A 57,671-nucleotide genomic window follows, 5' to 3' on the forward strand; every position below is an offset into this window, starting at 1 on the left:
GCGCGCGGAACCGATCTGGCGGACCTGTGCGCGTCGGCGGCCAAGGTTCGGGACGCGGGATTGTTAGCTGCCGGCCGCCCGAATACGGTGACGTACTCGCGCAAGGTGTTCATTCCGCTGACCCACCTGTGCCAGGACAAGTGCCACTACTGCACGTTTGTCACAGTCCCCGGCAAGTTGCGGGCCGAGGGACGCGGCATGTACCTCGAACCGGACGAGATCCTCGAGATTGCTCGTCAGGGCGCTGAATTGGGTTGCAAGGAAGCGCTGTTCACCTTGGGGGATCGGCCGGAGGCTCGCTGGCCGGAAGCGAAGCAGTGGCTCGACGAGCGAGGATACGACTCCACTCTGGACTACCTGCGCGCGATGTCGATTCGCGTACTCGAGGAAACCGGCCTACTTCCGCACCTCAACCCCGGTGTGATGAGCTGGCAGGAACTTTCGCGTCTCAAGCCGGTGGCGCCGTCGATGGGCATGATGCTCGAGACCACCGCTACCCGGCTGTTCACCGACAAGGGTGAATGCCATTACGGCAGCCCCGACAAGGACCCGGCAGTCCGGTTGCGGACTCTGACCGATGCCGGTCGTCTCAACGTGCCGTTCACCACCGGCATTCTGGTCGGCATCGGCGAGAACTTTGCCGAGCGGGCCGAGTCGATCATGGCGATCCGTAAGTCGCAGAAGGCTTTCGGCCATATTCAGGAAGTCATCATCCAGAACTTCCTGGCCAAGCCCGACACCGCGATGCGCGATTCCCCGGACGCGTCGCTCGACGAGTTCCTGGCCGCGATCGCCGTTGCGCGTCTGCTGCTCGGCCCGTCGATGCGGATTCAGAGCCCGCCGAATCTGGTCTCGAACAGCGAGTGCCTGGCACTTCTCGGCGCGGGCGTCGACGACTGGGGCGGGGTGTCGCCCCTGACTCCGGATCACGTCAACCCTGAGCGTCCGTGGCCGAACCTCGACACTCTGGCGGCGATCAGCGCGGAGGCCGGCTTCACCCTCACCGAACGCACCGCCGCTCAGCCCGCCTATGTTCTGGCCGGTGCCCCCTGGATCGACCCGCGCATTGCCGGTCACGTTCAGGCGCTTGCCGATCCGAAGACGGGACTGGCCAAGCTCGACACCAAGCCGGTGGGCCGGCCGTGGCAGGAACCGGACGAATCCTGGGAGTCGAGCGGACGCGTCGACCTCAACACCGAGATCGACACCGACGGCCGTAACACGGAGACTCGCAGCGACCTGGGCAGTGCCTTCGGTGACTGGGAAACCGTGCGTGAGCAGGTGCTGGAATTGAGCGCTCCGGTTCGCGTCGACACGGATCTTCTTGCGGCACTGCGCAGTGCCGAGCGTGATCCTGCCGGGTGTTCCGACGACGAATACCTCGCGCTGGCCACCGCGGAGGGGCCAGGCCTGGAAGCCGTTGTGGCACTGGCAGATGTGCTCCGCAAGGATGCCATCGGCGAAGACGTCACCTACGTCGTGAACCGGAACATCAACTTCACCAACATCTGCTACACCGGCTGCCGATTCTGCGCATTTGCGCAGCGCAAGGGCGACGCCGACGCTTTCACGCTCTCGGCCGAGGAAGTGGCGGATCGCGCGTGGGAGGCGCACGTCGCAGGGGCCACCGAAGTCTGCATGCAGGGTGGAATCGACCCGGAACTACCGGTGACGGGTTACGCGGATCTGGTGCGTGCGGTCAAGAAGCGCGTGCCGTCGATGCACGTCCACGCGTTTTCGCCGATGGAGATCGTCAACGGTGCCTCGCGCAGTGGTGAGAGCATTCGCGACTGGCTCACTGCCCTGCGCGAAGCCGGTCTCGACACAATCCCCGGCACAGCGGCAGAGATCCTCGACGACGAGGTGCGCTGGATCCTCACCAAGGGCAAACTGCCGACGGCGGAGTGGATCGAAGTGGTCACCACGGCGCACGAGGTGGGCCTGCGATCGAGTTCGACCATGATGTACGGGCACGTCGATCAGCCGCACCACTGGGTCGGGCACCTCAACGTGCTGCGTGGAATCCAGGACCGCACAGGCGGATTCACGGAGTTCGTGCTGCTGCCGTTCGTGCATCAGAGCGCCCCGCTGTATCTGGCAGGTGCGTCGCGGCCCGGCCCGACCATTCGCGACAACCGCGCGGCGCACGCGCTTGCCCGCATCATGCTGCACGGGCGGATCTCCAACATCCAGACCAGCTGGGTCAAGCTGGGCATCACCGGAACGCAGATGATGCTCAACGGCGGCGCAAACGACCTCGGCGGAACGCTGATGGAAGAGACGATCTCCCGGATGGCCGGGTCCGAGCACGGCAGCGAGAAGACCGTCGCAGAACTGCGGGCCATCGCCGAAGGCATCGGTCGACCGGCTCGTGAGCGCACCACCACGCACGCCCGTCGTGACGGGGTGGCTGTCTGATGGCGGACATCCTGGGTGATCGCCGAGTTGTCGAGGTACTCGATCGAGCGGTCTGGGGCATCAACCCCGTCCTCGACCTCGCGTACAGCGATCCGTTCGGCATCAAGCGTCGTAGTTTCGAACCCACGGATCCCGAGCGCAGCGCGGCCGAGGCAGTTCTCGACGCCGTTGCCTGGGTTCTGGACGTGATCAAGTTCCCCGGTACCGCGGCGTGGTCCGTCATGACGGATGAGCAGCGATCGAAGTGGTGGACCACCCGCCTGGGCGCCCTCAACACGGTCGCTGTGGCATTTCCCGGAATTTTCGGGGTTTTGCTCAACAGGTTCCCGATCCAGGACTTGCTGGCTTTTGCCAACCAGGCCGTTGTCCTCGTGGCTGTCGCCCGCGAGCACGGCGTGAGCGAACGTGATCAGCAGGTTGATCTGCTGGCGTCCGTTCTGTGCCGCCGAGAAGTCAGCACTCGCGATCTGCTGGACTCTGAGGACTTCACCGAAAAGGCTGTCACCAGCACAGATGAGACATGGCGACCGTTCGCTCTGATCGGAACGCTGTGGCAAACCGCACAAACTTTTCGGGCAATCGGCGACGAACTCCACAAGCGTCCCCTGCGCACCAAGCCGTACGAGATCGTGGGAAAAATTCCGGTGATCGGCGTGGTCGCGGACTATTTCGGTGAGCGCGGCGCTCTTGTGCGGGCCGCGTCCGCAGGTGAGAAGTGGATCGCGATTCGGTCGCGGAACGCCACCACAGTAGGCTGAAATGTGTTAAGTCGCTTGCGCGCAGCAGGCGCACCTCTGGAAGGCAGGGAGAGAAGGCAGTGACCTACACGATTGCTGAACCGTGTGTAGATGTGATGGACAAGGCATGTATCGAAGAATGCCCCGTCGACTGCATCTACGAGGGTGGGCGCATGCTCTACATCCACCCCGACGAATGTGTCGACTGCGGCGCGTGTGAACCTGTCTGCCCCGTCGAAGCGATCTTCTACGAGGACGACGTTCCGGAGCAGTGGAGCCCCTACATCAGTGCAAACGTCGATTTCTTCGACAACCTCGGTTCACCGGGTGGAGCCGCCAAGCTCGGCAAGGTCGACTACGACACGCCGTTCATCAAGGCGCTGCCTCCCATGGGTGAGGAATAGAGATCTTGTCTCGTACTCCGGTGGCCGCCGGGCTTCCCGATTTTCCCTGGGATTCCCTGGCGGATGTCACAGCCACGGCACACGCACATCCCGACGGCATCGTGAATCTGTCGGTGGGTACCCCGGTGGATCCGGTGGACCCGCTCATCCAGGAAGCTCTTGCATCGGTTGCGGAGATTCCGGGTTACCCGACCACTCACGGCACACTCTCCCTGCGTGAGGCGATCGCCGAGTCGCTCGATCGGCGATACAACATCCCGGATATCGATCCGGCGGCCGTGCTGCCCGCGATCGGTACCAAGGAAATGATTGCGTGGCTGCCGACCCTCCTGGGTCTCGGCAGCGATGATCTTGTGGTCATTCCGGAGTTGGCATATCCCACGTACGAGGTTGCCGCGAAGCTCGCAGGCACACGGATCTTGCGGGCCGACGGCTTGAACAAGCTCGGTCCCGAATCCGCGTCGCTGATCTTCGTGAACTCGCCGTCCAACCCCACCGGCAAGGTTCTCGGTCTCGAGCATCTGCAGAAGGTGGTGGCGTGGGCACGTGAGCGCGGGGCCATCGTCGTGTCCGACGAGTGCTACCTCGGGCTGACCTGGGAATCGGATGCGTTGTCCATCCTTGATCCCCGTGTGAACGACGGCGACCTGACGGGTTTGCTGGCGGTGCATTCACTGTCGAAGACGTCGAATCTCGCGAGCTACCGTGCCGGTTTTGTCACCGGAGATCCGGCATTGGTTGCGGAACTTCTCGAAGTCCGCAAGCACGCCGGAATGATTCTGCCGCTGCCCATCCAGGCCGCGATGGAAGCCGCTCTCGGCGACGATCTGCATGAGAACGTGCAGCGTGAGCGTTACCGTGAGCGTCGGACCATCCTGCTCGACGCGGTGCGCAGTGCGGGATTCACCGTCGACAATTCCGAGGCGGGCCTGTACTTGTGGGCTACGCGGGGCGAAGCGTGCCGGGACACTGTTGCCTGGTTCGCGGAGCGAGGCATCCTGGTTGCGCCGGGCGAGTTCTACGGCCCGACCGGCGGTCAGCACGTGCGTATCGCACTGACCGCCACGGACGAGCGGATTGCCGCTGCGACAAAGCGGCTGACGACAAGCCTTTAGTGGCCCTTAAAGGCTTCGGCTAGCCACCAGGATCCGCCGTCGCTGCTGATCTTGGCGTCGATGACAAGTGGGCCACTACGTGGCCCACTTACCCACGTGCGCACAGCGTCGAGGTCTCGGGCCGTGCGTACCGTGATGCCCTCGGCGCCGTAACCGCGGGCAATGGCCGCGAGATCGGTGTCCGGAAAGGTCACGGTGGTGCGGTCAGTGTCTGGGTCGGTGAAGTGATGGACTTCTGCCCCGTATGCACTGTCGTTGTAAATCACGATTACCAGGGGAAGTTTCAGGCGCACAACGGTTTCCAGCTCCGAAATGCCCATCAGGAAGCCGCCGTCGCCGAGGGCTGCGACGGGCAGACGATCCGGTTGCGCCAACGCGGTGCCGATAGCGGTGGCCAATCCCAATCCGATGGACTGGAAAGCCTGCGTGAAACAGAACCCGAAGTGATCGGGCACCGACAGGTAGGCGCTGGGGTAGCCCATGAAGTTCCCCGAATCCACGGACACCGTGCGCTCCGTGGGGAGGATGGTGTCGAGTTCGAGTGAGAGCAACCGGGGATCTATCGAGTGCTCGGTGCTGAGATCCTCGAACGGAACCTGACTCCACTTCGTTTCCGTCGCAATGGAATCCCGAACCGCATCGGTGCGGTAGCCGATCCGGACGGGCGTCTTGTCGAGTGCGTCCAAGGCGTCGGTGGCCGTGGCCGCGCTATCGCCGACGATGCCCAGGTGAATCGGCCGGTGAGCACCAAGCGCGGCGGAGTCGAGATCGATTTGAACAACCGTCGTATCTTTTCCGATCAGATGTCCCTGGCGCATGGTCCACATATTGAGCGCGCATCCCCACCCGACAACAAGGTCGGCACCGGCGATGAGTTCCGCGGATCGAGGGGACGAGAACCCGCCGGAGATGCCGAGGGAGAAGGGGTCCGAGTGGAAAACACCGTTCGCGACGGCAGACGTCGCAACCAGCGCGCCGGTATGGCGGGCAAGTTCCGCGATCTCGGGTCCCGCGGCGCGAGCACCGCGTCCGGCCACGAAAACGGGGCGGTCGGCGGCGGCAAGTAGTTCGAGGAACTTGTCGAGCGCTGTTCCATCCGGCCGAATATGTTGGAGTGCAGGCGCATTGGGTGGCGTAGTGGCATCGGTAGCGATGTGGCTTTGCACATCGAGCGGAAGATTCAGCACGACGGTGCGGCGCTCACCCCAGGCCGTGTTGAACGCCCGGACGGTATCCGCAACAGCAGAATCCGCGCTGTGTACCCGCTCGGCCACTGCGCCCACGCTGCGGGCGAGGCCGTCCTGGTCGATGGCGAAGTTGGATTGCACTGCCGCGCCCGCGGTATCGGCGGTCAGCACGATGAGTGGGGTGCGACTCTTGGCGGCTTCGGTGATGCCGGTCAGAGCATTGGTCAAACCACATCCCTGATGGGTGGTGACCACTGCGACCGTTCCTGACATGCGCGCGTAGGCATCAGCCATGGTGGCAGCGCCGCCCTCGTGCCGGGCGGCGACAAACGGAACTCCGTGCCGCCGTAGCGCGTTGGTGACGGTGAAGTTTCCGCTGCCGACCACGCCGAACGCATACCCGACGCCCAACTCGGCGAGGGTGCGTCCGACCACGTCGGCAACGGTAGTCGCGAGCGTCACGAGCGCTCGACCAATGCAAAGACCCGGGCCGGACTGCCGGTTCCACCGACAATCGGTAGGGGCGAGACCACGAGCACGGCGCCGAGTGTCGGCAGTTTGTCGACATTCAGCAACTGGGTGAGTCCGTATTTGTTGTTGCCCAACAGGTAGTAGTGCGCCGGAAACATCGGCTCGAAACCGCCTGCTGCGCCGGCATCGATTCCCACCGTCTCCACACCGAAACCGCTGATCGGACTCGATTCGGCCAGCCACTTCGCCGCCGCTGCCGAGATGCCCGGGGTGTGCGGACCGTCGGCGTCTGCGTTGGCAAAGAGCTCCGGGTCGCCCACCCGCGAACCCCATCCGGTGCGCAGGATCAGCCAGGCGCCCTCGGGCAACGGTCCGTTCTCTGATTCCCAGGCCTCGATGTGCTCGGGTTCGAGCACGAAGTCCGCGTTCTTCTCGACCTCGGCGGTGACGTCGATGACGGCGATGGGGCCGATCAACCGGTTCGGCGGGATCTGATCGACGCTCAGGCCGTCGCGGCCGCTCACCCAGTGCGTCGGCGCATCGAGGTGGGTTCCGGTGTGCTCGCCGGTGTGCAGATTGTTCCAGCTCCACATGGGGCCGGCGTCGTCGAAATTGCTGACGGGTTCGAGGCTGGCGGGGATGGTGTTGGCAAACGGCTCGGGCAGCGACAGGACCGGGGTGGCTGAACTCAAGGGTGCGGTGAGGTCGACGATCTCGATGGTCTGTGAACCGATTTTTGTGAGCAGGTCGTTCAGCGTGGTCATGAGCCATCCTTCGATTCGAGCGCTGCGGGTGTATTCGCACACTATCGAGGGCATTCCAGGGGAGATACTGAAGGTAGGCGTTTTTCGGTTACGGAGGCGACATGGACGGCGTTACCGCAGTTCCGATTCCGGCCAACGAGCCGGTTCATTCCTATGCGCCGGGCAGCCCCGAGCGGAAAAGGCTCCGATCGGCTTTGCGCAGTGTGTCCGACGAGCACCTCGAGATTCCGCACGTGATCGGTGGAGTGGAGGTGCGTGGCTCGGGTGCGTCGGTTGATGTTGTCGAACCGCACCGCCGCGCCCACGCCCTCGGAACGTTTCGCAACGGCACCAGTGAAGACGCTGCCCGGGCGATCGAGGCCGCGTCCGCAGCAGCGCCGGGATGGCGTGAGCTGTCCTTCGACGACCGAGCTGCCGTCCTTCTGAGAGCTGCCGACCTTCTGTCCGGGCCGTGGCGCGAGCGGATCGCCGCGGCAACGATGCTGGGGCAGTCGAAGTCGGTGCAGCAGGCCGAGATTGACGCTCCTTGCGAGTTGGTGGACTTCTGGCGATTCAACGTGCACTTTGCGCGTCAGATCCTGGAAGAGCAACCGCAGTCGTCGCCGGGCGTCTGGAATCGGATGGACTACCGACCGCTCGAAGGATTTGTCTACGCGATCACGCCTTTCAATTTCACGGCGATTGCCGGCAATCTTCCGACCGCCCCGGCATTGATGGGCAACACCGTTCTCTGGAAGCCGTCACCAACTCAAAGCGTGGCGGCGTATCTGACGCTGAAACTGCTCGAAGAAGCGGGCCTGCCTCCTGGCGTGATCAATCTGGTGACCGGCGACGGCCCGGATATTTCCGCCGTGGCTCTGCAGGATCGGCGTCTTGCGGGAATTCACTTCACAGGTTCGACCCGAACATTCAAGTCACTGTGGGCGCAGGTAGGTGCAAATATCGACAAATATGCAGGTTATCCGCGTCTGGTCGGCGAGACCGGCGGCAAGGACTTCGTTGTCGCGCACCCATCGGCGGATCCGGAGATCCTCACGACGGCGCTGATCCGAGGTGCCTACGAATATCAAGGTCAGAAGTGTTCGGCGGCCTCACGCGCCTACATCCCCCGAAGTCTGTGGACATCGATGCGGGACGGCTTTCTCGGGCAGGTCGACGCAATCAGCTACGGCGACGTCAACGATCTCGAGAACTTCGGCGGCGCCGTCATCGACCGTCGGGCGTTCGACAAGAGTGCGGCGGCAATCGAACGGGCGTGGGCCACCGCCGGTATCACGATCGCTGTCGGCGGCAAGTCCGACGACAGCGTCGGATACTTCGTCCGGCCGACGGTCCTGCTGGTGGACGATCCACGTGACCCGGCCATGACCGACGAGTATTTCGGTCCGATCCTGTCGATACACGTCTACGACGACGATTCCTTTGCCCAGATCCTGGAAGAGGTCGATGCTGCGACGCCATACGCGTTGACCGGATCGATTTTTGCCACCGACCGAGCGGCAGTAGCTCAGGCAACCGGTGCACTGCGTTTCACAGCCGGCAATTTCTACGTCAACGACAAGCCGAGCGGTGCGGTAGTGGGGCAACAACCTTTTGGTGGTGCTCGCGGATCCGGCACCAACGACAAGGCGGGTTCGCCCATCAACCTGTTGCGCTGGGTATCTGCACGTACGGTCAAGGAAACCTTTGTCGCTCCGACGGACTACCGATATCCGCACCAGGGGATCGAGACGTGAAACCGTCTGCTGTGCTCACCAATTCGCTACGCCCAGTCATCTTGGCGGCCGCTCGTTCTCCTCGATGCGAGCATGCGATCACCCGGGCGCCGCTCAGCAGTGCGGTGGTGAACCGGTTTGTTGCCGGCCGCGAGCGCAGCGACGCGATAGCGGTGGTGAGCCGATTACTCGACGACGGTCGGTACGTCTCCGTCGACTTCCTGGGCGAGAACGTCACCGACGCAGTGTCAGCGCGGGCAACCGTGCACGAATACCTGTCGCTGATCGAGGAATTGGGGAAGTTCGCCGATACGCTCGCTCCGGTACCGCGGGTCGAGGTGTCGGTGAAACTGTCGGCGCTCGGCGCAGAAAGGAATACCGATGTAGCCGCCGAGAACGCTCGAATCATCTGCGCGGCAGCGCAGTCCGCCGGACTGTGGGTGACCGTGGACGCGGAAGATCACACGACCACCGATGCGACGCTCGCGACCGTGCGATCGTTGCGCGTCGATTTCCCGTGGCTGGGCACCGTCCTGCAGGCCTACCTGCGGCGCACCGAATCGGATTGCCTGGCTTTCGCGGACGCGCGGATTCGCCTGTGCAAGGGTGCGTACAACGAGCCCGAGGCGGTGGCGTACATCCGGCGGGAGGATGTGACGGCGTCGTACCTGCGGTGTCTCGATATCCTGTGCCGGGGAACGGGATACCCGATGGTGGCGTCGCATGACCCGGTGGTGATCGCGGCGGCGGCGCGGATGTTTTGCGGGGTCGAGCGATTCGAGTACCAGATGTTGTTCGGTATCCGGGAGCCGGAGCAAGCACGGTTGGTTGCGGGCGGGCAGCATGTTCGGACGTACGTTCCGTACGGCTCCGCGTGGTACCCGTACTTCATGCGCAGACTCGCGGAACGACCGGCAAATCTTGCGTTCTTCCTGCGCTCGGTTGTGTCCCGACATTGATGCTGCGGCGCAGTGAGATCTCTGCGTTGTGAGATGCTGTCAAAATGCTGCTTCGATCACTGAATCCCCTTGCCATCGCCCGCGGCGACGACGTCGACGACGCGATCACCATCGGGGATACGGTTCTCTCGCGCAGCCATATTCTCGGCGCTGCCACGTCGGTGGCGGAGCGGGTTGCGCAGGCCGAGCGTGTTGCGGTGCTGGCGACTCCCACGGCAAAGACCATCCTGGCGGTAGTCGGAGCGCTCATCGCAGGCGTCACTGTCGTGCCTGTGCCGCCGGATTCGGGAACTGCCGAACGTGAACACATACTGAAGGACTCCGGCGCCCAGGCGTGGCTGGGGGAGACCGACGAATTGTGCGTCGGCCTGCCGGTGGTTCCGGTTCGCCTGCACGCCCGTTCGTGGCACAGCTACCCGGAACCGGCGCCGCAATCCACAGCATTAGTCCTCTACACGTCGGGAACGACCGGACCGCCTAAGGGCGTGTTGCTCAGTCGGCAGGCAATTGCCGCAGGTCTCGATGCCTTGGCGGAGGCCTGGCAGTGGACGCACCGAGACACCGTTGTGCATGGATTGCCACTGTTTCACGTCCACGGACTGATCCTGGGCGTGCTCGGACCACTACGGGTGGGCAGCCGTCTGGTCCACACCGTCAAACCGACACCGCAGGCGTACGCGGATGCCGGCGGCTCCCTCTACTTCGGGGTGCCGACGGTGTGGTCGCGAATTGCCGACGACGAAGCGTCGGCCCAGGCGTTGGCTTCGGCCCGGCTGCTCGTGTCCGGTAGTGCACCGCTGCCCGTGCCGGTATTCGAGAAGTTGCGCGCCCTCACCGGCCATGCGCCCATCGAGCGGTACGGAATGAGCGAAACCATGCTGACCCTCAGTACCCGCGCCGACGGCGAGCGTCGGCCGGGCTGGGTGGGTCTACCGGTGCGCGGGGTCGAGACCCGGTTGCGCGACGAGGCCGGTAACGACGTGCCTCACGACGGCGAGAGCATCGGCGGACTTCAGGTTCGTGGACCCATGCTGTTCGACGGCTATCTCAATCGCCCTGATGCCACTGCCGAATCGTGGACTGATGACGGTTTCTTCAAGACCGGTGACGTCGCAGTCATCGACGAGGGTGGATTCCACCGCATCGTGGGCCGTGAATCCATCGATCTGATCAAGACGGGCGGCTTCCGGGTGGGGGCCGGCGAGATCGAGACGGCCATCCTGGGGCATCCCGGCGTCGCCGAGGTCGCGGTGGTCGGCGTTCCCGATCCTGACCTCGGCCAGCGGATCGTGGCGTGGGTTGTTCAGCGGGCGTCCGCACCCGAGGTCACAGAATCGGACCTCGTGGATCTGGTGGGTGCGCAGTTGTCCGCGCACAAGCGTCCACGCGAAATTCGGTTTGTCGACACCCTGCCGCGGAACGCGATGGGCAAGGTGCAAAAGCGCTTGTTACTGCCCGAATAATCTTGTTTGGTTGGTTTTTCTGTGTTTTTCGCTACACTACCCGCCGGTAAGACTTGCTCCAGTTGCGTGCGCAACTGGCATCGGAGGGACAGGTTTCATGGCGGGCGGACGGCATTCGAGCGCTGACAGCGGGCGATCATTCGGTTTTTACGCAGTCGGCGGGATGGTTGCGCTGGCGCTCGTTGCCACCGGAATTGTCGTGTTCAAGTCCGTGCAACCCGATACCTGCGACAGCGTCGAAGACTTCACCCTGGCAGCAGACCCGTCCATCGCGCCGTCGATCTCCGAGGTGCTGGCCGGAACCACCCCGGAGCAGACGGACTGCATGCATGTCGTTGTCGAAGCGGCACTGCCAGGCGACGTGGTCGGGCGACTGGGTAAGGGCGCCGACGCACCGGATCTATGGATTCCGGACTCCACGTCGTGGATCAGCAAGGCAGCTCTCACCGCGGCCGGTCCGGTTGCCGCCGCCGGTGGTTCCATCGCGACGTCTCCGGTGGTGTTGGCATCCGGAGGTGAGGAGTTTGCCGACTGGCTCTCGGTGCTCAAAGTGCCCGATCTTGCCCTCGGCAATCCGCTGTCCACCGGAATCGCGTCCGCCCCGATCCAGGCTGCACTAGCTGAGAGCGGGAGCGGCGCGGATGCTGTTCGCACGGCCCTGGTGCCACACGCCCAGGCCGAAAGTGTGCGCGCCGAGGACCAACCCGTCGGCGCGAAGATGCTGACCGAACTTGTCAGTACCGGCAAGGTAGGCGTGTCGACAGAACAGCAGGTCACCCAGTTCGCGAACGCCGCCATCAGCGCGACGGTACCGTCCACCGGAACCGTCCTGATGGACTACCCGTTGGTGGTGAGCGCCTCGGCGCCCGATCGCCATTACGCCGCAGCGCAGAAGGCAAAAGTCCTCGCGACGCTTTTAGAGAGTCCCGAGGCGCAGGAAATACTGGCTCGCAACGGTTTTCGTGACCAGTCCGGCCAGGGGCAGGTAGATGGGGGCGTCGGAGCTGTCCAAGCTCTGCCGGTGCCGGACCAAGCCACACTCGACAAGACGCTCGGATCCTGGGCATTGTTGGCCAAGCCGATCCGCACTCTCGTCGCGATCGACGTGTCGTCGTCGATGGACTTCCCGGCCGCCGGTGGGAAGACCCGCATGGACCTCACGACAGCTGCCGCACTCACCGGCAACCAGGTGTTCCCGGACAGTGTCGCCGCCGGACTCTGGGCCTTCTCACAGGGCATGAACGGAACGCAGGACTACCAGGAACTGGTTCCGATTCGCCGCTACGACACCATGGTTGGCGGAATATCGCAGCGAGCCCTCATGGCCGAGCAGACCAAGAAGCTGACACAACTCAAGCGCGGCGCAACGGGCCTCTACGACACCACGCTCGCGGCGTTTCGGAAAGTTCAGGAATCGTACGACCCGCGTGCGGTCAACAGCGTGATCGTCCTGACCGACGGCGCCAACGAGGATCCCGACAGCATCACGCGCGAGCAATTGCTCGACGTGCTCGAACGGGAGCAGGACCCAGCGCGACCCGTGATCATCGTGACCATCGGTATCACCGACGACGCTGATGCGGCTGCGCTGGCAGACATTTCACGCGTGACCGGCGGGTCCACCTACATCGCCCGTGATCCGTCGGAGATCTCCGGCGTGTTTGTCAACGCACTGGCTCACCGCGGCGCTTAGCCGGTCAGCACGAGGGGATCACCGTCGGTAACGGCAATGGTGTGCTCGCTGTGCGCGGTACGTGATCCGTCGGCCGAGCGGATGGTCCATCCGTCGTCGTCGAAGATGATCTTGTCGGTTGTGAGAGCGAACCACGGTTCGATCGCGAGTGTCAGCCCGCGTCGCAGTTTCATGCCGCGACCTGCGCGTCCGATGTTGGGGATGTGCGGATCTTCGTGCATGGTGCGCCCAAGTCCGTGGCCACCGAATTCGGTGTTGACCGGGTAGCCGTAATCGGCTGCGACAGCGCCGATGGCAGCGGAGATGTCGCCGAGTCGATTCCCCGGCCGGGCGACTTCGATAGCAGCGGCGAGGGCCCGTTCGGTGGCTTCGATGAGGCGTTGGTCCTCGGCGCGGGGAACACCGACGATGAGACTGCGTGCCGAGTCGGCAACCCACCCGTCGATGGAGACCGCGATGTCCATGGTCAGCAGGTCGCCGTCCTGTAGTACGTAGTCGTGCGGAAGTCCGTGCAGCACTGCATCGTTGACGGACAGGCAGATGACATTGCGGAAGGGTCCACGTCCGAAGGACGGTGAGTAGTCCCAGTAGCAGGACACGGCGCCGCGTTCTTTGATCAGGTGGCGGGCGCGGTGCTCGAGGTCGAGGAGATTGACTCCGGGCTTGGCGCGAGCAGCGAGATCGGTGAGCAGTTCCGCGATGAACGCGCCGGTGACGCGCATCGCTTCGATCTCGTTGGTTGTTTTCAGTTCCACCACAGGAATTTCCTTTCGGGCCGGTATTAAAATACCACCATACGGTACTCTGATCGCATGGTGCGACTTCCGTTAACTCCGGCCCAGCTTGCTGTCGGTCAGCAGTTGGGTGCCTATCTGCGTCAAGCCCGGGGTGGTCGCACGCTTGTCGATGTGGCGGAGGCCGCCGCGATTTCGCCGGAAACATTGCGCAAGATCGAGACCGGGCGCATGCCGACGCCGGCGTTTGTCACGATTGCCGCACTCGCCGATGTGCTTTCAGTGCCACTCGATGAGCTTGCCCGGATCTGCCTCGCCCGCGTAACCGCTTAGGCGGCTTCGGGGCTGGCCCACGGTATCGGAAGTGGCGGAGCGACCGACGAATACCGGTGGCCGGTAGGTGTTGTCGTGGTGAATGAGTGCCCGGTACCGGGTGCGTGATCGTCGGTTTCGGCGTACCAGTCCAAGCCCTGTTTGGCGTAATTGCATGCCGCGCACAGTCCTGCACCGTTGACTGCGCTGGTGGCGCCGCCTCTCTGATGGTCGCGAATGTGGTCGCGATGACGAACGGGTGCATCACACCACGGTGTGCGGCAGCTTCGATCACGGAGGTCGATCAACTGCGCCAGTCCCTTCGGGAAGATTCTGGACTTGGATTCCATAGCTGTCAGCTCTCCCGTGGAGGGGCGGGCATACAGTCTCCGGATGTGTGCGACGATATGAGAGTCTTTGCCGGACTGCGCAATCCACTCCCGCGCAATGCCGGCAGGAATGGGTCCGTAACCGTTGACGTGCGCGGGGTCCGTGGCATCGCCGAAGAGTGTTTGGTCGGAAATTACAAGATTCACGGTGACGGGTGTGGGTGTGGCGCGGCCGATTCCGGTGACTCGCTCGACGAGGAGATCAGCCATGATCTGAGCACGAGTGCGATCGTCACCATGGGAGAGGATGGAATCTGCGTCCCGCATGAGTGTGGCATGAACGGCAACCCCTTCCGCGACAGGGAGCAGAACACTGAGGTAGCACATGGTGTCGGGCGCCGGCCGTGACGTCACCCGTCGGTCACTTACGGCTTTGCGGGCGCGCCGGACCACACTTTCGGCATCTACCTCGGCGGTGCGTGCGCGGATTCTGGCGGTCAATTGTTGGTCCCCGCAGCCGGCCACGTTATCTGCATCGCAGCAGAACTCGCGATCGAGTGCGGCGCGATCTTGGACTGTGAGGCAGGCGGTTTCGCGCATGAGGATAGTGGCCCGCTGTTCATTGATGGCGCCGTAGATCAGGAGCCTGAGTGTGTAGGGCATCTCGTCGTTCAATGCGCGGGCGAGGCTCAGGTGTTGAGTGCCCGACCAGACTGATTCGCGTCGAGCGAGAGCAACTTGGGCGTTGATTCCGCGACCCTGATGTGCAGCCGGAACGCCGCGTTCACTGCGGTCTTTGCGAGTGGAAGCATCCAGATCGGCAGCTAGCAATGCTTGTGCGCCTGCACAACTGGCCTTCAGTTCCTCGAGTGCGCGCAGCAAGTCTATTCGTGCTGCATTGTCGACGGAACGGTCCATATCGATGAGTAGTGAACGGAACTGTGTGATCGTGTGGTCGGAAACTGCGGTCGTCATCATTGCCCCCCGGTAATGTCGAACGTGCATTCGATATTACCGTCGAATATCCACCTGCGCAATAGTTTTGACTTGCCGATGTGAATGGATCAGAGTGGGAGAGTGGTCGTGGGACAGGGGGGCGAGTGAATTTGTGGGATATGGCTGCCGATGGAGTGATGCCGCTGCCGTCGGGGCGGCTGGTTAGAGGTCGGGGATTACGCAATCCTTTGCCGGACGGACCGCTGCCCGAATTCGGGTTGTACGCGCAGGCACGTCAACCGTCTGCATTTGCATGGGAAAGCAGATGGATACGCTGGCCAGACTTCTGGCTGCCAAGCGATCGCCCAGAGTTTCGGCGCGCGCTGGAGGAACTGTTGCTGCGATCCGAGACCGAACGGGTGGAGATTGCGTGTGGGGGTGGGTTCGGGCGTACGGGAACAGCGTTGGCCGCTCTGGCGGTGCTCGACGGAGTTGCCGCCGATGAGGCGGTCGCCTACGTGCGCGAACACTATTCGCGACGGGCAGTGGAAACTCCGTGGCAGCGGCGGTTCGTGTCTACGTTCGCGTAGCTGGAGGCACTAGCTGGTCGCTGCGAGAGCCTTGCTCTTGCGCCACCGCGAGTTTGCGTATCCGAGCGCGGCGATCACCGCAAAAAGGACTGCTGTCGAGATCAACTGATCCCGGGCGTCTTCGTCGAACAGCATGAGGACAACAAACGCTCCGAGCATCGCCAGGGTGGCGTAACTCAGGTACGGGAATAGCCACATGCGGATGGTCAGTTTGCCTTCGGCTTCGAGTCGCTTACGCAGGCGAAGGTGGGAGACAACGATGAAGATCCAGATGACGAGCAACGCGGCACCGACTGCATTGAGCAGGATGCCGAGGAGGTCGTCTGGCAGAAGCCAGTTGAGCATGACGGAAACGAAGCCGAAGAACACGGACAGCAATACCGCGTTGGTCGGAACTCCCGTGCTCGAGAGTTTGGCCATGAATGCGGGGCCGTCACCACGTCGGGACAGCGAGAAGGCCATGCGTGAGGTGCCGTAGATGTTGGCGTTGAAGGCCGACAGCAAGGCGACAACCACAACAAGTTCCATGAACCCGGCAACACCGGGGATGTTGGCCAGATTGAGGACGGAGACAAAGGGACTTGTCTCGAGATCGGGATCGTTCCACGGCAAGACCAACACCATGATCGAGATAGCGCCGATGTAGAAGACGCTGATACGCCAGACGACGCTGCGGACGGCGAGCGCGATGGAGCGTTCCGGATTCTCAGATTCCGCCGCGGCGATGGTGACGATTTCGATACCGCCGAACGCGAAGGCAACAACAAGAAGGCCGGCAGCGACGCCCGAGAATCCGTTGGGCATGAACCCGCCCTGGCCGAAGAGATTCGAGGTTCCCACCGGGTCCGTATCGGGAAGCAGGCCGAACACCAGCAATACGCCGATGATCAGGAAGCCGATGATGACGGTGACTTTGATTGCCGCGAACCAGAATTCGAACTCGCCGAAGTTGCTGACCTTGGCCAGGTTCACGATGGCAAAGAACACCACGAAGACCAGCGCGATCAACCATTGCGGTATCGACGGCAGCCACTCGTTGACGATGGCGGACGCACCGGTGATCTCGGCGCCCAGAACCATGATGAGCATGAACCAGTAGAGCCAGCCCATCACGAAGCCGGCCCACTCGCCGATCCCGAGGCGTGCGTAATGCGAGAACGAACCACTGGCGGGGATGGCAGCGCCCATCTCGCCGAGCATTCGCATCACGAAGACGACTACGGCGCCCGCGATGACGTAGGAAAGCAGAACTGCGGGACCGGCCGTCGCGATACCGACGCCCGTTCCGAGGAACAGGCCGGCGCCGATGGCCGAGCCCAGGCCCATCATCGTCAGATGGCGGACCTTGAGACCCTGGCCGAGAGCGGTGGTCGTTTCTTCGGGGGCGTCGGTTTTACTCATCAGTCGTTGGCGTGAAGTGCGGCATTCAGTTCGACGCCGGTGCCCTTCCACGGCACGACCTCGACGGCACCCGAAACCGAGTTGCGACGGAACAGCAGGTTGGACTTGCCGCTCAGTGCCAAGGCCTTGACGACGGTTCCGTCGGGGCCGGTGACCTTGGTGCCCGCGGTGACGTACAGACCGGCTTCGAGGACGCAGTCGTCACCGAGGGAGATGCCGAGTCCGGCGTTGGCGCCGAGGAGGCAACGCTTGCCGACGGAGATGGTTTCCTTGCCGCCGCCGGACAGGGTGCCCATGATGGACGCGCCGCCACCCACATCGGAACCGTCGTCGACGACGACGCCTGCGGAGATGCGGCCTTCGACCATGGAGTTACCGAGTGTGCCGGCGTTGAAGTTCACGAAGCCTTCATGCATGACAGTGGTGCCGGAGGCGAGGTGTGCGCCCAGACGGACACGATCGGCGTCGGCGATGCGGACACCCGAGGGGACGACGTAGTCGACCATGCGGGGGAACTTGTCGACGCTGAAAACGGTGACAACGCCGCGGATGCGCAGACGTGAGCGGACCTGCTCGAAGCCTTCGACAGCGCAGGGTCCGAAGTTGGTCCACACGACGTTGGCGAGGAGGCCGAACTGGCCGTCGAGGTTGACGCCGTGCGGCGCAACGAGACGGTGGGAAAGCAGGTGAAGGCGCAGGTAGACGTCGTACGCGTCGACGGGGGCCTTGGAGAGGTCAGCGATGGTGGTGCGGACGATGACCTGCGAAACCTCGCGTGCCTCGTCGGTTCCCGCCAGCAGTGCGAGATCGGAGGGAATGTCTGTTCCCTCGACGTTCTCGGTACCGGTCGTCTTGAATGTTCCCAGCTCCGGTGCGGGGAACCAGGTGTCGAGGACGGTACCGTCCGCGGTCACGTTGGCGATACCTACTGCTGATGCTCCGTGTGCGCTCACAGGACTAGAGATTACTGGGTGCGCTGGCTGCGGGCTTAGGCTGGTGGCCGTGAGCATCCTCGATCTTGCCTCCGACCCCATCGATCTGACGGCCGCTCTGGTCGACATTCCCAGCGTTTCCCACGACGAATCCGCGATCGCGGACGCCGTCGAGGTTGCGTTGCGTGAGCAGACCAGCGGCTTCGAGATCATCCGCAACGGCAATGCCGTTCTGGCTCGGACGTCGCGCGGATTGCCGAGCCGGGTGATGCTTGCCGGGCATCTCGACACAGTTCCGATTGCGGACAATGTTCCCTCTCGCCGTGAGGGTGACATCTTGCACGGGTGCGGCACCGTGGACATGAAATCCGGCGACGCCGTGTTCCTGCACCTTGCGGCGACGATCGAGAACTTGGCCCACGACCTGACACTGGTGTTCTACGACTGCGAGGAAATCGCCGCCGCCTACAACGGCCTCGGCCGGATCGAACGCGAAATCCCGCAATGGCTCGCCGCGGATGTCGCGATCCTGGGCGAGCCGACGGCCGGGTTCATCGAGGCCGGGTGCCAGGGAACGATGCGCGTGCGCTTGACCGCGTCGGGTACCAGGGCGCATTCAGCCCGGTCCTGGTTGGGGGACAACGCGATTCACAAGTTCGGTACTGCGTTGGAGCGGATGTCGGCCTATTCGCCGCGTTCGGTCGATATCGACGGTTGTGTCTACCGGGAGGGACTCTCGGCCGTGCGGATCTCCGGCGGCGTCGCGGGGAACGTGGTGCCGGACGCAGCCGAGATGGACGTCAACTTCAGATTTGCACCTGATCGCAGTGAGGCGCAGGCCGAGGCTCACGTGCGGGAAGTCTTCGACGGCTTGGATCTCGGATTCGAGATTACGGACTCGTCTCCTGGCGCTCTGCCCGGCTTGGCCAATCCGTCGGCCGCCGCCTTGATCGAGGCTGCGGGCGGACAGTTCCGGGCCAAGTACGGTTGGACCGATGTGTCCAGATTCTCGGCTCTCGGCATTCCCGCGGTGAATTACGGCCCCGGCGATCCGAACCTGGCGCACAAGCGTGACGAGCACGTCCCGGTGCAGCAGATCACCGACGTCGCGGCCGTGCTGAGGAAGTATTTGTCGGCCTGAGCGTTAGCCTTGCGTGCATGGCACCAGAGAAGAATTCAGCCTCCAAGAAGCACAGTTCGTCGATCAAGCACCGCGGTCCTGTTCAACTCCGGCGCAAACGCAAGGATGAGAAAACCACCACGGACCAGCGTCTGCTCGACAAGCGCGGCCCCACCGACTGGGTCCATACCGATCCGTGGCGTGTGCTGCGCATCCAGAGCGAATTCATCGAAGGTTTCGGGGCGCTCGCCGAGGTCCCTCGTGCGGTCACCGTGTTCGGTTCGGCACGCACAGCTCTCGATCATCCCGAATACCAGGCAGGCCGTGAGCTGGGAACGGCGTTGGCCGAAGCCGGGTACGCCGTCATCACCGGTGGTGGGCCGGGAGTCATGGAAGCCGCCAACCGCGGTTGCAGCGAGGCCGGTGGATATTCGATCGGACTCGGCATCGAGTTGCCGTTCGAGCAGGGGCTCAACGAGTGGGTCGACCTCGGCATCAACTTCCGGTACTTCTTTGCGCGCAAGACGATGTTCGTGAAGTACTCGCAGGCCTTCATCTGCTTGCCTGGCGGCTTCGGAACGCTGGACGAGTTGTTCGAAGCGCTTACTTTGGTGCAGACCCACAAGGTCACGCGCTTCCCGATTGTCCTGTTCGGCACGGAGTACTGGTCCGGATTGGTCGAGTGGATCCGGAACACACTCGAGCATGACGGAAAGATCTCCGAAGGTGATGTGAACCTGCTGCACGTCACCGACAGTGTGGAAGAAGCAGTCCGGATAGTCGCCGAAGCCAATCTAGGCGTCGACGAGGCCGCCGATCTGGGGAAAGAAGAAGAATGGTGACCGATTCCGACAAGAAGTACTCGATCTGCGTCTACTGTGCGTCGGGGCCGGTGGACGAGTCGTTCCTGGCTTTGGCCGCAGAGGTGGGCACCGCGATCGGACGACGCGGGTGGCAGTTGGTTTCGGGCGGTGGCAACGTCTCGATGATGGGTGCTGTCGCGGAGTCGGCTCGGGCTGCGGGCGCATGGACCGTCGGCGTCATCCCGAAGGCGTTGGTGCACAAGGAAGTTGCGGACGTCAACGCGGACGAATTGATCGTCACCGACACGATGCGTCAGCGCAAGCAGTTGATGGAAGACAACGCAGATGCGTTCATCACCTTGCCCGGCGGTATCGGGACGTTGGAGGAGTTGTTCGAAACGTGGACTGCCGGCTACCTCGGGATGCACAGCAAGCCTGTGGTCCTGCTTGATCCGGTGGGGCACTACACCGGACTGCTCGAATGGTTGGACAAATTGGACGGCACGGGGTTTGTGGGCCGGAAGGCTTTGGATACGTTGCTGGTCAGGACTGATGTCGAGGCTGCACTCGACGCTTGTGTGAGCTCCTGACCAAGTGCGTGACGGGCCACCTTACCGTGGAGTAAGGTGGCCCCGGGGGTGGCCGTCGAGTCGCCGGATACGTGATTGGGGAGACATGAGTTCGGAAGCACGCGACAAAGTTGGCATGCTGGATCTGGCGGCCAAACTGCCGTCGATGATCACCGAGGTGCCCATCCTCCTGAAGGGGGCGTCCGGCCTGCTGCGCAAGCCTTCGGCCGCGATGTCCATCGGACTCATTCTCCAGCAGAACGCCGCAGCGCATCCTACTCGTCCGTTCATCCGGTTCGAGGGCCATGCAACGAGTTACGACGACGCCAACGCGCAGGTCAACCGATATGCTGATGTATTGCGCACGCGCGGCGTCCAACGCGGCGACGTGGTGGCGATCCTCGGCAAGAACACTCCGGAATCGCTGCTAATTGCCTTGGCGGCCGTCAAACTCGGTGCGGCAGCGGGAATGCTGAACTACAACCAGCGAGATGATGTTCTCGCACACAGTCTTACACTGCTCGGCGCCCGCGTGCTTGTTGTCGCCGATGACAGCGAAGAAGCGCTCGAATCATTGCCGGAAGGGTTTACCGGACCGGAGCAACTTCTGGTCAGCGAGCTCGACGACCTGGCAAAAACGGCCGACGCGACCAATCCAGCTGTGACGGCCCAGATCCTCGCGAAGGAAAAAGCCTTCTACATCTTCACCTCGGGTACTACCGGAATGCCCAAGGCCAGCTTGATGACTCACTTCCGCTGGCTCAAGTCCATGTCCGGTCTCGGGCTCATGGGTGTCCGGTTACGTTCGTCGGACACGCTGTATTGCTGCTTGCCGCTCTATCACAACAATGCCTTGACGGTGTCGTTGTCGTCGGTGCTGGCTTCGGGTGCGACGCTTGCCATCGGCCGACAGTTCTCGGCGTCGCGATTCTGGGACGATATCGCGCTCAACAAAGCGACCGCCTTTGCCTACATCGGCGAATTGTGCCGGTATCTCCTCAATCAGCCCGAGAAGCCCACCGACCGTGACAATTCTGTTCAATTGATGGTCGGAAACGGTTTGCGGCCGGAAATCTGGAAGGAATTCACCGAGCGTTTCGGTATCGCGCGAGTTGCCGAGTTCTACGGTGCCAGCGAATGCAACATCGCCTTTGTCAACGCACTCAACGTCGATCGGACCGCCGGAATCTGCCCTTTGCCGCATGCCGTCGTCGAATTCGACGAGGAAACCGGAAAAGCGTTGCGTGGTCCGGACGGACGATTGCGCAAAGTGCCGACGGGGTCCGTTGGACTGCTGCTTTCCAAGATCACGGACCGAGCACCCTTCGACGGGTACACCGATGAAGCCGCGACCAACAGCAAATTGGTGCGCGGTGGTTTCAAGGACGGTGACACCTGGTTCGACACCGGCGACCTCGTGCGCAAGCAGGGGTGGAGCCATGTGGCCTTTGTCGATCGCCTCGGTGACACATTCCGGTGGAAGGGTGAGAACGTCGCAACCACCGAGGTCGAGGGTGCGCTCAGTTCACATCCGGCGATCGCGGAGGCCGTCGTCTACGGTGTCGAGATCCCGGGTACCGACGGGCGGGCGGGTATGGCAGCCGTGACCTTGCGCGACGGCAACACCTTCGACGGCAGTGACATCGCCACCCATTTGTACGGAAAGCTCCCCAGCTACGCCATGCCGCTGTTCGTTCGCATCGTCGACTCCCTCGAACACACCAGCACGTTCAAATCGCGCAAGGTGGAATTGCGCAACGACGGATACGAGGTCGGCGCAGACACCCTGCACGTCCTCGCCGGCCGCGAGAGCGGGTACGGCGATTCGTACGACAGTTATGTCGACGAGGTAGCCGCAGGCTCGGTACCCAAGGGCTAGACCGCGTTCCGTCATGCCAGTATGAAAGGCATGTCTTCATCGGCCGGTTCATCCGTGCAGCCAGATCCGGCGCCCACCTTGTGCGGCCGGCCGGTCGCGGTCGACCGTGCATTGGTCATGGCGATCGTCAACCGAACACCCGACTCGTTCTACGACCAAGGTGCGACGTTCTCTGATTCTGCCGCGATGGCTGCGGTGGATCGTGCGGTCGACGAAGGCGCCGATCTGGTCGATATCGGGGGAGTGAAGGCCGGCCCCGGCGATCTGGTCGACACCGACGAGGAGATCAGGCGCGTCATTCCCTTTGTCGCGGCGATCCGGGACAAGTTTCCGGATCTGTTGATCAGCATCGACACGTGGCGCAGCGACGTCGCCCGTCTCGCTCGTAAGGAAGGCGCCGATCTGATCAACGACACCTGGGCCGGCGCCGACCCGGAACTGGTCATGGTTGCTGCCGAAACGGGGGCGGGCATCGTGTGCTCACACACCGGTGGCGCCGTGCCGCGGACGCGTCCGCACCGCGTCAGATACACCGATGTTGTTGCCGATGTGGTGAACGAAGTTGTCACCGCTGCCGAACGAGCCCTTGCATTAGGCGTGCCACGTGACGCGATTCTGGTCGATCCGACCCACGATTTCGGCAAGAACACCTTTCACGGGCTCGAGTTGTTGCGAAAAGTGGACATTCTTGTAAACACCGGGTGGCCAGTGCTGATGGCGCTGAGCAATAAGGACTTTATCGGGGAGACTCTGGGGGTAGAGCTTTCCGAGAGGCTGGAGGGAACATTGGCAGCGACAGCAATGGCCGCGGCGGGCGGTGCCCGAGTGTTCCGGGTGCACGAGGTGGCATCTACGCGCCGGGTGGTCGACATGGTGGCGGCAATTCAGGGCCGACGCGCCCCGGTTCGAACGGTTCGGGGGCTGGCATGAGCATTACCGGCACTGGGTCCACGCGCACGTGGTCCGAAGCAAACAGTTGGGATCACCCCAGTTGGACGGTCGAGGAACTCGAACGAGCCAAAGCTGGCCGCACCGTCTCGGTGGTGCTTCCAGCACTCAACGAGGAGGAGACCGTCGCATCGGTGGTCGACACCATTCATCCGTTGCTCGGCGGGTTGGTGGACGAACTTGTTGTCCTTGACTCCGGATCTACCGACCGCACCGCGAAGCGGGCACGGGCTGCCGGCGCACGGGTGATCAGCCGCGAGTCCGCGGTGCCGTCGCTCCCTCCCGCAGCCGGCAAAGGTGAAGTCCTGTGGCGCTCGATCGCGGCGACTACCGGTGATCTGATCGCGTTCGTGGATTCCGATCTCATCAATCCGGACCCGGCGTTTGTTCCGAAGCTGTTGGGTCCATTGCTCACCGTCGACGGTATTCACCTGGTGAAGGGGTATTACCGGCGTCCGTTGCGCGTCAGCGGGACAGAAGACGCCAACGGCGGCGGGCGTGTCACCGAGTTGGTGGCGCGGCCGATGCTGGCGGCGCTGCGACCGGAACTCACGGCCGTTCTGCAACCGCTGGGCGGTGAGTACGCCGGGACCCGGGAGTTGCTCTCCGCCGTGCCGTTTGCACCCGGCTACGGAGTCGAGATCGGGCTGTTGCTCGATACGTACGACACCCTCGGACTCAGCGCGATCGGTCAGGTCAATCTCGGCGTCCGGAAGCACCGCAATCGGCCGCTTGCCGATCTGGGCGTGATGAGCCGGCAGATCATCGGGACGATGCTGCGGCGCTGTGGCATCGAGGATTCCGGCGCCGGGTTGACGCAGTTCCTGGTCGAGGGCGATTCGTTTGCCCCGGCCACCACCGAGGTGTCGCTGCTCGACCGTCCGCCGATGAATTCGATTATCCGCAGCGCGGGGGTCTGACCGCAGCGGAACGTGTATGGGAGTATCGGGGCATGTTGACGATCCTCCTGTACCTGATTGTCATGGCGCTTGTCGGCGGGATGATCTTCCTTGCCGCGAGTGCTGTATTCGGGCGCTCGGAAGAACTGCCGCCGCTTCCTCCCGGCACCACAGCGGCCGTGCTTCCCGCGGAAGGCGTGACAAGCACCGACGTCGACGCATTGCGATTCCAGCAGGTCTTGCGCGGGTACAAGGCCAGTGAAGTGGATTGGGCCCTGCATCGGCTCGGAATGGAAATCGACTCTCTCCGTGCGCAATTGGAAGCAAGATCGGATGCTGCCCCAGAAGTTGCGGAGTCCGACGCGGGCGCGCGCGAGGCGGCAACCGTGAGTGAGCGCCCGGAAGATGTCTGACGGAATTGTTCGCTGCGACTGGGTGATCGAATCACCAGGCGACACGCTGTACCGCGATTACCACGACCACGAATGGGGTCAACCCCTCCACGGTCGTGACGCCTTGTTCGAGCGACTCGCACTCGAAGCATTTCAATCAGGATTGTCGTGGATCACGATTCTGAGAAAGCGTGAGGCTTTCCGATCGGCGTTCGCCGGATTTGTTCCCGAGAAAGTTGCCGAATACGGCCAAGCGGACGTGGACCGCTTGCTCGCGGATTCCGCGATTATTCGCAATCGGGCCAAAATCGAGGCAACAATTGCCAATGCGCGAGTACTTGTGAATTCACCGGAATTGGATCTCGATAGGTTGCTCTGGTCCTTTGCACCGCCCCCACGCACCGCGCGACTCGCTTCAATTGCAGACGTTCCCGCTATCACCGAAGAATCAACTGCCATGGCCAAGGAACTCAAACGGTTCGGCTTCAAGTTTATCGGCCCTACCACGGCATATGCGCTCATGCAGGCCACCGGAATGGTTGACGATCACATTGCCGATTGTTGGGTTCCACCGGTAGTGCCGTAGTAGTGCGGACACGCGTAAATGTGACTCAGATTCCCGGTTCCGGGACGGATAGGGAACAATGGAGGCTACGAGCCTCGCTGATCGTTGGCGGGGCGCACCGTTTGTCGACGCGCAGTGAAGTGCAGCGCAGATCTGGAGGGAGCAGAGGATGGCGGCCATGAAGCCCCGGACCGGGGACGGTCCCCTCGAAGCAACCAAAGAGGGACGAGGAATCGTCATGCGGGTTCCACTCGAGGGTGGCGGACGCCTTGTCGTCGAGCTGACCCCGGATGAAGCTGCTGCGCTGGGTGTGGAACTTACAAACGTCACCAGCTAGTCGGGTCCAGGTAGGAAATGCACCCAGGCTCCGCAACCGATCTTCGGTGCGGGGCCTGAAGTGTGTGTAGGTCTAGGCGTTCGCGCCGAGCCGGAAGGGCAGTTGTGTGCTTGCCGAAGTGATCGATCTGCTGGCGTGCCCGCAGTGCCGTCTTGAACTCGATCTGATCGACCGCGCCCTCGAATGTGCACGAGGCCACCGATTCGACATCGCCAGGCAGGGCTACGTTTCCCTCATCAGCGGTGGGTCCACCAAATTCACCGGCGACAGCGCCGAGATGATTGCGGCCAGGTCCAGACTGCTCGGTAGTGGGCATTTTGATCCGCTGATGGACGCGGTTACGGCGGCGTGTGCGCGCTCGGGGGGCGTCGACCCGGCACGGATCGTCGAAATCGGTTCCGGCACAGGACAATATCTCGAACATGTGATCAGCCGGCTCCCGGATTCTCGGGGAATTGCCCTCGACGTCTCGAAATTCGCGGCCCGGCGAGCAGCCAAAGTCCACGACAGAATCGGATCGATAGTCGCGGACGTGTGGCAGCCCCTACCCATTCGTGACGGCGTGCTCTCTCACGTGCTCTGTGTGTTCGCTCCGCGCAATGGTGAGCAGTCCCACCGCGTTCTGGCCGACGAGGGCGTTCTCGTGGTTCTGACGCCCACAGACAGGCATCTGCGTGAGCTGATCGAGTTACTCGGCATGGTTCGCGTCGACGACAAGAAGGTGGAACGGCTCGGAACGTCCATGGCCGGACTGTTCGAGCGTGAACACTCCGAGGGCGTCGAGTTCACCATGCACCTCACCCACGACGAGGTTCTCGATCTGGTGGGCATGGGGCCTTCCGCGCGGCACCTGACGTCGCAGCAACTCGAAGCCTCGGTAGCGGAACTTCCCGAACTCACACCGATCACCGCGTCTGCGACGATTTCCAGTTACCGCAAGGTCAACCGCGGCGTCTGATCGCGTCGTTGTAGACGTCGATGGTTTGTTTAGCGATCTCGGCCCACGAGAAATGCTCGATCGCCCGGACCCGGCCGGCCCGCCCCATCGCGTCGGCACCCGTCTTGTCGGCAACAACGTCGTTGACCGTCGCGGCCAAGGATTCCTCGAATGCAGCGGGTTCGTATGCGTTGTAGTGGACGAGTCGACCGGTCACGCCGTCGTCGACCACTTCAGGGATTCCGCCCACATCCGAAGCGACAACAGCAGTTTCGCAGGCCATGGCTTCGAGGTTGACGATCCCCAACGGTTCGTACACCGACGGGCAGACGAAGACTGTTGCGGCCGAAAGTATTTCGCGGATCTGTTCGGTGGGCAGCATTTCGCGGACCCAGAACACATTGCCGCGGTGCGCGGCGAGGGCCGCTACCGCCTGTTCTGTCTCGGCCGCTATTTCCGGCGTATCGGGGGCACCTGCGCACAGGACAAGCTGGATGGACGGGTCGAAATCGTGTGCCGCCGCGATCAGATGGCCGACACCCTTCTGGCGTGTGATGCGGCCGACGAACGCCACGATCGGTTGGCTGACATCGACGCCGATAGCCGTCAACGCAGACGCTTCGCCGGTTCCGGCGGGACCGGGATGCCACACACTCGTGTCGATCCCGTTGCGAACCACATGGATACGGCTCGGATCGAGCGACGGGTACGCGTCGAGGACGTCGGCGCGCATCCCGGAACTGACCGCGATGACAGCGTCGGCATGCTCGACTGCGGTGCGCTCGGACCACGACGAGACGCGGTAGCCGCCGCCCAACTGCTCGGCCTTCCACGGACGCCGGGGTTCGAGCGAATGTGCGGTCAGAATGTGGGGGACGTCGTAGAGCGCTGACGCCAGATGTCCGGCCAGCCCGGTGTACCAGGTATGGGAATGGACAATATCGACACCGCTTGCGGCTGCGGCCATCCGAAGCTCGGTGGACAGCGTTGTCAACGCGGGGTTGGCGCCGTCCAACGCGGGATCGGGGGAGTGGACGATCGCGTCGTCGCGCGGCGCTCCCATGCAGTGAACGTCGACGTCGACGAGCCGTTTCAACTGAGCGACCAGCTCGGTGACGTGCACGCCTGCCCCGCCGTAGATCTCCGGTGGGTATTCCTTGGTCATCATCGCGACTCGCACCGGCTAAACCTAACCGCCCGTGGTCGATCCGGCTACCGGCCGGCGCACTTCGCGAGTGTCGCGGCCCGCTTCGCTAGCGGGACTACCGGAGTGCGGATAGGTTAAGCGTGTGAGAAGCCAGCCGCATGTGCTTGGAATCGTGCTCGCCGGGGGCGAGGGCAAACGTCTCTATCCGCTGACGGCGGATAGAGCTAAACCAGCGGTGCCGTTCGGCGGCGCCTATCGACTGATCGACTTCGTGTTGAGCAACCTGGTGAACGCGGGCTATCTGCGTCTCTGTGTGCTCACGCAGTACAAGTCGCATTCACTCGACCGACATATATCGCAGACATGGAGGTTGTCCGGATTTGCGGGTGAGTACATCACTCCCGTCCCGGCGCAGCAGAGACTCGGGCCGCGCTGGTACACCGGCAGCGCCGACGCCATCCTGCAGTCGCTCAATCTCGTTTACGACGAAGACCCCGAGTACATCGTGGTGTTCGGCGCCGACCACGTGTACCGCATGGACCCCGAGCAGATGGTGCAGCACCACATCGACTCCGGCGCCGGTGTGACCGTCGCCGGTATCCGGGTGCCGCGCAGTGAGGCGTTTGCCTTCGGCTGCATCGACAGCGACGAGTCGGGACGCATCACGCAGTTCCTCGAGAAGCCGGCTCATCCGCCCGGCACCCCCGACGACCCCAATTCCACCTTTGCCTCCATGGGTAACTACGTGTTCACCACGAAGGTGTTGGTCGACGCCATCCGCGCCGACTCCGAGAACTCGGATTCCGATCACGACATGGGCGGCGACATTATCCCCGCCCTCGTCGCAGCCGGCGAGGCCTCGGTGTACGACTTCAAGGACAACATCGTTCCAGGCGCAACCGACCGCGACCGCGGCTACTGGCGCGACGTCGGTACCCTCGACGCTTTCTACGACGCACACATGGACCTCGTGTCGGTCCACCCCATCTTCAACCTGTACAACCGGCGCTGGCCCATCCGCGGCGCCACCGAGAACCTGGCACCGGCCAAGTTCGTGAAGGGCGGCCTCGCTCAGGAGTCGATAGTCGGCGCCGGATCGATCCTGTCCGCCGCTACGGTGCGCAACTCCGTCCTCAGCTCGAACGTGATGATCGAGGACGGCGCCACCGTCGAAGGCAGCGTCCTGATGCCAGGAGTGCGCATCGGCAAGGGAGCTGTCGTGCGCCGAGCCATCCTCGACAAGAACGTTGTTGTCGGTGACGGCGAAATCATCGGCGTCGACCTCGAACGAGACCGCGAACGATTTGCGATCAGCTCCGGTGGAGTCGTCGCAATCGGTAAGGGTGTCTGGATCTAGCTAGTAGAGGCTAGATCTTGCTGGCGCAGAGCAGTCCTTCACCGAGCGGAAGTAACACCCGAACCAGACGCTTGTCGTCCGCGATGGCCTTGGCGGCTTCGCGGACGGCCACCGTCGTGGCATCACGGGCCGACGGGTCGGCGACGCGACCGCCGGCAAGAGCGTTGTGCAGGACGATCACACCGCCTGGACGCAGCAACCGGATGCCTTCACGCACGTAGTGGGGCTGATCGACCGGGGCGCAATCGACAAATACCAAGTCGTATCCACCGTCGGCGAGGCGCGGCAGCACGTCGAGTGCATTGCCGTTGATCAACCGGGTGCGCGCAGGCGCGATTCCACTTTCGCGGAACGTCAATTTGGCTGCGCGCTGGTGCTCGGGTTCGCTGTCGATGGTGGTCAGGACACCGTCGTCGCGCATACCGTGCAACAACCACAGGCTGCTGACGCCGGCTCCGGTACCGACCTCGACCGCCGTCCTCGCACCGAGCATGCGGGCGAACATCGCCAGTGTCGCGCCGACTGCGGGCGTCACGGGTGCGGTGCCGAGGTCCAATGCTCGGTCCCGCGCCGCGGTAAAAATCTCGTCCTCGGAAACAACGTCCTCGACGTGGCGGAGTATCTGTTCGGCGTGGGTCACGCTCATGAGGTTATCGGGCCGGTCGCATTGACGCTGCAAGGCGCGCACCCTGACAGATTCTCAGGAATCCCTCAGCCTCTTCATAGGGCATGCACACCGCGGTACGAGAGGGTATGTACATCGCCGGAAGTGCACGGAACATCCGGCGGCGATGGATGAGCTGATCAACGGTGGTCCGGGAACAAAACACCTCGGTGTTCGGTTGTTCGAGTCATCGCGTGAGCTGACCGCGGCACGAAAAGACCAGGAGGATCCACTTATTTTCCAGATCAACGACGAGCCTCGCCCTCGAGAGTCGGAAGTAATGACGACGGAATCGGCTGTGGATTCCGAATTGATCGGTACTGCTGTTTTCGACGCAACGGGTGAGAAGTCGGCGATGCCGTCGTGGGACGAACTCGTCCGCCAACACGGTGACCGCGTGTACCGGCTTGCGTACCGCCTGTCCGGCGACGCGCAGGACGCTGAAGATCTGACCCAGGACACATTCATCCGTGTGTTCCGTTCCCTCTCCGACTACCAGCCAGGCACGTTCGAAGGCTGGCTGCACCGCATCACGACCAACCTGTTCCTCGACATGGTTCGCCGCCGCAACCGCATCCGCATGGAAGCGCTTCCGGAGGACTACGACCGCGTACCGTCAGCCGGTCCGGACCCCGAGCAGATCTACCACGACGCCCGCCTCGACGCCGATCTTCAGGCCGCATTGGACTCCTTGGCGCCGGATTTCCGCGCCGCTGTTGTGCTGTGTGACATCGAAGGTCTGTCGTACGAGGAAATCGGTGCCACACTGGGAGTCAAGCTCGGAACGGTTCGGAGCCGTATCCACCGTGGACGACAAGCGATTCGCGATCATCTGGCCGCAGCACAACGCGCCGGTGATTCCGAACGTGTCGGCGTCTGACGGGGGGAACGTTGGTCAATCATCTGGAGGGACGAATGACGGAGGCGCGGGCACCCCGCCAGTTCGGTTCGACCGAACACCTGGCAAGTGAGGCAATTGCCGCCTACGTCGACGGAGAACTTCGCATGCAGGCCTATCTTCGGGCCTCACACCACATCTCCTTGTGTGCCGAATGCACGGCTGCGGTCGATGCGCAGCAGCAGGCCCGTGGTGCGCTCCGGCGGAGCGGAGAGATGACGATGCCGCTGTCGCTTGTCGGCCTGCTCAGCGCAATTCCGACCTGCACCACCAATACTGCCGATACCTCGCCGCGGTCGGACGACGGTTTCGGCGCGATCGGCAAACGTCTTTCACGCCGTTGGCGTAAATGACCTGTCCTTTCGGCCCAGTCAGCGACGCCCTGCATCCACTGATCAGTGATACTGGACCGCGTGACTGACGGACAGAGGGGGCATTCCGGCGTGGATACCGATACTTCGGCAAACAACGCGGGTACTTCGGCAAATGGTTCGGTGGATCGACCCGCAGACGCGCCTGTTCTCGAACCCCGCCCGGTATACCGGCCGCAGATCGATCCGGCGTCGCAGCGGGCATTCAGTAGGCCGAGCGGCGTCGACGGTTCTTTCTCCCAGGCAGCTGCCCGGAGCGTGCCGACGCCCGGTGTTGTGGTCGGTTCGCCCGATCCGGTTCTCGCAGAGGCGTTCGGTCGCCCCGAGGGCGCCACGGAATCCATCGGCCGTGATCCCGAAGCCGACACGGAATCCGAACCCGAAGACGAGGTACCGAACGACCCGTGGCGTGATCCGGCGTCGTCGGTGGCTCTGGGTTCACCCGCGCAGGAAACGCAACCCGAAAGTTTGCCTCCCGCACCGAAACTCGATGTCCGCGACGTACTGTTCGGGCGTAAGGTCGCGCCGTCCGCGTTGGCCGCGCTTGCCGGAATGGCACTGGTAATTGCGCTGGTAGGCGGACTGCTCGCGACGGTGATTACCGCCGACCGAAGTTCCCTCACCAGTTCACACGTCACGTTGGTGCAATCCGGCGGTGGTGAACAGCCGCAATCCGACGTCGCGAAGGTCGCCGACGCGGTGCTGCCGTCCGTTGTCTCCATCCAGGTTGCCGTCGGCGATCATGGAAGCACCGGTTCGGGAGTCGTGATCGACGACGAGGGCTACATCGTCACCAACAACCATGTGATCTCCTCGGCCGCTCCGCCGGCCCAGAACGCGCGGATCCAAGTCATCTTTTCCGACGGCACCAAGACCGACGCTCAGATTGTCGGCCGCGACGTGAAGACGGACCTCGCGGTGCTGAAGGTGTCGGCGAGCAATCTGACGGTTGCGCAACTCGGGCGCTCCGAAGATGTCCAGGTAGGTGACGACGTCGTGGCCGTCGGTTCACCGTTGGGATTGAGCAAGACTGTGACACGCGGAATCGTCAGCGCCCTGAACCGTCCGTTGCGGTTGTCCGGCGAGGGCACCGACACCAACGCGGTGATCGACGCTGTCCAGACGGACGCGGCCATCAACCACGGCAACTCCGGTGGCGCTTTGGTGGATGCGGAAGCTCGCGTGATCGGCATCAACACCGCGATGCTCAGCGAATCGGGTGGTTCCGTCGGGCTCGGTTTTGCGATTCCGATAGACACGGTCACCGAGGTGGCGCAGGCCATCATTCGTGACGGTTCGGTACGCCACCCGGATATCGGCGTCAATGTTCGCACCGTTGTCAACGACGCCACCAGTGGTGCCGCGGTCGCGAATGTCCGTGACGGAAGCCCGGCGCAACAAGCCGGAATCGTCGAGGGCGACGTCATCGTCAAGGTCGGGGACAGGCAAGTGACGAGCGCCGACGAATTTGTTGTGGCAGTCAATGCAGCGGCGATCGGTCAGCCGGTCAATGTCGCGTTGATCCGCGAGGGACGCCAGGTAGACATATCGGTCACGCCGGTTTCGGACTGAGAACCTACGAGGTTGCTGTGAGGTTGATCCGGACCTGCGCGCAACAACCGGACACACAGTAGGCTTGCCCTGTGTTTGGCAACATCGGTTGGGGCGAGTTCATGATCCTCCTCGTAGCGGCTCTGGTCATTTTGGGACCTGAGCGGCTTCCTGGCGCGGTCTCCTGGGTTACACGATCACTGAGGCAGGTACGTGAATATGCTTCCGGAGCCCAGAATCAGCTCAAGGAAGAACTGGGCACCGACTTCGAGGATCTGCGTAAACCACTCGCAGATCTGAACAAGCTGCGCGGGATGACTCCGCGCGCTGTGATCACCCAGCATCTTCTCGACGGAGACGATTCCCTCTTCACCGGAGACTTCGACAAGAAGTCCCCAAGCGGTGGGAAGTCCCAAGCCGGTGTGAAGCCCCAGAGCGGCGCTCAGGAACCGATGTCACTCACGAAGGACAAGCCTCTCGCAGCCGGAGAGCGTCCGCCGGTCGACCTCGACGCAACCTGAGCGCAGCCGTTACATATTGCGCACGGTGTTGATGCCGAGCGACATTCCGGCGAGTCCGCGCTGACGGACAGCCAACTTGTCCGCGATCTCCGTCAATGCCTTCGCGGCAGCGCTGTCCGGTGCACTCAGCACGATCGGCGTACCGGCGTCACCAGCTTCGCGAACCGACGGGTCGAGCGGAATCTGGCCGAGCAGCGGAACCTTCGCGCCGACGGCCTTGGTGAGGCGATCGGATACCGTCTGTCCGCCGCCCGTTCCGAAGACATCCATGCGGGTGCCGTCCGGCAGTTCGAGCCACGACATGTTCTCGACGACGCCGGCAATACGCTGACGGGTCTGTAGTGCGATGGCACCGGCGCGCTCGGCAACCTCGGCGGCGGCTTGCTGCGGAGTGGTGACCACCAGAATCTCGGCGCTCGGGATGAGCTGGGCCACCGAGATGGCGATGTCACCCGTTCCAGGCGGAAGGTCCAGCAGAAGGATGTCCAGATCGCCCCAGAAGACGTCGGCGAGGAACTGCTGCAGCGCGCGGTGCAGCATCGGGCCACGCCATACGACCGGGGTGTTGCCCTGAGTGAACTGGGCGATGGAAATCATCTTCACGTCATGTGCGACGGGCGGCATGATCATCTTCTCGACCTGCGTGGGCTTGGCGTCGGTGCCGAGCATACGAGGGATGGAATGACCGTAGATATCGGCGTCGAGAACGCCGACAGACAGGCCGCGTGCAGCGAGTGCGGCCGCGAGATTGACTGTCACACTGGACTTTCCGACGCCACCCTTGCCGGAGGCGATGGCGTACACGCGGGTGAGGGAGCCGGGCTGGGCGAAGGGGATCACCGGTTCGGCGGAGTCGCCGCGCAGTGACTTGCGAAGTTCGGTGCGCTGCGCGTCGTCCATTACGTCGAGTTCGACCCGAATGGCGCCAACACCGGCGACGTCGGCAACTGCCTTGGTGACGCGCTCGGTGATCTCGGTGCGCATCGGGCACCCTGCGGTGGTGAGGTAGATCCCGATGTCGACGCTGTTGTCTTGCGCAAGCGTGATGTTCCTGACCATCCCCAATTCGGTGATGGGTTTGCGGATCTCAGGGTCGAGAACTCGCGCGAGCGCGGAGCGAACGTCGGACTCGGTCAGTGCGGACATGACTCCATGGTAGGTGTCGGCAGATCAGTGAATGCGAGGCAGGTCCGCTGCGGCGGGCACGATGCCGGTGGAGTATCCGGCAGTCCAGGCCAGGACGTTGGCGACGTAGGCGGCCGAGTTGTTGTAACGATGGATTGCTTTGGCGGCCTGCGTGAGGTCCTGCATGTTCAATCCGCCGTCGCACAGGTACTTTCCGGTGGTCAGTGCGGAGTCGAAGAGGTTCTGCGGATCGGAGATGCCGTCACCGTTGCCGTCGCCGGCGTACTGCGTCCACGTGGACGGGATGAACTGCATCGGGCCGACTGCGCGGTCGTACACGGTGTCGCCGTCGAGTGCGCCGCCGTCGGTGTCCATGATCACGGCCTGGCCGGGGAGGCTGCCGTTGAGGGGCAGTCCGATGACAGGCTCGAACAGGTTGCCGTTTGCGTCGGCGTCCTTGCCGTCGTGGGCGTGACCGGATTCGACGCGGCCGATGCCGGCCATGAGGGTCCACTGCATGTTGCAGGTGGGGTTCTCGACAGCGAGGATGCGCTCGGCGTTCTGGTAGGCGGCGACGCTCACGCTGGGGATGCCGAGGGCGCCTTCGGCCATCGACGCGGGCAGTGGGGGTGTGGCCTGGACCGGTGCGAGCGGGGCGGGCTCGGCAACAACGGGCGCTGCGGCCAGGTCGGCGACGGGAAGGATCTGAGCTTGCGGCTCCTGCGTGGCTGGGGTCTCGAGTGACTCCACGGCGGTTTCGGCGCTGGCGGCATTGACGAAAGGCATATCGGATGCGGCTCCGGCGGAGTTCGCTGCTGTTACCAAACCGATAGGAATGAGGCCGGAAAGCGCGATGACCGAGTTGCGACGGATGTGCGAATCTGTCTTCTTGTTGTGCCGACCCACTGTTACTGCCTCCTGGACCCCGAAATCGGGGTTTTCCGTTCAATGACGGAATCGAGGCTACCTGATTTGTTGCACTTCCGTTACTCAACCGTGATCTAAGTGGGCAGATCTGTGCCGTCGGCGCAGTTCAATCGTGATTTTTCGGGCGTGAGCGTTACCGCGACGTGACAGTTATGCGACGGGCATGAACGGCAAACCCGGCAGCAGTGGTGCGGGCGCGGGCGCGGGTGCCGGTGCGTCAGCGGGCGTGGGCGCCACGGCTGGGGGCGCGGCGTCGGATGTAGACGCCGGGACGGAGGACGGAGTTGCGGTCGTGGCTTCGGTGGCGGGGGCCGGCGCCGCGGTCGACGCCTCGGCCGTCGGGATCGCGCACGGCAGGAAGATCCCCGGCTGCAACTGAGCGAGCGCTACGGGATCGGGGAGGATCACGCACATGTCCTCTGGCCACGTCCAGCCTGTCGGCGTCAGAATCGGCCACACGAGGCCGCGCGACGTGAGTACGGGCAGTGGAATGACCGGTCCGGTCGGAGCCTGTGGCGTGGTAGCGGGGCCGGGTGCTGACGGGTTCGGTGTGGTGGGCAGGACTCCGGGTGGGATCAGCGCCTGGAGATCCGGCGAGAGTGCCGGCATGTCAGGCAGGCCGGGGAGCAGTGGCGCGGGAGTAGCTGCTGCCGTTGCCTGATCGCCGTCCTTCTTCTCGGCCGTCGGATCGACTGCCGCCGCAGCAGCGAGAATTGCCGCGGTGGACGTTGCGTCGGAGCTTCCGGTGTTGATGCTCCCGGTATTGATCCCGCCGGTGTACGGCAGCGATCCGGACGGGAGGACACCACTCTTGTACGCCGTAGACCACATGATGACGTTTGCGGCGTACGCCGCGGAATTGTTGTATCGGAGAACAGCTTTGGTTTCCTGATCGAGGTTGCGGAGATCGAGCCCGCCGCTGCAGAGATATTTGGCCGCCGAGAGTGCGGCGTCGAACACGTTGTTGGGGTCGGTAACACCGTCGCCGTTACCGTCGCTGGCGTAGTGCGCCCATGTCGACGGAATGAACTGCATGGGGCCCACGGCGCGGTCGTGGGTCGGGTCGCCGTCGATCAGACCCTTGTCGGTGTCGGTGATGATCTGGTTGCCGGCCAGGCGGCCGTCCAGCACCGGGCCGAAGATCGGTGTCACCGTGGTGCCGACGGAGGTGGTGCGTCCACCGTTGGCGTGGCCCGATTCGATTCGGCCGATACCGGCCAGGAGATGCCAAGGGACGCCGCAGCCGGGTGCCTCCGTCATCATCACCAGTTCAGCGGAGCGGTAGGCGTTGAGGACGATTTCGGGGATGCCCAGTGAGGTCAGGACAACTGTTGCGGCTGCCGGGTCCAGTGCGGTGGTTGTTGCGGTAGTGCTCGGTGGTGCCGATCGTTGCGTTCGCACCGTGCGAGGTGTCGGAAGGAAATCGGGACTCTCCGCTGCGTTCACCGCGTTACCTGCAAGTGCAATGGGTATCGGCGATCCCGTTGCAGGGGCACTACCTGCGGTAAGTGCTGCCGGTCCGGTGGCCGCAAGTAGGCCTCCCAGTAGCGTGGACGCTGCGATCAATCCTCGTACGCGCACGATTCCCCTTTGCTGGTAGCCCTGTTCGGAGTACCCACCGATATATATATAAGAGTCTGTGACTTACGTTACATATCGGTCTCGAGCTATGCAGCAAAACTCAGTAAACCCTCAGCTAAGAATCCCGGCTATTGTGACTCTTTTTTTGAAGAACCTGATTCGCGATGCTTCTTCTTCGGGGGCGGTTCGTGTTCGGCGGTGAGCAGCAATTTGATCTCGTCGAGTTCGCGTCGCAGATAGTCACGAGTCGCGACTTCGCCGAGGGAGATACGAAGGGCAGCGAGTTCCCGGGCGAGAAACTCGGTGTCGGCTTTGGTCTGTTCGGCGCGAATCCGGTCCTCTTCGAGCGAGACCTTGTCTCGGTTCTCCTGCCGATTCTGGGCCAGGAGGATCAACGGTGCCGCGTACGCGGCCTGCGTCGAGAACGCCAGATTGAGCAGGATGAACGGGTAGGGATCCCACTGCAAGCTGACCGCAAAGACGTTGAGTGCGATCCAGAAGATGACGATGATCGTCTGAATCGCCAGGTAGCGGCCGGTGCCGAGGAAACGCGCAATACGCTCGCTGACCCGGCCGACCGCTTCGACGTCGAAGTCGATGTGGAACCGCCGACTCCCGCGGGGAGTCTCGAGGCGCTGACGAGCGCTGGAAGACCGATCGCTCATCGGACCAACCCCTCGTCGTCGGAATCGTCCTCGCGCCAGTCCTCGGGCAGGAGATGATCGAGAACGTCGTCGACAGTGACCGCGCCGATCAAGTGGTTCTCGTCGTCCACCACCGGTCCGCACACCAGGTTGTACGTCGCGAAGTATCGCGTCACGACAGCAAGCGAATCGTCGGCCCCGAGACTGGGTAGGTCGCTGTCCAGAATTCCACCGACCAGGCTCGTCGGCGGTTCACGTAACAACTTCTGCAGGTGAACACACCCGAGGTATCGTCCCGTCGGCGTGGCCGTCGGCGGGCGGACGACAAATACCATGCTGGACAACGCGGGCGTGACGTCGTAATTGCGGGCCCGGGCGAGGGCCTCTGCCACCGTGGTCGATGCCGTCAGCACCACCGGTTCCGGCGTCATCAAACCGCCAGCCGTATCGGGGGAGTGTTCGAGGAGTCGGCGCACCGGTTCCGAGTCCTGCGGGTCCATCAACTGCAGCAACGATTCCGCTTCGGTTGCGGGCAACTCGCCCAGGAGGTCGGCGGCGTCGTCCGGGTCCATCGCCTCGAGGAGGTCGGCCGCCCGTTCCACTTCGAGGTGCATGAGGAGATCGGTCTGATCGTCGGCGGGCAGTTCCTGCACGACGTCGGCGAGACGCTCGTCGTCGAGAGCTACGGCTAGCTCGTGTCGGCGCTTTTCCGGGAGTTCACGCATCGCATTGGCGACGTCGGCCGGACGCATGCCCTCGTACTGCAGCAGCAGGTGAGCGACGCCCTGCCCCGGTAGTGACAGGTCACTCTGGGTAAGTCCGGCAACGTGCTGCCAGTCCACGATGTGGATCGCGGCCCGGCGTCCCAGGCGTCCGCGATGGCCACGGACCGCTACCTTCGACACCACCCAATCGCGGGTGCGCCTCGATTCGATACCAAGATCGACGACAACGGCGTCGACGCCGTGGAGTTCGGTCAACTCCGGGTCATCCACTCGCACATGTGAATCGAGTACCTGCGCAAGAGCGAGAACTTCGCCGGGGCGCTGGGTGAATCGCCGGATACTGACGTTGCCGGTCGTCAGTGTGACGGCGCTCGGTTCGATCGCGGTGACACGCAACATCGGAACGAAAATGCGTTTGCGCGTAAACATTTCGATCACCAAACCGAGCACCCGCGGTTGCTGGCGACCGATGCGGACGGTGATCACGACATCGCGCACTCGCCCGATCGACTCACCGTCGGGGCCGAGGACAACCAGGCCGGCCAGCCTGGCTGCAAATACCTTGCCTGCTGCTGCCATGATTGCAAGGCTAATTCCTCGCGCGTCGATATCTGCAACAGAGACGCCGAAAACGTAAGAGTCGACACCTGTGAAGGGCACTCAGAAGAGATGACATCACGTAACCGATCCCGCCGATCAGTGCTTGCCGTTCCCGGCAGCAGTCGCAAGATGATCGACAAGGCAAAGGGACTGCCGGCCGACGAGATCTTCCTCGATCTCGAAGACGCGGTCGCACCTTTGGCGAAGCAGGCCGCACGTGAAGCTGTCGGTGACGCGCTGGCCGAAGACGGATGGGGCAAGCAGGTCAAGGTGGTTCGGGTGAACGACTGGACCACGGAATGGACGTACGCCGACGTCGTCGAGGTCGTTGGCCGGGCGGGCGCTCACCTCGATGCGATTCTGCTGCCCAAAGTTCCCGACGCGAGCCACGTGCAGGCACTTGATCTGTTGTTGACCCAGGTGGAGAAGGCCAACGGCCTCGAAGTGGGACGAATCGGCATCGAACCCCAGATCGAGAACGCGATCGGCCTGACCAACATCGACGCGATTGCCACGGCCAGTCCGCGGGTCGAGGCGTTGGTCTTCGGGCCGGCAGACTTCATGGCGAGCTTGAACATGCGCACCCTGGTGGTCGGAGAGCAGCCGGACGGCTACGACCGTGGTGATGCCTATCACCACATCCTGATGACCATTCTGATGGCTGCCCGGGCGCACGGGGTTCAGGCCATCGACGGTCCGTACCTCCAGATCCGTGATGTGGAGGCGTTCACTCGCAGCGCGGCCCGCACCGCTGCATTGGGTTTCGACGGCAAATGGGTACTGCACCCGACGCAGATCGAGGCGGCCAACGAGGTGTTCAGCCCCAGACAATCGGATTACGATCGCGCGGAATTGATCTTGGACGCCTACGCATTCCACACCTCTGCGGCCGGCGGTGGGCGGGGAGCGGTGATGCTCGGCGACGAGATGATCGACGAGGCAAGCCGCAAGATGGCTCTGGTGATTTCCGCGAAAGGCCGGGCAGCGGGTATGGCCCGGACAACGGAATTCACTCCGCCAGAACACGCCTGATCAGCTGCGGTCGAAACAAATCGGGTAGGTAAAGGGCACAATAGGTTTGTAGGTCTCGCGTTGTTCAGCCACGGATGACGCGCCCGAAACAAGGAGCACGATCACCCATGTCCAATCCGCTCGCACAATCGCCGAATGGTTCGCGCCGTGGAGCGTTGCCGACACCACCTTCGGGCTGGCCGATCGGGTCGTACCCCACCTATGCGGAGGCGCAGCGCGCCGTCGATTACCTGTCCGATCAGGAATTCTCGGTCCAGGACGTCACCATCGTCGGTGTGAATCTGATGCAGGTCGAACGTGTTCTCGGCCGGCTCACGTGGCCCAAGGTGATCGGTGGCGGTCTGGTATCCGGCGCGTGGCTGGGCGTGTTCTTCGGCCTTCTCCTGGGGCTTTTCACGACCAGCTTCATCGGGCCACTGATCACGGGCATCGTCGGCGGCATCATCTTCGGCGTGATCACCACAACCATCCCGTACGCAGCGACGCGTGGCCAGCGAGATTTCGCCTCGACCATGCAGTTGGTGGCCGGTCGCTACGACGTACTGTGTGAGCCGAAGACAGCCGAGGCTGCCCGCGATCTCCTTGCAAAGCTCGCGATCTGATCGGTCCAGTGCACGGTGAGCGCCAGGGAACCGTGACGCGTGTACTGACCGATCGCGCCCTCGGTCGGGCGACCCTCGCGCGTCAGTTCCTGCTCGAGCGGGCTGACGTCACTGCCCTCGAAGCCATCGAACATCTGGCCGGTCTGCAGGCGCAGGCCCCGACCCCGCCGTACCTTGCTCTGTGGGCCCGTGTGAAAAACTTTGCGGCAGAAGAGTTGTCGACACTGATCGAGAATCGGCAAGTGGTGCGTCTGGTTTCGATGCGCGGAACGGTATTTGTATTGTCGGCCGCAGATGCCGCATCCTTCCGTGGCACGGTTCAGTCGATCATGGACCGTGATCTGCACACCAACACCGCGCACCGCGCGGCGCTGATCGGAATGGATCTGGCCGCTCTTGCGCAGGCCGGACGCGAACTTGTTTCCGAGGGGCCACTTACTCAGATGCAGATGAGGCCGCTTCTGGCCGAACGCTTTCCAGGGCGCTCGCCGGAAGGGCTCGCACACGGGATCAGGGGGCTCTTGCCGATGGTCCAGGTTCCACCTCGCGGGTTGTGGGGTAGATCGGGACCACCCGCGTTGACCACACTGGACAGTTGGCTGGGCAAGGAACTGGATTCGACTCCTGTTCCAGACGGAATGGTGTTGCGCTATCTCGCTGCCTTCGGTCCGGCGAGCGTGAAGGACGCCCAGGCGTGGTCGGGATTAACCAGGCTGGGAGAGGTTTTCGAGCGACTGCGTCCGGACCTGATTACCTTCGTGAACGAGAAGGGGACGGAACTGTTCGACCTGCCAGACGCCCCACGCCCGGATGAGGGCACACCACCGGTCCGGATCCTGGCTCCGTTCGACAACATTCTGCTCTCACATGCGGATCGCTCGCGAATCATGGATGAGCAGTACCGAACTCAGGTCTTCACGGTGAACGGAATAATCAAACCCGCCGTGCTGGTGCGCGGGAAGGTTGTGGGATTCACCGCGGATTCCGCGAAAGGTGACACTGCGCGATTGACGGTGTCGTTGTTTTCCACGCAGTCGAAAACTGCCATGTCGTCGATCGAGAGGGAGGCGCGTTCATTGCTGCGATTCGTGTACCCGGCGATCTCCAAGCACGAGATATCCGTCGAAATTCTCACGTAGCTCGTACCGGGGTTGTGAGGTGCCCGGGCCTCTGCGCTGCGATCAGTGCCGTGATGGTGCTTAGATGGACGCGTGTCTGACAGTGTTGTGTCCTCCGTCCGCGCGCACCTCGTTGCCAATATCGAGGGGCCGGAGCCGGCTGCGGCCTCGGTGACGTTCCTGGGGGTCGAGCCGCTGGACGTGCTCAGATTCGAATCTCCGGACTCAGTGGTGCACTACGCAACACTGGGGTGCTCGCGGCACCCCATGGGCGATCCGGGTGATCTGGTTGCCGATCCCACACGCGGACCGCGGGCGGAACTGGTGCTCTCGCTGCGCGGCGGCGCAGGAATTGCGTCCGGTATCGCGCGCACGTTGGCTGTTCTGGCGGCCGCCCCGTCGGTCGAGGGCATCGTGTTACTCGGTGATGCGCTGCTCGACCTCGGAGAACCCCTGTGGAAGGGCACAGCTTTTACTGCAGTCCTTCTCAGTGACAGTGGGATTGAAGATCTGACGCTACCCGAGCCGATGGATCCGGTTCGGTTCCTCGCCGTGGTCCCCATAACCGGTACCGAAGCGGCCTGGGTCCGCTTGCGCGGTGCAGACGCACTACGTGAAGCCTGGGCTGAGGCGGGCATCGACGTCCGAGATCCGCACCGAGCGGCGGCGTCGCTCTAACTGCCGTGTCGCTCTAATTGCCGTGTCGCTCCGATCTTATTGTGCGGCTTCGTTATCGAGAAGGTCGGCCAGATTCTCCAGGCTGGCCTGCTGGGATCGGCCGAATGCCTTGGTGACGAGCGGGTCTGCCATTCTGCCGAACACTCCGCCCAGACCACTTTCGCTGTCGAGTCGATAGGTGACGCGCGTACCCTTCTCGACTTCCTCGCACGTTGTGGTCAGTGTGAAAGCGACGGGGCTTTTGACAGACTTTGCCGAACTTCGCTTGGGCGCATCGTATTCCGTGAACTCGGCGGTCCAGTCGATGCGCTTGCCGAGTATTCGGCTGGCTCCCTGCCAGCGGGTCCCCACTCCTATCGGGCCGTCCGTGATCTGCCGGGATTCGACAATCGAGTTGTCCCAGTTCGGCCAATTCTCAGCGGTGCTGAGGTACTGAAAGACTTCTGGAACCGGGCGCGAAACGATTACTGACTGCTCAACTGTAGGCATCGTAGCTCCTCCGAATTTACTTGTGGCAAGGTATTTTTCGGGTGCGGTGATTTCGATGCGAGGGACCCGCGGGTACACGTGATACGTGTTGGTACCCACAACTCATTGTCCGCTTGCACTGTGGCTAAGTACAGAGTCAGAGCCAGTTGTTTCGGCGGAACAGAAAGAACAACCCGACGCATACCGACGCGATAAACACCATCACCATCGGATATCCGTACTGCGAACCCAGTTCCGGCATGTTCTCGAAATTCATGCCGTAGATGCCGGCAATTCCGGTCGGTACGGCCGCGATAGCCACCCATGCCGAAATCTTGCGCATGTCGGTGTTCTGCTGCACCGCGATCTTTGCCAGAGCAGCGTCCACGAGCGAACTCAGCACTTCGTCGTACTCGGAGATGCGTTCGGAGACGATCGTGTGATGGTCTCGCACGTCGCGGAAATAGCGTCTGATCTCCTTGGGGACCAACCCGCCTGCGGGTTGTGTCAGTTGCAGGAGCGGCATGCCGAGCGGGGTGACCGACCGCCGAAGTTCGACGATTTCCCGTTTCAGCAGGTAGATATGCTCAACCGCCACGCTGTTACGGGGGTTGAACACCAACTCTTCCATGTTGTCGACGTCCTGCTCCACCAGTTGGGTCACGGACAGGTACGTGTCGACGACGTGGTCGGTGATGGCATGGAGAACGGACCACGGTCCCATGGCGAGACGCTCGGGTAGCTGTTCGAGGGCTTTGCGGACACTCGCCAGTTCGGAATGGTCACCGTGCCTGACCGTGACGACAAAATCGGGACCGACAAACACCATGATCTCGCCGGTCTCCACGATTTCATTAGCCGTTTCCACGGAATCGTGCGGAACGTAGACAACGGTTCGAAGGACGAGAAACATGACGTCGTCGTAGCGTTCGAGTTTGGGTCGCTCGTGTGCGTGGACGGCATCCTCGACCATCAACTCGTGTAGGCCGAAAGTCTTTGCCACGTCTTGCATCTGGGATTCATCGGGAGCATGGATTCCGACCCAGACGAATCCGTTTCCGCGTCGGCGCACTTCGTCGAGCGCGGCGTTGTGCGTGAACTTTCCCGGGAGCCTGGTGCCGTCCACGTACACGGCGCAATCCACAATGGCACGAGCAGCGGGGACGGGAATCCTCGGCAAGGGTGCCGGAGCTGATTTGCCGTTCGACCAGTTCGGTAGTGACGGCACGGTGTCTACTCCCTCCGCAGATAGGCGAAGCGCACTATTGCTGCCGCGCAATCGTACGTCAGGATCTCAGGCAATCGACCGGAGCGAGATGGTCTTGCGGATTGCTGACAGACTGGAGCGGTGCGAATAGACCTTCACACCCACTCCAACGCATCCGACGGCACGGACACCCCCGCCGAACTGGTGCGCGGCGCTGCCCATTCCGGACTCGATGTTGTCGCGCTCACCGATCACGACACCACTGCAGGCTGGGCGGAGGCGGAGCGCGCACTGCCTGCCGGACTCGGACTCGTCCGTGGCATGGAAATGTCGTGTGAAGGCCAAGGTGAGGACGGGTGGCCGGTTGCAGTGCACCTCCTCGCGTACTTGTTCGATCCGGACCACCCCGAGTTCGCCAAGGAACGCGAGCGGCTACGCGGCGAACGGGTCGAAAGAATCCGCACGATGGCAACTCTGATGGCCCGCGACGGGCTGCCGATCGACCCGGACGAGATCCTCGCCTCCGCCGGTCCTTCTGTGGGGCGCCCGCACATCGCCGCCGCATTGCTGCGGGCCGGCGTGGTCTCGAGCATCGGTGAAGCCTTCGATGACCTGCTGGCAACCCGAGGGCGCTACGACGTCCCGAAATACGACACGCCGATCGACTACGCCGTCGAACTGGTCACAGCGGCAGGGGGAGTGACGGTGCTCGCTCACGGTCGTGCGCGCACCCGTGGTCGCGTTCTTGCCCTGGGCCACATTCGTGATCTGGCGGCATCGGGACTCGGCGGACTCGAAGTCGATCACCCGGATCATGTGCCCGCAGATCGGACTCTCCTGCGCGGACTGGCAGGCGACCTCGGCCTCGCGGTGACCGGATCATCTGACTACCACGGAGACAACAAGACGATCGGCCTCGGCGACGAGCTCACCGACCCGGCAGACTTCGAGGAACTGATGTCCGCGGCAACAGGCGTCGAGGTGCTGAAACACTGATGTTGGATACGACGCTCTACCTCACGGTTTTCATCACCCTCTTTGTCATCATGGACCCACCCGGAGTCATTCCGGTGTTCCTGTCCCTGGTCGGCCGCAAGGACCGTGCCGACCGTAACCGCGCGGCCTGGCAGGCCCCGGCAGTGTCACTTGCCGTTATTTCCGTCTTCGCGGGCGGCGGGCAGGCAATCCTCAACTACCTGCACATCGGCATACCTGCGTTGCAGGGCGCAGGCGGGTTGCTTTTGCTGCTGATCGCTCTCGAACTACTCACCGGCAAGACGTCCAACCGTCCGCAGGGCGCCGACGACGTCAACGTGGCCCTGGTTCCGCTGGGTACGCCCATGATGGCCGGGCCCGGCGCGATCGCCGCGGTCATCGTCTTTGTCGCCCAGGCAGACGGGGACGCGGCGTCGTACCTTGCGATCGCCTTGGCGATCATCTCGATTCACCTCGTTCTGTTCATCGTGCTGCGATTCTCGACCGCCTTGATACGTGTGCTCGGTGTCGGTGGAATTTCGCTGCTCGCCCGCATCGCAGGTTTACTGCTTGCCGCCATCGCCGTTCAACTCATCGCGGAGTCCGTCCGCGGATTCATCACGGGAGCGTAGATCGTGACTTACGACAACAACGGCTACGACAACAACAGCGGCTACGACAACAACTACGACGGGTACCGGGACGACAACTCGTACGACTACGACGACCGCTACGACGATTACTACGATGCTCCGGACACCAAGCAGTGGGCGTTGATTCGTGGTCTGCGTGCCCTCAGCGGGACTGTCGCGGCTGGAATCGTTGTTCTTACCGTCGTGGTGATCGCGTCGGCGTATCTGGGAGGCAATCGGGGCTTCCCCGGGCCGGGCACCACATCGATCACCGCGCACATCGTGGCGTCGGTAGTTGCACTGGTCGCTCAGATCTTTTGTGACCGTCACCGCGGCCTTGCCGCAATAGCCGCGTCCGTGGTTGTGCTCGTCACCGCCGGGGTGCTGCTGGTGACGCAGTGGTGGGGTTAGGAAACCGAAGGATTTGATTGTGATCGCGCGCAGGTGGCAAACTGGAGGGACTTCGTAGGCGGCGCCACAGCCCGGCCATGAAGAATTTGCATGGATCTGCCAGGGCTCACCCGCCCAACACCATGACGCTTCGGATGTATTGCGGCCAACTTTCTCGCGCACCCGAATGCTCTTCTTCTCTGTAGTTGTTCGCGGAAGAAAAGACTCTGACCGTTGCTAACGTTCTTTTTCGGCCGTCAGATCACTACTTCCCAGTAACCCAGCCCCGAGTGCGGCTGGTCATATCAGGAGTGTCATTGTGTCCCTTGTGACTGAAGCCATCAACGTACCCAAGGTCGAGCTGACCGACGAAGAAATCTTTGCCGCTCACGTCGGTGGCAAACTGTCGGTCGAGACCACCGCGCCGCTCGATACGCAGCGCGCCCTGTCGATCGCGTACACGCCGGGTGTGGCTCAGGTGAGCCGTGCCATCGCAGCTGACGAGACCCTTGCCGATCGCTACACGTGGACCAATCGACTGGTCGTCGTGGTCAGTGACGGCACGGCAGTTCTCGGTTTGGGCGATATCGGACCCCGCGCATCGTTGCCCGTCATGGAAGGCAAGTCCGCACTCTTCAAGAGCTTTGCCGGACTCAACTCCATCCCGCTGGTGCTCGACACCACCGATCCCGACGCGATTGTCGAGACCCTGATCCGTCTGCGTCCGAGCTTCGGCGCGGTCAACCTCGAGGACATCTCGGCGCCGCGCTGCTTCGAGATCGAAAAGCGGGTCATCGAGGCACTCGACTGCCCCGTCATGCATGACGATCAGCACGGCACCGCGATTGTGGTTCTCGCCGCGCTCAAGGGCGCAGTGAAGGTGCAGAGTCGCGACATCACCACGCTCAAGGTTGTCATCTCCGGTGCGGGCGCAGCGGGTGTCGCGTGTGCGAACATCCTGCTCGCCGCAGGTATCAGCGACGTCGTCGTGCTCGACTCGAAGGGCATCATCTCGAGCGAACGCAGCGACCTCAACGACATCAAGGTAGAGCTGGCGTCGCGCACCAACCCGCGCAGCGTCCACGGCGGTGCCGTCGAGGCTTTGGCCGGTGCGGATGTCTTCCTCGGTGTTTCGGCCGGCAAGATCCCCGAGGAGCTCATCGCGTCGATGGCTCCGGAGTCGATCGTGTTTGCGCTCTCGAACCCGGATCCGGAGATTCACCCCGAGACCGCGTCGAAGTACGCGGCGATCGTGGCTACGGGTCGTAGTGACTTCCCGAACCAGATCAACAATGTGCTTGCCTTCCCCGGTGTGTTCAAGGGCGCGCTCGACGCCGGTGCCCGTCGTATCACCGAAGGTATGAAGCTCGCTGCCGCCGAGGCGATCCTGTCGGTGGTCGGCGACGAGTTGGCCGTGGACAAGATTGTTCCGAGCCCGCTCGACCCTCGCGTGGCGACCGCAGTTGCGGAAGCCGTCGCGGCCGCAGCGCATGCTGAGGGCGTGACCAGCTAAGAGGGACTCCTCGAAAGCCCCGATCGAAACCCGCACACAAGGTTTCGGTCGGGGCTTTTGCGTGTGCAGTTACGCGCCTGCGAGGTTCGGGGTGCGTCGCAGTCTGCCGGTTCCCGGGACGGAAGCCCAGACCACCAGTGCGAGTAGGCCGTCCACGACAAACGCAACCACCGCGACCAAGATTGCGCCGACAACAACGCGGTCGTACTTGTACAACGCGATCCCGTCGAAGATGTACCGTCCGATGCCGCCCAGGTTGACGTAGGCGGCAACAGTCGCGGTCGCGATGACTTGCAGTGTGGCGTTTCGGAGCCCGCCCAGAATGAGCGGAAGCGCATTGGGAACCTCGACGCGCAGGAGCACTTGCGTCTCGGTCATCCCCATTGCGCGCGCCGCGTCGACGACGTCACGGTCGACACTGGCGATGCCGGCATACGTTCCGGCCAGCAGTGGCGGAATGCCGAGGATGACCAGCGCGAGAATCGGGGGCATCACTCCCAGTCCCATGAGGAGGACGAGGAACGTCAGCAAGCCGAGTGTGGGCAGCGAACGCAGAGCGTTGACAAGACTGACCACCACGATCTGCCCGCGTCGCAGATGCCCGATGATCAGGCCGATCGGGACCGCGATCACCGCGGCCAGGGCGACGGCCAGCAGGCTGTACCAGAGGTGTTGCAGGATGCGGGTGCCGATTCCCGTATCGCCACTCCAGTTGTCAGGATTGGTGATGTACTCCCACGCACCGGTGAAGATACTCATACCGGCTCACCTTCGGCTGTGACGATCGCGGGAACCTTCGATGCGGACGGAGTTCTGGTCCACGGGGTCAGGAACCTGCCGAGCAGATACAGGATCAAGTCGAGGGCCAGTGCCAGGACGACGATGGCGATGATGCCGGCCACGATCTGGTCGGGGTAGTTGCGGTCGTAGCCCTGTTTGAACAGAACTCCGAGCCCGCCGATTCCGATCAGTGAACCCACCGACACCAGCGAAATGTTAGTCACCGCAATCACTCTGACATTTGCGATCAGAACCGGCAACGCAAGGGGCAGTTCGACGGTCAACGCCCGGCGTACTGCGGTGAAGCCGATGGCCGTCGAGGCATCGATGACGTTGGCGGGCACCGAATCCAATGCTTCCGGGACCGCGCGGACGAGCAGTGCTGTCGAGTACACACTGAGCGCGATGATGACATTGAGCGGATCGAGTGTCTTGAGTCCGAAGATCTGCGGGATGGTGACAAACAGTGCCAATGACGGAATGGTGAACGCAATGCTGGCCAGGGTCAACGTGATTCGACGCAGCCATCGGATATTCCGAATTGCCGTGCCGACGGGAAGGGCAATGACCAAGCCGACCGCCAACGGCACCAGCGCGAGATACAGATGTGTCCGCGTGTAGTCCAGAACCGTCGAGAAATTGTCGATGAGCCAGCGCACGCCGCTACACCCCGAATCCTTCGGTGAAGGCGAGTCGATTGCGTTCCTGGTCCTCACGCCGACGTTGCTCGGCCAATTTGGCCACAACCTCGGAGCCCAGAATGCCGCCGATCACCGCGCCTTCGGCGTCCACGGCAACACCGATTCCCGACGGTGACGAGATGGCCGCGTCGAGCGCTTGCCGGAGGTCGCCGCCCGGGCCGAAGAGAGAGCCGCCGGCCGAGGTCGACTGTGCCAGAGTGTGTCCGGCGCGAATGCCCTCGACCCCGGTGACGTCGATCCAGCCTTGGGGCGCACCGGTCTCGGTGACAACGAGCACCCATTCACCCAGCTCGAGTCTCAGGGATGTCAGTTCGAACTCGGTGGCCGTCCGGATGGAATGCATCGGCACCTCGTCCGCGCTGCGGAAGGACAGTCCTCGATATCCGCGGTCACGTCCGACAAAACCGGCCACGAAATCCGTAGCCGGCGCAGCCAATACGTCGCGTGGCGCGGCCACCTGCTGCAGGCGACCGCCCGGACCGAAGACGGCGATGTGGTCGCCCAGTTTGACGGCTTCGTCGATATCGTGCGTGACAAAGACGATGGTCTTCTTCAGTTCGCTTTGCAGACGCAGCATTTCGGTTTGCAGGTCCTCGCGAACCACCGGATCGACGGCGCTGAAAGGTTCGTCCATCAATAGAATCGGAGGATCGGCAGCCAACGCGCGGGCGACACCCACTCGCTGCTGCTGCCCGCCGGACAGCTGCGCCGGGTAACGCGTCGCCAGTGACGGATCGAGACCAACGCGTTCGAGAACACCCAGCGCGGCTTTACGTGCGGTGCGGCGAGATTCACCTCGCAGCACCGGTACCGTCGCGACGTTGTCGACGACGGTCCGGTGCGGCAACAGCCCGGCATTCTGGATGACGTATCCGATGCCGAGTCGCAGTGTCACCGCGTCGGTCTGCGAGATGTCGCGGCCGTCGACGCGGATTGTGCCCGACGTGGGCGTGATCATCCGGTTGATCATCCGCATCGACGTGGTCTTGCCACACCCGGACGGACCGACAAACACCGTGAACGACTCGGCCTCGATGCTGAGATCGAGTCGATCAACTGCGGTGGTGCCGTCCGGGAACTGTTTGGTGACTCCCTCGAAGGTGATCACGTGGGTTACGAGACCGGCTTGTCGAGGCCCTGAGCCGAGATCCACGCCTTGGCTGCTGCGGCTGGTTCCGTCTTGGCGTCACCCGATACCGCCACGTTGAGCTCGAGCAGTTCTTCGGTGGTCAGCTTTGCCGAGACTGCGTCGAGAACGGCGGCAAGCTTGTCGGACGATGCTGAGGCGCGCAGCACCGGCACGACGTTCTGGGCGGGGAAATTGTTCTTCGGGTCTTCGAGGACAACAAAGTTGTTGGCCGGAATCGACGCCGACGTCGTGAAAATGTTTGCGGCGGTGATGTCACCGGACGCAAGGGAGTTGACCGTTGCCGGGCCACCGCCGTCCGCGATCGGGACAAAATTGGAGGCCGAGATGTCGAGTCCGTAGGTTGCCTTCAATCCGGGCAGACCGACGGGACGCTCCTGGAATTCTGCCGGTGCGCCGAACTTGACCTCGGCGGAATGCGGCGCCAGGTCGGCGATGGTCTTCAGATTCCACTTGTCGGCCGTTTCTTTGGTGACGACAACGGCATCTTTGTCCTCCGCCGACGCGGGCGTGGTGATGGCTAGTTCGCTACCCAACGCGGCCGGCAGAGCGGCCAGGACGTCCTCGGAACTGGTCGCGGTGGCGGCGGGATCCAGATACTGAAGAAGATTGCCCGTGTAATCGGGAATGAGGGTGATCGAGCCGTCCTTCAACGCCGGAATGTAGCCCTCGCGGCTACCGATGTTGAACGAAGTGGACACGTCGAATCCGTTGACGCGAAGTGCTTCCGCATAGATGTTGGCAATGATCTCGGACTCGGTGAAGTTTGCCGAACCCACGACGACGGTGTTGGGGTCCGAACTGACGTCGCTGTTGTCACTGCTGCCACACGCAGTGAGCGCGGCGAGTGAGATGACGGTTGCCGCTGCTACGAGCAGACGGCTGGAACGAAATCGTGAGGTGCGCATGTGCGTCCTTCCGTGTTTCGGGCGTCGACAACCATTTCCGTCACCCGAGTGGAACTCGAGTAGGACTGGTTACCGCGCATCGCCAGGCAAGTGTAACGATAGGTACCGACAAGGCACGGTATTCGATCAGTGCGAACGGAATGTGAGGGTTCGGTGCTATCTGCACGTGCGAGGTATTCGACAGTTGTTGCAGCAGTGCTGGTCCTGCCCGTTCTGGCCGGATGCAGCACCGGTGATTCGGTAATAGGGAACAACTCCACTGCCGCGACCGAGCAGGTAGTCGTGGCGGCGGGGGAGTCTGCGGAGGGTTCGGTCCTTGCCGAGGTGTATGCAACCGTGTTGGCATCCTCAGGGGTGCCCAGCCGAGTCGAGGAACTCGGCGGCGGACGGTCGGACGCACTCGCCGCGCTCGATGCCGCGCGTGTGACGTTGGTACCCGAGTTCACCGGTTCGCTTCTTACTTACTACGAACCGCAGAATCCGGCCCGCACCGCTGACGACGTCTTCGAAGCGTTGAGTCGTTCTCTGCCCGAGGGTCTTTCGGTTGCAGACTACGCAACCGCAGAAGACCGGGCCGTCGTGGTGCTGGGAGGCGATGCCGCATCGCAGACTCCGGCGCGCACCCTCGAGGCATTTGCACCTTCGTGTGCCGAAACCGTTGCCGTCGTATCACCACGATTTGTCGAAGATGGTGCACTGGAACAATTGGCGGAAGGCGCCGATTGCACCTTTGCGCGAGTCGAACAATCGGCAGCCGACATATCGGACACTGCTGCGACGGAACCCACCGCCTTCGGAACTACGACGCTCTCGCCCCTGGCTCAGTCCACCGCTGTCACAGTGCTGGCCGATCCGGATCACATCCTGGCCGCGCAGAACGTCGTTCCACTGTTTCGGACCGGTGCCTTGAGTGACCGCGCTGTCAAAGCGCTCAGTGTTGTTGCGGGTGAACTGTCCACGACGGACCTTGCCGAAATGATCGACCAGGTCCGACGAGGGCAGGCAACGCCGTCAGCGGTGGCGCGATCCTGGTGGGACACACGTCAATGAGGGGCCGCATCGGCTGAATTGGCGGCGGCCCTGGCGCCGTGTGATTCCAGGAACTGCCCCAGATCGGCTACCGCGTCGGCGGCTTCCGAGACCAGCGACGCCTGGGCGTGCGCGACATGCCACAACCGTGCGTATTCGACCAGTGACACGTCGACGCCGGCCGCGGCGAGCTTGTCCGCGAATTCCACGACCTGCGGGTAGAGAACTTCACCCGATCCGATGTGAATCCTTGTGGGCGGCAGTGTTTCGAGGTTTCCATGAATGGGTGCGTAGCCGGGATCTGTGCAGTTGCCGTGCCCGAGATAGGCGTCGGCGGCGTCGAACGACCAGCCGGTGTTGACGACCAGATCGGCTTTCTTCCCGGCGCTGCGATCCCCGGGGTCCACCCAGGGTGAGATCAGTGCCAATGCCCCGGGCTGTACGCCGTGACGCTCGATGAGGCGAAGTGCCGTTGCCACCGCCAAACCGCCACCGGCGCTGTCGCCGGCAATGGCAACCTGCTCGGGTCGGTAGCCGAATTCGGTGATCAGTTGCATGTACGCCGCTGCTGCGTCGTCGAGGGCTGCGGGATAAGGATTTTCCGGAGCGAGCCGGTAGTCCAACGTGAAGACAGCTCGGGAAGATTCGCGTGCCAGGTGGGCGGCCAGGCTGCGGTGTGTGTTGAGTGAACCCAGCGTGTATGCGCCGCCGTGCAAGTACAGCACTGCCGACGGGCGCTCGGTGGCTCCGACCGTGATCCGCTCGGCGGGTCGGCAGGCGAGTTCCAGCGGGCGCACGACGGCGCCCGCTGGAATCTGCTGCAGGGGAGCTCCTGCCTCGAGCAGTAAACGCTGAACCCGATACGGCAGTCGCGAGTTGAATGCCAGACGGAAGTACGGCTTCAACAAGAAGGCGACCATGGGTAGCGGAAGGGTGAACGTGCTCACCGGCAGGGCTCCTGACTGTGTGAAAGTGGAAAGCTCAGTGGGACTTCGGCATCACGCGGCCGGCGATGGTTGCCACGACGCGTTGGTATCCCGAACCGACCAGGCGGACCCAGGCGTCGAGTGCGATGGCGTCCATGCCGATGAGGACGCGCGGCTTGCCCTTGCGAACTCCGTTCACGATGGTCTTGGCGGCATCCTCGGGAGTGGTGCGTGCCAACTTGCGATCGAAGAACTCGGAGAACGAGGCGAGGTCCTCGCCTGGTCCGGCAGTGGCGTTGCGCGCGATGGCCGTCTTGATTCCGCCGGGGTGCACGCAGGTCACCTTCACCGGGTTCTTGGCGATCAGCATCTCCTGGCGCAGTGACTCGGTGAAGCCGCGAACTGCGAACTTTGCCGAGTTGTATGCACTCTGACCGGGCATTGACAGCAACCCGAACAGGCTCGAGATGTTGATGATATGACCGTCGCCCGACGCGATGACATGCGGCAGGAATGCCTTGGTGCCGTTGACAACTCCCCAGAAGTCGACATCCATGACGCGTTCGAAGTCCTTGAATTCGGACTTCTCGAAGCTGCCGTGGTAGGCGATACCCGCATTGTTGTAGATCTGGTTGATCTTGCCGAAGTGGGCGGCAACAGCATCGGCGTACTCGAGAACCGCTTCACGCTGGGTGACGTCGAGGTGGTCCGACTTCACCTGGGCACCAAGAGCTTCCGCGAGACGGGTGGTCTCGGTGAGGCCGACGGTGTCGACGTCGGAGATCGCCAACTTTGCGCCCTGTCCGGCCAGGTTCAGTGCGAGTGCGCGGCCGATGCCCGACCCCGCTCCGGTGATGACAACAACCTTGCCTGCAAAATCGCTCATTGTGCTACTGCCTTCTCGTCGTCGAGGTCGATCTGTGAAGTGGTCGCGGTGCCGACTGCACCGAGATCCGACGTGGCGACACTACGGTACGCCGCGAGGTCGAAATGCTTGGTGGCATTGCGGAACTGGAAGGTGAAACCGGGCCACAGAGTGGTGTTGTTTCCGTGCTTGTCCATGTACCAACTGGCGCAACCGCCGTTGTTCCAGACGCTCTTGGACATCGCTGCCTGCAGGTCCTTGTTGTACTTCTCCTGCTTGTCGCTGCGAACCTCGATGGTGCCGATGTCGTACTTGTCGATGGTGGCGATCGCGTCGACGAGGTAGTTGAGCTGCGATTCGATCATGAACACCATGGACGAGTGACCGAGGCCGGTGTTGGGGCCGACGAGGAAGAACATGTTGGGGAAGTTGGCTACGGCTGCGCCCTTGTAGCCCTGCATGCCGGTGTCCTCGAAGACCTCGGCGAGCGAGCGTCCGTCCTTGCCGAAGATTCCCGCGAAGGTGGGGGAATCGGTGACGTGGAAACCGGTGGCCACGACGATGGCGTCGATCTCACGCGTGGTTCCCGTCTTCGACACGATGCCGGTGGCGGTGACTTCCTCGATACCTTCGGTCACCAGATCGACGTTGTCCTGGGCAAGGGTGGGGAAGTAGTTGTTGGAGATCAGCATGCGCTTGCAGCCGATCTGGAAGTTGGGGGTGACCTTCTTGCGAAGAGCCTTGTCCTTGATCTGGGCCTTCAGATGACGCTCGGCGGCAAACTGCAAGGGCTTCATGAAGATCGGCGCCTTGGCCAGGCCGACAACCTGGGTCTCGCGCATCCAGTAAATGCCGGTGCGGCACAGCTTCTGGAAACCGGGGAGGTACTTGAACGCGAGGTGCTCGATCTTGGTGTACTCGCGATCTGCGCGGGGCAGGATCCACGGCGCGGTGCGCTGGTACACGTCCAGGTGTGACACCTTCTTGCCGATGGCGGGGACGATCTGGATGGCCGACGCTCCGGTACCGATGACCGCGACGCGCTTGCCGGTCAGGTCGGCGTCGTGGTTCCAGCGTGAGGAGTGGAAGATCTCGCCCTTGAAGCCGTCGATGCCCTTGATGTCGGGGAGGGCGGGCTCGCACAGCGCGCCAACAGCCGACACGACGATCTTGGCAACGAACTCGCCCTTGGTGGTGGAGACCTTCCAGTGCGCGCGCTCGTTGTCCCAGTTCGCGGAGAGCACGTCGCAGCCGAAGATGTGCTTGTCGAGTACCTTGTGGCGGTTGGCCACGGACTGGATGTACTTGTAGATCTCGGGCTGAGTGGAGAAGGAACGCGTCCACTCTGGGTTGAGGGCAAACGAGTACGAGTACAAATGCGACGGCACGTCGCACGCGGCGCCCGGGTAGCTGTTGTCACGCCAGGTTCCGCCGACGTCGTTGCCTCGCTCGACCACTACGTAGTCGGTGATCCCGGCCTGAGCCAGTTTGATGGCAGCGCCGAGGCCGGCAAAACCGCTGCCGATGATCAGCGTGTTCACGTAGCGCGTATCCGCGGCAGATGCTGAAGTATCTGTAACTGGGAGACTCATGTATGGAACGATATGCCGTTGTTGACGAACGGTCAATAGCTTATTGACGTTTATTCAGTAGTCTGTCGATTATGGACGGAGCCAAGCGCACGCGACTGAGTCCGGAGGAACGCCGAGCTCAACTGATCGACCTCGGCGCTCGCATGCTCGCCGAACGGCCACTCGAACAGATATCGGTCGAAGACATTGCCGATCAGGCCGGTGTCTCCCGAGGCTTGCTGTTCCACTACTTCGCGTCGAAAAGCGAGTTCCACCTGGCGATAGTCCGGCACACTAGCCAACAGATGCTCGCCCGAACCGAACCCACCGAAACCGACGATCCGATCGCGACATTACGGTCGGTTCTTGCATCGTACGTCGATTACGTCACCGAGAATCGCACTACATATGTCTCGTTGTTGCGGGGAACCGCCAGCGGAGATCCGCACATGCGAGAAGTATTCGAACAGACCCGCGACGTCATGGCGGCGCGAACTCTCGATCAGCTACCCACCATCGGGTTGCCGAGAACACCGCAGGTCGAGCTGGCGGTACGAGGCTGGATCGCGTTTGTCGAGGAAGCGACCATCAGCTGGCTCCGATCCCCGGCAATCAGCCGCGAAGAACTGATCGAGCTCACCGTGAACGCCTTGCCTGCTCTTGCATCCGCTGCCGCAGGGCTGACCGTCACGCCGGAACTGCTGCGATAACTCCAGCGCACAGAGAAAGGGCCGGGCCTCACACTCCGTTCGGAATGTGAGGCCCGGCCCCTACTTCAAGAGAATCAGTTGGTCGACAGGAATGCCTCGTCGAGGATTTCCTGCTGCTCGACGGCGTGAACCTTGCTCGAACCCGAGGAAGGTGCAGACATCGAACGACGCGAGATGCGACGGATACCGCTCAACGTGTCGGGCAGGAGTTCCGGCAGAGCCAGGCCGAGGAACGGCCATGCGCCCTGGTTGGCCGGCTCTTCCTGAACCCAGCGGTACTCGGTTGCATTCGGGTACCGGTCCAGGGTTTCCTGCAGGCGACGCTTCGGCACCGGGTACAGCTGCTCGACGCGCACGATGGCGACGTCGTTGCGGTTGTCCTTGTGCTTCTTGGCCAGGAGTTCCCAGTACAGCTTGCCGCTGACCAGCAGAACGCGCTTGACCTGATCGCGCGACTCTTCGCCGCTCTCGATGTTCGGCTCTTCGAAGACAGACCGGAACTTGCCGGTAGTGAAGTCTTCGATGTTGCTGACTGCAGCCTTGTTACGCAGCATCGACTTGGGCGTGAAGACCACCAGCGGGCGGCGGATGCCGTCGAGGTGATGGCGACGCAGCAAGTGGAAGTAGCTTGCCGGCGTGGACGGAACGGCAACCGTCATCGAACCCTCGGCGCACAGCTGGAGGAAACGCTCGATGCGGCCGGACGTGTGGTCCGGGCCCTGGCCTTCGTGGCCGTGCGGCAGAAGCAGCACGACGTCGGAAAGCTGACCCCACTTGGCTTCGCCCGAGCTGATGAACTCGTCGATGATGGTCTGCGCGCCGTTGACGAAGTCACCGAACTGCGCTTCCCACAGCACAAGAGCGTCCGGGTTGCCCACGGAGTATCCGTACTCGAAACCCAGACCCGCGTACTCGGTGAGGGCGGAGTCGTAGACCATGAACTTGCCGCCGTTACCGGCGTTGGCAGCGATCTCGGCGATCGGGCTGTACTCGTTGCCGGTCTTGCGGTCGATGAGCACGGAGTGACGCTGCGTGAACGTTCCACGCTTGGAATCCTGACCCGCAAGACGGATCAGTGCGCCTTGCTCGGCCAACGAACCGAACGCGAGCAACTCGGCGAATGCCCAGTCGACGTGACCCTCGCGGGCCATTTCGCGTCGCTTCTCCGCAACCGGCTTGACACGCGGGTGGGTGGTGAAGCCCTCCGGAACGTTGACAAACGCGTCGCCGATGCGCTCGAGAACGTCGGAAGCAACAGCCGTCGTGAGGCGAGCCGGGGGAGTTTGGTCGAGTTCGACGGACTCCGACGGTTCGGGCTGGAACTTCTCGAGCTCACGGACCTCGTTGAAGACCCGTTCGAGCTGGCCCTGGTAGTCGCGAAGTGCGTCTTCGGCTTCCTTGAGCGAGATGTCACCGCGACCGATGAGGGACTCGGTGTAGCTCTTACGAACGCTGCGCTTGGTGTCGATGACGTCGTACATCGCCGGCTGGGTCATCGACGGGTCGTCGCCCTCGTTGTGACCGCGGCGGCGGTAGCAGATGAGGTCGATGACAACGTCCTTGCCGAACTTCTCACGGAAGTCGACGGCGAGCTGAGCAACCCAGACACATGCCTCGGGGTCGTCGCCGTTGACGTGGAAGACCGGTGCGGCGATCATCTTCGCGACGTCCGTGCAGTACTCGGACGAACGTGAATGCT

General features: G+C 62.8%; 58 protein-coding genes (2 of these 58 only partly in view). 35 read left to right on the forward strand and 23 right to left on the reverse strand.

The annotated features are described in order from the left end of the window. The 4 genes in view from V2B23_RS12335 to dapC are tightly spaced (at most 59 nt apart) and all read left to right on the forward strand, a layout consistent with a single transcriptional unit that may run on beyond the window. Positions 1-2,418, forward strand: partial view of a bifunctional FO biosynthesis protein CofGH gene (locus tag V2B23_RS12335; RefSeq protein WP_430950710.1) — the 3' portion only. It extends 135 nt beyond the left edge of the window; 2,418 of the gene's 2,553 nt are visible here — the last part of the coding sequence; its start codon lies off the left edge, out of view; it ends in the stop codon at positions 2,416-2,418. Next, positions 2,418-3,176, forward strand: a complete 759-nt coding sequence (locus V2B23_RS12340; RefSeq protein WP_430950590.1) for a hypothetical protein — start codon at positions 2,418-2,420, stop codon at positions 3,174-3,176. Before V2B23_RS12335 ends, V2B23_RS12340 begins: the two co-directional genes overlap by 1 nt. A gap of 59 nt (positions 3,177-3,235) precedes the next feature. Beyond that, positions 3,236-3,559, forward strand: a complete 324-nt coding sequence (fdxA, locus tag V2B23_RS12345; RefSeq protein WP_033234456.1) for a ferredoxin — start codon at positions 3,236-3,238, stop codon at positions 3,557-3,559. A 5-nt stretch (positions 3,560-3,564) separates the two neighbouring features. Next, positions 3,565-4,674 (forward strand): succinyldiaminopimelate transaminase, encoded by a 1,110-nt coding sequence (dapC, locus tag V2B23_RS12350; RefSeq protein WP_430950591.1) that lies wholly within the window; start codon positions 3,565-3,567, stop codon positions 4,672-4,674. Here the strand turns inward: dapC and V2B23_RS12355 are convergent. Continuing rightward, positions 4,671-6,323, reverse strand: coding sequence for a thiamine pyrophosphate-binding protein (locus V2B23_RS12355; protein WP_430950592.1), 1,653 nt, complete (start codon positions 6,321-6,323; stop codon positions 4,671-4,673). The genes dapC and V2B23_RS12355 overlap by 4 nt on opposite strands. Then, positions 6,320-7,096, reverse strand: coding sequence for a cyclase family protein (locus tag V2B23_RS12360; protein WP_430950593.1), 777 nt, complete (start codon positions 7,094-7,096; stop codon positions 6,320-6,322). The genes V2B23_RS12355 and V2B23_RS12360 overlap by 4 nt, the downstream gene beginning before the upstream one ends. Before the next feature lie 101 nt (positions 7,097-7,197). On the opposite strand from V2B23_RS12360, the gene pruA reads away from it, so the two are divergent. The 4 genes from pruA (at position 7,198) to V2B23_RS12380 (ending at position 12,926) form a co-directional block, all read left to right on the forward strand. Continuing rightward, positions 7,198-8,832, forward strand: coding sequence for an L-glutamate gamma-semialdehyde dehydrogenase (gene pruA / locus V2B23_RS12365; protein WP_430950594.1), 1,635 nt, complete (start codon positions 7,198-7,200; stop codon positions 8,830-8,832). Next, positions 8,829-9,770, forward strand: coding sequence for a proline dehydrogenase family protein (locus tag V2B23_RS12370; RefSeq protein WP_430950595.1), 942 nt, complete (start codon positions 8,829-8,831; stop codon positions 9,768-9,770). Before pruA ends, V2B23_RS12370 begins: the two co-directional genes overlap by 4 nt. Before the next feature lie 44 nt (positions 9,771-9,814). Beyond that, entirely contained in the window at positions 9,815-11,233 is a 1,419-nt protein-coding gene (locus V2B23_RS12375) for an acyl-CoA synthetase (RefSeq protein ID WP_430950596.1), read from the forward strand. Between the two features lie 97 nt (positions 11,234-11,330). Next, the gene (locus V2B23_RS12380) at positions 11,331-12,926 is read left to right on the forward strand and encodes a substrate-binding domain-containing protein (RefSeq protein ID WP_430950597.1); all 1,596 of its coding nucleotides are present in this window, start codon (positions 11,331-11,333) and stop codon (positions 12,924-12,926) included. Here the strand turns inward: V2B23_RS12380 and map are convergent. Next, entirely contained in the window at positions 12,923-13,684 is a 762-nt protein-coding gene (gene map / locus V2B23_RS12385; RefSeq protein ID WP_430950598.1) for a type I methionyl aminopeptidase, read from the reverse strand. The two genes, V2B23_RS12380 and map, sit on opposite strands and share 4 nt — an antisense overlap. 54 nt (positions 13,685-13,738) lie before the next feature. Here map and V2B23_RS12390 point away from each other — a divergent pair, with 54 nt between their 5' ends. Beyond that, a complete protein-coding gene (locus V2B23_RS12390) occupies positions 13,739-13,993 on the forward strand; it encodes a helix-turn-helix domain-containing protein (RefSeq protein WP_430950599.1) in 255 nt (84 codons plus the stop codon). Here the strand turns inward: V2B23_RS12390 and V2B23_RS12395 are convergent. Next, positions 13,990-15,279 (reverse strand): DUF222 domain-containing protein, encoded by a 1,290-nt coding sequence (locus V2B23_RS12395; RefSeq protein WP_430950600.1) that lies wholly within the window; start codon positions 15,277-15,279, stop codon positions 13,990-13,992. The genes V2B23_RS12390 and V2B23_RS12395 overlap by 4 nt on opposite strands. A gap of 155 nt (positions 15,280-15,434) precedes the next feature. Between V2B23_RS12395 and V2B23_RS12400 the strand changes: the two genes are divergently transcribed. Next, on the forward strand, positions 15,435-15,827 hold the full coding sequence (locus V2B23_RS12400) for a protein-tyrosine phosphatase family protein (RefSeq protein WP_430950711.1): 393 nt from the start codon (positions 15,435-15,437) through the stop codon (positions 15,825-15,827). A 9-nt stretch (positions 15,828-15,836) separates the two neighbouring features. Here the strand turns inward: V2B23_RS12400 and V2B23_RS12405 are convergent, their stop codons facing one another. Then, positions 15,837-17,228 carry an amino acid permease gene (locus V2B23_RS12405; protein WP_430950601.1) on the reverse strand — a complete coding sequence of 464 codons (1,392 nt, stop codon included), beginning with the start codon at positions 17,226-17,228 and terminating at the stop codon, positions 15,837-15,839. After that, positions 17,228-18,181, reverse strand: a complete 954-nt coding sequence (dapD, locus tag V2B23_RS12410; RefSeq protein WP_430950602.1) for a 2,3,4,5-tetrahydropyridine-2,6-dicarboxylate N-succinyltransferase — start codon at positions 18,179-18,181, stop codon at positions 17,228-17,230. Before dapD ends, V2B23_RS12405 begins: the two co-directional genes overlap by 1 nt. 49 nt (positions 18,182-18,230) lie before the next feature. Between dapD and dapE the strand changes: the two genes are divergently transcribed. The 10 genes from dapE (at position 18,231) to V2B23_RS12460 (ending at position 26,630) form a co-directional block, all read left to right on the forward strand. Continuing rightward, a complete protein-coding gene (gene dapE / locus V2B23_RS12415; protein WP_230590146.1) occupies positions 18,231-19,301 on the forward strand; it encodes a succinyl-diaminopimelate desuccinylase in 1,071 nt (356 codons plus the stop codon). Positions 19,302-19,318: 17 nt separating this feature from the next. Then, positions 19,319-20,122, forward strand: coding sequence for a TIGR00730 family Rossman fold protein (locus tag V2B23_RS12420; protein ID WP_033234444.1), 804 nt, complete (start codon positions 19,319-19,321; stop codon positions 20,120-20,122). Beyond that, a complete protein-coding gene (locus V2B23_RS12425; RefSeq protein ID WP_430950603.1) occupies positions 20,116-20,673 on the forward strand; it encodes a TIGR00730 family Rossman fold protein in 558 nt (185 codons plus the stop codon). Before V2B23_RS12420 ends, V2B23_RS12425 begins: the two co-directional genes overlap by 7 nt. An 85-nt stretch (positions 20,674-20,758) precedes the next feature. Then, positions 20,759-22,531, forward strand: a complete 1,773-nt coding sequence (locus tag V2B23_RS12430) for a long-chain-acyl-CoA synthetase (protein ID WP_430950604.1) — start codon at positions 20,759-20,761, stop codon at positions 22,529-22,531. A gap of 30 nt (positions 22,532-22,561) precedes the next feature. After that, the gene (folP, locus tag V2B23_RS12435) at positions 22,562-23,461 is read left to right on the forward strand and encodes a dihydropteroate synthase (protein ID WP_430950605.1); all 900 of its coding nucleotides are present in this window, start codon (positions 22,562-22,564) and stop codon (positions 23,459-23,461) included. After that, positions 23,458-24,399: a glucosyl-3-phosphoglycerate synthase gene (locus tag V2B23_RS12440; protein WP_430950606.1), complete on the forward strand. Its 942-nt coding sequence runs from the start codon at positions 23,458-23,460 to the stop codon at positions 24,397-24,399. The genes folP and V2B23_RS12440 overlap by 4 nt, the downstream gene beginning before the upstream one ends. Before the next feature lie 32 nt (positions 24,400-24,431). Next, positions 24,432-24,791, forward strand: a complete 360-nt coding sequence (locus V2B23_RS12445; RefSeq protein ID WP_430950607.1) for a DivIVA domain-containing protein — start codon at positions 24,432-24,434, stop codon at positions 24,789-24,791. Then, positions 24,784-25,356: a DNA-3-methyladenine glycosylase I gene (locus V2B23_RS12450; protein ID WP_430950608.1), complete on the forward strand. Its 573-nt coding sequence runs from the start codon at positions 24,784-24,786 to the stop codon at positions 25,354-25,356. Before V2B23_RS12445 ends, V2B23_RS12450 begins: the two co-directional genes overlap by 8 nt. A 148-nt stretch (positions 25,357-25,504) precedes the next feature. Next, positions 25,505-25,672 carry a DUF3117 domain-containing protein gene (locus V2B23_RS12455; RefSeq protein ID WP_003945169.1) on the forward strand — a complete coding sequence of 56 codons (168 nt, stop codon included), beginning with the start codon at positions 25,505-25,507 and terminating at the stop codon, positions 25,670-25,672. Positions 25,673-25,778: 106 nt separating this feature from the next. Beyond that, entirely contained in the window at positions 25,779-26,630 is an 852-nt protein-coding gene (locus V2B23_RS12460; protein WP_430950609.1) for a putative RNA methyltransferase, read from the forward strand. Here V2B23_RS12460 and glgA read toward each other — a convergent pair. After that, the gene (gene glgA, locus V2B23_RS12465; RefSeq protein ID WP_430950610.1) at positions 26,614-27,789 is read right to left on the reverse strand and encodes a glycogen synthase; all 1,176 of its coding nucleotides are present in this window, start codon (positions 27,787-27,789) and stop codon (positions 26,614-26,616) included. The genes V2B23_RS12460 and glgA overlap by 17 nt on opposite strands. Before the next feature lie 109 nt (positions 27,790-27,898). Here glgA and glgC point away from each other — a divergent pair, with 109 nt between their 5' ends. Next, complete coding sequence (gene glgC, locus V2B23_RS12470; RefSeq protein ID WP_138872559.1) at positions 27,899-29,113, forward strand: glucose-1-phosphate adenylyltransferase; 1,215 nt, start codon at positions 27,899-27,901, stop codon at positions 29,111-29,113. Between the two features lie 10 nt (positions 29,114-29,123). On the opposite strand, the gene V2B23_RS12475 is transcribed toward glgC, so the two are convergent. Then, positions 29,124-29,759: an O-methyltransferase gene (locus V2B23_RS12475; RefSeq protein WP_430950611.1), complete on the reverse strand. Its 636-nt coding sequence runs from the start codon at positions 29,757-29,759 to the stop codon at positions 29,124-29,126. Positions 29,760-30,057: 298 nt separating this feature from the next. Between V2B23_RS12475 and sigE the strand changes: the two genes are divergently transcribed. From sigE to tatB, 4 genes are all read left to right on the forward strand, one after another. Continuing rightward, entirely contained in the window at positions 30,058-30,657 is a 600-nt protein-coding gene (sigE, locus tag V2B23_RS12480) for an RNA polymerase sigma factor SigE (protein ID WP_033234434.1), read from the forward strand. 35 nt (positions 30,658-30,692) lie between these two features. Beyond that, positions 30,693-31,028 carry an RNA polymerase subunit sigma-70 gene (locus V2B23_RS12485; RefSeq protein WP_430950612.1) on the forward strand — a complete coding sequence of 112 codons (336 nt, stop codon included), beginning with the start codon at positions 30,693-30,695 and terminating at the stop codon, positions 31,026-31,028. A gap of 90 nt (positions 31,029-31,118) precedes the next feature. Next, positions 31,119-32,618: a trypsin-like peptidase domain-containing protein gene (locus tag V2B23_RS12490; RefSeq protein ID WP_430950712.1), complete on the forward strand. Its 1,500-nt coding sequence runs from the start codon at positions 31,119-31,121 to the stop codon at positions 32,616-32,618. Between the two features lie 71 nt (positions 32,619-32,689). Further along, on the forward strand, positions 32,690-33,118 hold the full coding sequence (tatB, locus tag V2B23_RS12495; RefSeq protein ID WP_430950613.1) for a Sec-independent protein translocase protein TatB: 429 nt from the start codon (positions 32,690-32,692) through the stop codon (positions 33,116-33,118). Positions 33,119-33,127: 9 nt separating this feature from the next. Here tatB and V2B23_RS12500 read toward each other — a convergent pair whose 3' ends face one another. From V2B23_RS12500 to V2B23_RS12520, 5 genes are all read right to left on the reverse strand, one after another. After that, positions 33,128-34,264, reverse strand: a complete 1,137-nt coding sequence (locus tag V2B23_RS12500) for an Mrp/NBP35 family ATP-binding protein (protein ID WP_430950614.1) — start codon at positions 34,262-34,264, stop codon at positions 33,128-33,130. A gap of 24 nt (positions 34,265-34,288) precedes the next feature. Next, on the reverse strand, positions 34,289-35,149 hold the full coding sequence (locus tag V2B23_RS12505; RefSeq protein ID WP_430950615.1) for a lytic transglycosylase domain-containing protein: 861 nt from the start codon (positions 35,147-35,149) through the stop codon (positions 34,289-34,291). A 171-nt stretch (positions 35,150-35,320) separates the two neighbouring features. After that, entirely contained in the window at positions 35,321-36,751 is a 1,431-nt protein-coding gene (locus V2B23_RS12510; RefSeq protein ID WP_430950616.1) for a lytic transglycosylase domain-containing protein, read from the reverse strand. Positions 36,752-36,879: 128 nt separating this feature from the next. Further along, positions 36,880-37,416 carry a DUF1003 domain-containing protein gene (locus V2B23_RS12515; protein WP_430950617.1) on the reverse strand — a complete coding sequence of 179 codons (537 nt, stop codon included), beginning with the start codon at positions 37,414-37,416 and terminating at the stop codon, positions 36,880-36,882. Further along, on the reverse strand, positions 37,413-38,699 hold the full coding sequence (locus V2B23_RS12520) for a magnesium transporter MgtE N-terminal domain-containing protein (protein ID WP_430950618.1): 1,287 nt from the start codon (positions 38,697-38,699) through the stop codon (positions 37,413-37,415). The genes V2B23_RS12515 and V2B23_RS12520 overlap by 4 nt, the downstream gene beginning before the upstream one ends. A 90-nt stretch (positions 38,700-38,789) precedes the next feature. Between V2B23_RS12520 and V2B23_RS12525 the strand changes: the two genes are divergently transcribed. The 4 genes from V2B23_RS12525 to V2B23_RS12540 all read left to right on the forward strand — a co-directional run bounded on the left by V2B23_RS12525 (position 38,790) and on the right by V2B23_RS12540 (position 42,150). Further along, positions 38,790-39,752 carry an HpcH/HpaI aldolase/citrate lyase family protein gene (locus V2B23_RS12525; RefSeq protein ID WP_033234427.1) on the forward strand — a complete coding sequence of 321 codons (963 nt, stop codon included), beginning with the start codon at positions 38,790-38,792 and terminating at the stop codon, positions 39,750-39,752. 107 nt (positions 39,753-39,859) lie between these two features. Then, on the forward strand, positions 39,860-40,354 hold the full coding sequence (locus V2B23_RS12530) for a general stress protein (protein WP_033234426.1): 495 nt from the start codon (positions 39,860-39,862) through the stop codon (positions 40,352-40,354). Between the two features lie 32 nt (positions 40,355-40,386). Then, on the forward strand, positions 40,387-41,493 hold the full coding sequence (locus V2B23_RS12535) for a winged helix DNA-binding domain-containing protein (RefSeq protein WP_430950619.1): 1,107 nt from the start codon (positions 40,387-40,389) through the stop codon (positions 41,491-41,493). Positions 41,494-41,565: 72 nt separating this feature from the next. Continuing rightward, positions 41,566-42,150: a suppressor of fused domain protein gene (locus V2B23_RS12540; RefSeq protein WP_430950620.1), complete on the forward strand. Its 585-nt coding sequence runs from the start codon at positions 41,566-41,568 to the stop codon at positions 42,148-42,150. A gap of 36 nt (positions 42,151-42,186) precedes the next feature. On the opposite strand, the gene V2B23_RS12545 is transcribed toward V2B23_RS12540, so the two are convergent. Then, entirely contained in the window at positions 42,187-42,639 is a 453-nt protein-coding gene (locus V2B23_RS12545) for an SRPBCC family protein (RefSeq protein WP_033234597.1), read from the reverse strand. 136 nt (positions 42,640-42,775) lie between these two features. After that, positions 42,776-43,846, reverse strand: coding sequence for a magnesium and cobalt transport protein CorA (locus tag V2B23_RS12550; protein WP_430950621.1), 1,071 nt, complete (start codon positions 43,844-43,846; stop codon positions 42,776-42,778). A gap of 120 nt (positions 43,847-43,966) precedes the next feature. Between V2B23_RS12550 and V2B23_RS12555 the strand changes: the two genes are divergently transcribed. From V2B23_RS12555 to V2B23_RS12570, 4 genes are all read left to right on the forward strand, one after another. Next, positions 43,967-44,821: a PHP domain-containing protein gene (locus V2B23_RS12555; protein ID WP_430950623.1), complete on the forward strand. Its 855-nt coding sequence runs from the start codon at positions 43,967-43,969 to the stop codon at positions 44,819-44,821. Continuing rightward, positions 44,818-45,432 (forward strand): MarC family protein, encoded by a 615-nt coding sequence (locus V2B23_RS12560; protein ID WP_430950713.1) that lies wholly within the window; start codon positions 44,818-44,820, stop codon positions 45,430-45,432. Before V2B23_RS12555 ends, V2B23_RS12560 begins: the two co-directional genes overlap by 4 nt. Positions 45,433-45,435: 3 nt before the next feature. Further along, on the forward strand, positions 45,436-45,843 hold the full coding sequence (locus V2B23_RS12565) for a hypothetical protein (protein WP_430950624.1): 408 nt from the start codon (positions 45,436-45,438) through the stop codon (positions 45,841-45,843). A 298-nt stretch (positions 45,844-46,141) separates the two neighbouring features. Then, positions 46,142-47,335, forward strand: coding sequence for an NAD(P)-dependent malic enzyme (locus V2B23_RS12570; RefSeq protein WP_092807254.1), 1,194 nt, complete (start codon positions 46,142-46,144; stop codon positions 47,333-47,335). A 69-nt stretch (positions 47,336-47,404) separates the two neighbouring features. Here the strand turns inward: V2B23_RS12570 and V2B23_RS12575 are convergent, their stop codons facing one another. Genes V2B23_RS12575 through V2B23_RS12590 form a run of 4 tightly spaced genes read right to left on the reverse strand, consistent with a single transcriptional unit; the run spans position 47,405 to position 50,871 of the window. After that, positions 47,405-48,094 (reverse strand): ABC transporter permease, encoded by a 690-nt coding sequence (locus V2B23_RS12575; RefSeq protein ID WP_430950625.1) that lies wholly within the window; start codon positions 48,092-48,094, stop codon positions 47,405-47,407. After that, complete coding sequence (locus V2B23_RS12580; RefSeq protein ID WP_430950626.1) at positions 48,091-48,774, reverse strand: ABC transporter permease; 684 nt, start codon at positions 48,772-48,774, stop codon at positions 48,091-48,093. The genes V2B23_RS12575 and V2B23_RS12580 overlap by 4 nt, the downstream gene beginning before the upstream one ends. 4 nt (positions 48,775-48,778) lie before the next feature. Then, positions 48,779-49,924, reverse strand: coding sequence for an ABC transporter ATP-binding protein (locus V2B23_RS12585; RefSeq protein WP_430950627.1), 1,146 nt, complete (start codon positions 49,922-49,924; stop codon positions 48,779-48,781). Positions 49,925-49,929: 5 nt separating this feature from the next. Next, the gene (locus tag V2B23_RS12590; protein ID WP_430950628.1) at positions 49,930-50,871 is read right to left on the reverse strand and encodes an ABC transporter substrate-binding protein; all 942 of its coding nucleotides are present in this window, start codon (positions 50,869-50,871) and stop codon (positions 49,930-49,932) included. A 153-nt stretch (positions 50,872-51,024) separates the two neighbouring features. On the opposite strand from V2B23_RS12590, the gene V2B23_RS12595 reads away from it, so the two are divergent. After that, positions 51,025-51,921, forward strand: coding sequence for a glycine betaine ABC transporter substrate-binding protein (locus tag V2B23_RS12595; RefSeq protein WP_430950629.1), 897 nt, complete (start codon positions 51,025-51,027; stop codon positions 51,919-51,921). Here V2B23_RS12595 and V2B23_RS12600 read toward each other — a convergent pair. From V2B23_RS12600 to V2B23_RS12610, 3 genes are read right to left on the reverse strand one after another with little or no spacing between them, the layout of a single operon-like run. Next, positions 51,915-52,847 (reverse strand): alpha/beta hydrolase, encoded by a 933-nt coding sequence (locus V2B23_RS12600; protein ID WP_430950630.1) that lies wholly within the window; start codon positions 52,845-52,847, stop codon positions 51,915-51,917. The genes V2B23_RS12595 and V2B23_RS12600 overlap by 7 nt on opposite strands. 34 nt (positions 52,848-52,881) lie before the next feature. Further along, a complete protein-coding gene (locus tag V2B23_RS12605; protein ID WP_430950631.1) occupies positions 52,882-53,712 on the reverse strand; it encodes an SDR family NAD(P)-dependent oxidoreductase in 831 nt (276 codons plus the stop codon). Further along, complete coding sequence (locus V2B23_RS12610) at positions 53,709-55,283, reverse strand: flavin-containing monooxygenase (RefSeq protein WP_430950632.1); 1,575 nt, start codon at positions 55,281-55,283, stop codon at positions 53,709-53,711. Before V2B23_RS12610 ends, V2B23_RS12605 begins: the two co-directional genes overlap by 4 nt. A gap of 71 nt (positions 55,284-55,354) precedes the next feature. On the opposite strand from V2B23_RS12610, the gene V2B23_RS12615 reads away from it, so the two are divergent. Further along, on the forward strand, positions 55,355-55,972 hold the full coding sequence (locus tag V2B23_RS12615; protein ID WP_430950633.1) for a TetR/AcrR family transcriptional regulator: 618 nt from the start codon (positions 55,355-55,357) through the stop codon (positions 55,970-55,972). A 74-nt stretch (positions 55,973-56,046) separates the two neighbouring features. On the opposite strand, the gene V2B23_RS12620 is transcribed toward V2B23_RS12615, so the two are convergent. Beyond that, a protein-coding gene (locus V2B23_RS12620) for a multifunctional oxoglutarate decarboxylase/oxoglutarate dehydrogenase thiamine pyrophosphate-binding subunit/dihydrolipoyllysine-residue succinyltransferase subunit (protein WP_430950634.1) crosses the window boundary here: on the reverse strand, positions 56,047-57,671 show its end. Its footprint extends 2,104 nt past the window's final position; 1,625 of the gene's 3,729 nt are visible here — the last part of the coding sequence; its start codon lies beyond the right edge, outside the window; the stop codon is at positions 56,047-56,049.

Source organism: Rhodococcus sp. 24CO, from assembly GCF_050586165.1.
Taxonomy (GTDB): Bacteria; Actinomycetota; Actinomycetes; order Mycobacteriales; family Mycobacteriaceae; genus Rhodococcus_F.

Coding starts and splice junctions, on each gene's coding strand:
- V2B23_RS12340 (WP_430950590.1), top strand. CDS start 2,418: ATGGCGGACATCCTGGGTGATCGCCGAGTTGTCGAGGTACTCGATCGA.
- V2B23_RS12360 (WP_430950593.1), bottom strand. CDS start 7,096: ATGACCACGCTGAACGACCTGCTCACAAAAATCGGTTCACAGACCATC.
- pruA (WP_430950594.1), top strand. CDS start 7,198: ATGGACGGCGTTACCGCAGTTCCGATTCCGGCCAACGAGCCGGTTCAT.
- V2B23_RS12375 (WP_430950596.1), top strand. CDS start 9,815: ATGCTGCTTCGATCACTGAATCCCCTTGCCATCGCCCGCGGCGACGAC.
- V2B23_RS12380 (WP_430950597.1), top strand. CDS start 11,331: ATGGCGGGCGGACGGCATTCGAGCGCTGACAGCGGGCGATCATTCGGT.
- V2B23_RS12390 (WP_430950599.1), top strand. CDS start 13,739: ATGGTGCGACTTCCGTTAACTCCGGCCCAGCTTGCTGTCGGTCAGCAG.
- V2B23_RS12395 (WP_430950600.1), bottom strand. CDS start 15,279: ATGATGACGACCGCAGTTTCCGACCACACGATCACACAGTTCCGTTCA.
- V2B23_RS12400 (WP_430950711.1), top strand. CDS start 15,435: ATGCCGCTGCCGTCGGGGCGGCTGGTTAGAGGTCGGGGATTACGCAAT.
- V2B23_RS12405 (WP_430950601.1), bottom strand. CDS start 17,228: ATGAGTAAAACCGACGCCCCCGAAGAAACGACCACCGCTCTCGGCCAG.
- V2B23_RS12420 (WP_033234444.1), top strand. CDS start 19,319: ATGGCACCAGAGAAGAATTCAGCCTCCAAGAAGCACAGTTCGTCGATC.
- V2B23_RS12425 (WP_430950603.1), top strand. CDS start 20,116: ATGGTGACCGATTCCGACAAGAAGTACTCGATCTGCGTCTACTGTGCG.
- V2B23_RS12430 (WP_430950604.1), top strand. CDS start 20,759: ATGAGTTCGGAAGCACGCGACAAAGTTGGCATGCTGGATCTGGCGGCC.
- folP (WP_430950605.1), top strand. CDS start 22,562: ATGTCTTCATCGGCCGGTTCATCCGTGCAGCCAGATCCGGCGCCCACC.
- V2B23_RS12440 (WP_430950606.1), top strand. CDS start 23,458: ATGAGCATTACCGGCACTGGGTCCACGCGCACGTGGTCCGAAGCAAAC.
- V2B23_RS12445 (WP_430950607.1), top strand. CDS start 24,432: ATGTTGACGATCCTCCTGTACCTGATTGTCATGGCGCTTGTCGGCGGG.
- V2B23_RS12450 (WP_430950608.1), top strand. CDS start 24,784: ATGTCTGACGGAATTGTTCGCTGCGACTGGGTGATCGAATCACCAGGC.
- V2B23_RS12455 (WP_003945169.1), top strand. CDS start 25,505: ATGGCGGCCATGAAGCCCCGGACCGGGGACGGTCCCCTCGAAGCAACC.
- V2B23_RS12475 (WP_430950611.1), bottom strand. CDS start 29,759: ATGAGCGTGACCCACGCCGAACAGATACTCCGCCACGTCGAGGACGTT.
- sigE (WP_033234434.1), top strand. CDS start 30,058: ATGACGACGGAATCGGCTGTGGATTCCGAATTGATCGGTACTGCTGTT.
- V2B23_RS12485 (WP_430950612.1), top strand. CDS start 30,693: ATGACGGAGGCGCGGGCACCCCGCCAGTTCGGTTCGACCGAACACCTG.
- V2B23_RS12500 (WP_430950614.1), bottom strand. CDS start 34,264: ATGTCCGCACTGACCGAGTCCGACGTTCGCTCCGCGCTCGCGCGAGTT.
- V2B23_RS12515 (WP_430950617.1), bottom strand. CDS start 37,416: ATGAGCGATCGGTCTTCCAGCGCTCGTCAGCGCCTCGAGACTCCCCGC.
- V2B23_RS12520 (WP_430950618.1), bottom strand. CDS start 38,699: ATGGCAGCAGCAGGCAAGGTATTTGCAGCCAGGCTGGCCGGCCTGGTT.
- V2B23_RS12525 (WP_033234427.1), top strand. CDS start 38,790: ATGACATCACGTAACCGATCCCGCCGATCAGTGCTTGCCGTTCCCGGC.
- V2B23_RS12530 (WP_033234426.1), top strand. CDS start 39,860: ATGTCCAATCCGCTCGCACAATCGCCGAATGGTTCGCGCCGTGGAGCG.
- V2B23_RS12545 (WP_033234597.1), bottom strand. CDS start 42,639: ATGCCTACAGTTGAGCAGTCAGTAATCGTTTCGCGCCCGGTTCCAGAA.
- V2B23_RS12575 (WP_430950625.1), bottom strand. CDS start 48,094: ATGAGTATCTTCACCGGTGCGTGGGAGTACATCACCAATCCTGACAAC.
- V2B23_RS12590 (WP_430950628.1), bottom strand. CDS start 50,871: ATGCGCACCTCACGATTTCGTTCCAGCCGTCTGCTCGTAGCAGCGGCA.
- V2B23_RS12605 (WP_430950631.1), bottom strand. CDS start 53,712: ATGAGCGATTTTGCAGGCAAGGTTGTTGTCATCACCGGAGCGGGGTCG.
- V2B23_RS12610 (WP_430950632.1), bottom strand. CDS start 55,283: ATGAGTCTCCCAGTTACAGATACTTCAGCATCTGCCGCGGATACGCGC.
- V2B23_RS12615 (WP_430950633.1), top strand. CDS start 55,355: ATGGACGGAGCCAAGCGCACGCGACTGAGTCCGGAGGAACGCCGAGCT.